The following is a 56,975-nucleotide window of genomic DNA, read 5'->3' as shown; positions in this document are numbered from 1 at the left end:
CTGCGCGCGACAATCTCGCCGCGCTGGAGTCGGAAGCCATCCACATCTTCCGGGAGGTAGCGGGCGAGTTCGATCGTCCCGTGATCCTCTTCTCCGGCGGCAAGGACTCCACGCTGCTGCTGCACCTGGCCATCAAGGCGTTCTGGCCCGCCCCCGTGCCCTTCCCGCTGTTGCACGTCGACACGGGCCACAACTTCGACGAGGTCATCGCCTTCCGTGACCACGTCGTGGAGAAGTACGGCCTGCGGCTCGTCGTGGCCAGCGTGCAGGACTACATCGACGACGGCAGGCTCGTCGAGCGCGCGGACGGCACCCGGAACCCACTGCAGACCCAGCCGCTGCTGGACGCGATCGCCGACAACAAGTTCGACGCCGTGTTCGGCGGCGGTCGCCGCGACGAGGAGCGGGCCCGCGCCAAGGAGCGCATCTTCAGCCTCCGCAGCGCCTTCGGCCAGTGGGACCCGCGCAGGCAGCGCCCCGAGCTCTGGAACCTCTACAACGGCAGGCACCGCCCCGGCGAGCACGTGCGGGTGTTCCCGCTGTCGAACTTCACCGAGGCGGACGTGTGGAACTACATCGCACGTGAGCAGGTCGAGCTGCCCTCGATCTACTACGCGCACAAGCGCAAGGTGTACAAGCGCGACGGCATGTGGCTCACCGAGGGCCCGTGGGGCGGCCCGCGGGAGGACGAAGAGGTGCACGAGCTGACGGTCCGGTACCGCACCGTCGGCGACGGGTCGTGCACCGGCGCCGTCGAGTCGACGGCCTCCACGGTCGAGGAGGTCATCGCCGAGGTGCAGGCCAGCCGGCTCACCGAGCGGGGCGCGACCCGCGCCGACGACCGCATCTCCGAGGCCGCCATGGAAGACCGCAAGCGGGAGGGGTACTTCTAACCATGAGCTCTTTGCTGAGGCTCGCCACGGCAGGCAGCGTCGACGACGGCAAGTCCACCCTCGTCGGCAGGCTGCTGTACGACACGAAGTCGGTGCTCGCCGACCAGCTCGACGCCGTCGAGCGGGCCAGCGTCGACCGGGGCATGTCGACCCCGGACCTCTCGCTGCTGGTCGACGGTCTGCGTTCGGAGCGGGAGCAGGGCATCACGATCGACGTTGCCTACCGCTACTTCGCAACCCCGAAGCGCAGCTTCGTGCTCGCCGACACGCCGGGCCACGTCCAGTACACCCGCAACACGGTCACGGGCGCGTCCACGGCGCAGCTCGGTGTGCTCCTGGTCGACGCGCGCAAGGGTGTCGTCGAGCAGACCCGCAGGCATGCCGCGGTGCTAGCGCTGCTGGGTGTGCCGCGTCTGGTGCTCGCGGTGAACAAGGTCGACCTCATCGACTACGACGAGGCCGCGTTCACCGTGATCGCCAAGGAGTTCAGCGCGCACGCCGCGTCGCTGGGGTACGGCGAGGGCACGGTCCTCGCGATCCCGGTGTCGGCGCTGCAGGGCGACAACGTGGCCACCAAGTCGGACAACACGCCGTGGTACTCCGGCCCGACGCTGCTCGAGCACCTCGAGGAGGTGCCGGTGGCTCCGGACCCGCACGAGGCGCCGTTCCGGCTCCCGGTGCAGTACGTCATCCGCCCGCGCACGCCCGAGTACCCCGACTATCGGGGCTACGCGGGCCAGATCGCGGCCGGCACGGTGCGCCCTGGCGACGAGATCGTCGTCCTGCCGCAGGGTCTGAAGTCGACGGTCGAGTCGGTCGACACGGCCGACGGCCAGCTCGACGAGGCGGGCACCGGCAAGTCGATCACGCTGGTGCTCGCCGACGACCTCGACATCACGCGTGGTGACGTGATCGCGGCCAGCGCCAACGCCCCAAAGGTCACCGACGAGTTCACCGCCGCGCTGTGCTGGCTGTCGAGCAAGTCGCTGGAGCCGGGGGCGCGCGTGCTGGTCAAGCAGGGCACGCGCACGGTGCAGGCCATGGTCGAGGAGCTCAACGCGCGGTTCGACGAGCAGACGCTGTCCATCGTGGATGCTCCGGAGAAGCTGGAGCTCAACGAGATCGGCAACGTCAGCCTGCGGCTGTCCGAGGAGATCCCGGTCGACGACTACACCGTGAGCCCGCGCACCGGTGCGTTCATCGTGATCGACCCCAAGGACGGCGACACGCTCGCCGCCGGTCTGGTCGGACACCGGTTCAGCCAGTTGAAGGGCGTCACGGAGCCCGAGGGCCAGTGACGCAGGCGCAGCCGCCTCTGCTGATCGTCGCGCACGGTAGCCGGGACCCGCGGTCCGCGGCTACCGTGCGCGCGCTGGCTGAGGTGGTGCGCACGCAGGCCGAGGGACGTGACGTGCGCGTGGCGTTCCTCGACCTGTCCGAACCGTCCGTCGGTGACGCCCTCGCCGCGCTGCACGCGGAGGGACACCGGCACGTCGTGGCCGTGCCGCTGCTGCTCGGCCACGCCTACCACGCACGGATCGACCTGCCCGCACTCGTCGAGGACGTCACGGCGCGGCTGCCGCGCCTGTCGGTGACGGTGTCGGACGTGCTGGGACCCGATCCGCTGCTCGAAGACGTCGCCCGCGACCGGCTGGCCGAGGCGGGCGTGGAACTGTCCGATCCCGACCTCGGTGTCGTGCTCACGGCCGTCGGTTCCTCGCACGCGCCCGCGAACGAGGTCGTCTCCCGCATCGCCCGCTCCTGGGACGGTGCGCACGGGGCACGGGTGACTGCGGCGTTCGCCAGCACGGCACGTCCCGACGTGCCCGCCGCCGTGGCGAAGCTGCGCGCCCGTGGTGCGCGGCGATTCGCCGTCGCCGCGTGGTTCTTCGCACCCGGGCTGCTGCCCGACCGCATCGCCGACCTGGTCGAGCAATCCGCTCCCGGTTCACTCGTCGCGGCACCGCTGGGAACAGATCCGAGGGTCGCCGCAGTGGTGCTCGACCGCTACGCCGAGGCTCTCGCCGCCGCGACCCGCACCGCCTGAGCACCCGGCGCGACAGCGGCATCCGTCGCGACAGCGGCACCCGGTGCAACAGTGGCATCCGTCGCGTCGAGTGCCACCAAGGTCACCGTGGTGACCCCACCGGATGTGCCAAGGTGTCCGGTATGGCTGACGAACTCGTCCATTACGACCTCGACGGCGGTGTCGCCACGATCACGCTGGACTCGCCGCACAACCGCAACGCGCTGTCGGCGCAACTGCGCCGCGAGCTCACCGACGCGCTGGCGAAGGCCGTCGACGACGAGCACGCGCGCGTCATCGTGCTGACCCACACCGGGACCGTGTTCTGCGCGGGCATGGACCTCAAGGAGGCCAAGGGTGCCGACTCCGAGGAGCAGGGGGTGAACGGCTTCCCCGCCATCCTGGAACGGCTCTGGACGAGTCCGAAGCCGGTGGTGGCCAAGCTCGCGGGGCCGGCGCGCGCGGGCGGCGTGGGCATGGTCGCTGCCGCCGACATCGCGGTGGCCTCGACCGCGGCGACGTTCGCGTTCACCGAGGTCCGCATCGGGGTCGTGCCCGCGCTCATCTCGGTCACGGTGCTGCCCCGGCTCGCCCCGCGGGCCGCCCACGAACTGTTCCTCACCGGCGACACGTTCGACGCCACGCGCGCGGTCGAGGTGGGGCTGCTCAACGCCGCCGTTGCACCCGACGAGCTCGACGCGAAGGTCGCGGCCTACGTCGACTCCCTGGTGCGCGGAGGACCGGCCGCGTTGGCCGCGACCAAGGACCTCCTGCAGGGCGAACGCGGCCGCACGATGGGCGATGAGTTGCAGAAGATGCAGGCCGTCTCGGCGCACTACTTCGCCAGCGACGAGGGCCAGGAGGGCATCGCCGCGTTCGGCGAGAAGCGCCCGCCCCGCTGGGCCGGCGTGCCGACTCAGTCGGCCGCCCACTCGCGACACGGTGCCTGAATCCGCCATACACGCTCCTGGAGGCGCAACACGGGCACCCGCAGCTGCAACACGCGCTCCCCCGGGGGCACAACACGGGCTCCCCGGGGCGCAACACGCGCTCCGGAATCCGCAACACGCGGGCGGGTGCGACCGCGGCTTCCCCGCCGTCGCACCCGCCGTGCTCAGCCGAGCAGGAAGTCGCGCAGCCCTGCGAGGTCGTCGGTGTTGATGTGGTCGACGCCGGCGTCCCGCAGCTCGGTCCACACGGCGGTCCGCTCGTCCCCTGCCTCGTCGGGCGTGCCCCAGAACCGGAGCCGCTGCCCGGCGTCGTGAGCCTGGGCCACCATCTCGTGCAACCGCGCCCGCTCCTCGTCGGGCATGGCGCCCTCGCCGTTCCAGTCGAAGACGTTCGTCCAGTTCTCGCTGACCAACGGCATCAGCTCGGTCGGCAGGTCGCCGCCGAGGTCTCCGGAGCGACCGTCGTAGAACGACAGCCGCTGCGGCGCCTCGGCCATGTCGTCGAGCGGCCGGTTGCCGCTGACCACGACCTGGATCGCGCCGGGCCGCACCTGACCGTCGGCGTACGAGGCGAGCATGTCCGCGTAGTCGGCGAGCTGCTCCTCGAGCAGCGCCCACGTCCGGGAGCCGCTGCTCTTGATGTCGACGAGCAGCTGGAACTGGCCGTCCCAGCCCGGGTAGACCCCGGACCCGCCGCGGACCGCGTCGCGCAGCCGATCGAGGTAGAGACTGCGCAACGTCCGGTCCGGGTCGAGCTCCCAGAAGTCGTGGGCGACCAGCAGCTCGTCGCCGACCGCCCACACGTCCGCCTCGACACTGGTGAATCCGTGTTCCAGTGCGTCGAACAACGGCCGCTCGTGCTCGTAGTCGTTGTGCGCGTGGGTCTGGGCCAGTGGCTCGCCGAGATCCGGGCGCGGCGCGGCGCCGGCGACCCCGGGCGCGATCAGGGCGAGCACTGCCGCCAGCGCGGCGAGTACGGCGGCACGGGACGCGTGCATTCGGGCTCCTCACGTCGATGCGATGTCGGAGCCGATCGAAGCGGTCGGGTGTGTCCGGTTCGCGAACGTCAGGAGTCGGCGAGCAGAACAGTGAACCGGCGGCTGTCGGCCCGCTCACCGCCCGCCGCGAGCGCCCGCTGGGCGTCGGACAGGGTGCCGTGCACGGCGAGGTACGTCCGCGGGTCGGACTGCTTCAACGCGTTCGCGCCGACCCAGACGAGGACGTGTTCCCCGGCGGGGAGCCACGACAGGTCGGTCAGGCAGTCGTAGAGCGCGTCCAGGTTGCGGCCGAAGTACGAAGGAAAACGCAGCAACTCGGCGATCGCGTCGAGCGTCGCGGCCTTGTCGGTCAGCCTGCTGCCGTCGAGAACGTAGGTGAACGCGCCGCGCGCCTTCGCCTCGGCGACGAGCGCGGTGCTGTCGGGGTTCGGAGTCGATGTCACAGTCATGTCCGGGTGTCGACGACCACGAAGGACTCGTAGTGGTCGTTGGTGTAGTACAGCTCTTCCTCGCTACCGGTGACGAGTCGCCGCGCGCCACGGTCGGCGCTGCCGGGCGTCTCGACCGTGTACTCGCGGTAGTAACCGGAGGGCTTCGAAGGCAACAACTGCTCCCTATTGCCGAAGGTCGTGCCGTCCTTGTCGGGGTACGGGAACGGCCCACCGCGTTCGATGAGCTTCCACGTCTGCTCCACCTCGGAGGGGAGGTCGGTCAGCGCGACCACCTCGAGGCCGGATTCCGCGCCGGGCAGGCTACCTCGCCCGCCCTGACCTTCCTCGCCCCCGGTGAACTGCCCCACGAGCCACCCGCCGAGTGCGAGCAGGATGAGCCCGGCCAACGCCACACTGATACGCCTGCGCGAGAACACGCGCGCCTCCCTAGGAAACCCGGCGGCCACGCCGGGCCTGCTGCGACTCCGCCCCGCCCGCACGCGTGCCACGCACGCGACGCGGAAGCGTCATGGCGAAATCCACACCGAACCGGAGCAGCCACGTCAGACCGACGCACAGCGGCAGCAGTACGGCCACGACCAGCACGAACTGGACGGGGAACCACTGCTGCGCGAGCCAGAGCTCGCACCCGTCCCACCAGCGGGCAACTCCGTCGAACACACGACGAGGGTACTGCAGGTAGGTTGGCGCCATGTTCGCCGTCTATGCCAACGAAGCCAATGCCGACGACCCGCTGGCCTCGCTCGTCGTGGGCGAGCGCCCCGACCCCGAGGTGCCCGAGGGTTGGGTCAAGGTCAACGTCAAGGCCGCCAGTCTGAACATGCACGATCTGTGGACCCTGCGTGGCGTCGGGATCAAGGAGGAACAGTTCCCGATGATCCTGGGCTGCGACGGCGCCGGGGTCCTCGACGACGGCACCGAGGTGGTCATCCACTCGGTGATCAACGACCCGTCGTGGCGCGGAGACGACACCCTCGACCCCAAGCGCACGCTCCTGACCGAGAAGTTCCAGGGCACGTTCGCCGACTCCGTGGTCGTGCCCGCCCGCAACGCCGTGCCGAAGCCGGCGGGCCTTTCGATGACCGAGGCGGCCACGATGGGCACCGCGTGGCTGACCGCCTACCGCATGTTGTTCGTCAAGTCGGGACTGCGGCCCGGCCAGACCATGCTCGTGCAGGGCGCCTCCGGTGGCGTCTCCACCGCCCTGGTGCAGCTCGGCCGTGCCGCGGGCATCCGCGTGTGGGTCACCGGCCGCACCGAGGAGAAGCGCGCGCTGGCCGAGCGGCTCGGCGCGCACCAGACCTTCGAGTCCGGCGCCCGGCTGCCCGAGCGGGTCGACGCGGTGTTCGAGACGGTCGGCAAGGCCACGTGGTCGCATTCGATGAAGTCGCTCAAGCCGGGCGGCATCATCGTGGTGTCCGGGTCCACGAGCGGGCCCGACGCGAGTGCCGAACTGCAGCGCCTGTTCTTCCTCCAGCTGCGGGTGACCGGCTCGACGATGGGCACCCGCGACGAACTGGCCGATCTGCTCGCCTACACCGAACTGGCGGGGATCCGGCCCCAGGTGGGCGCCGAGTTGCCCTTCGAGGACGCCAGGAAGGGCTTCGAGGACATGCTCGAAGGCCGTACCGCGGGCAAGATCGTCTTCACCCGTTAACCGAGGATCACTACGCCGACCAGGGAAAACTCCGAACACAGAGGGTCACGATATCTTTTCGTGACCTTTCTTACGGATCACCGCCGCGCGATCTGTGTTTAGCCTGGACCCATGATCGCATCCCAGCGGGAAGCATCAGACTCCTCCGACCCCGAGGAGTCTCCGGACCAGGCCGACACCGCCGGACCCGGCCCGGACATCGAGATCCGGGCCGGGTACCGCCGGTTCGGCGGATTCTCGACCCGCGTTCTCGAAGCCGGCCCCCGTCCTGTCGAACGGCCAGCCGGCCGGCGTTTCCGCAAACGCTCCGCCGACCGCAGGCGCCACCAGCCGAGGCTCGTCCTCCTGCACGGCTACTGCGACAGCGCCGACACCTGGCGACCGCTGCTCACCGAACTCGCCCGAGCGGGCGTCTCCGCGGCCGCCGTGGACCTGCCCGGTTTCGGCGACGCGGCCGCCCTGCGTTCCGGGGCGATCCTGCCGCAGCTCGACGCCTTCGCCGCCGCGGTCGTGCAGGACCAGTCCGCGCTCGGCGGCGTCGTACTGGTGGGCAACTCGCTCGGCGGCACCACGGCGCTGCGCGCCGCTCAGAATCCCGAACTCCCCCTGACCGGGGTCGCTTCGATCGCGGCGCCGGGACTGTCCGATTCGTGGCTCATGCGCGGACTCGCCCGGAACCCGCTGGCCCGGCGGCTCGCCTCCGCGCTGCCGGTGCCCGTGCCGCGGTTCCTGGTCCGCACCGTGGCCCAGCAGGTGGTGCCGCGTCTGCTGTACGCCGACTCCCGCAACGCCGCGGCTGAGCACGTGGCCAGGTTCGTCAATCTCTTCCCCGACTTCCGGTCGACCACCGACCGTCTGGACCAGGCAGGCAGGCTCCTCACCGAGCTGGACGAGGCCTACGAACTCGAACGCATCGCCCTGCCTCTGCTCGTCGTGGCGTGCGGCAAGGACCGGTTGGTGAACGCCAGCTCAGGCGAGCGACTGCATTCGCTCGTGCCGCACAGCAGGCTCCTCGTGCGGGAGGACTGGGGACACTGTCCGCAGCTCGACGACCCGCGTGGATTGGCGCAGGCACTCCACTACTTCGCCACGAGCGCCATGGCCGCCCAGGGTGCGGACGGCCGCAGGCGCAGCACGCGCCCTGCCGCGTTGGCGGGCGCCGTGGGATGACGCCGCGGGCCGTCCGCGGTCACCACGACCTGACGGGTGGGGCGACCCGGTAACCGCAGCGCTGACGTCGGGCGTGACTGCGTCCCCGGGGACGTCGTCAGCCGAACCGGCGCGCCGTCGCCGCCACGGCCTCGCGGGCCTCGGCGGCGAGCCCGTCGACGATCTCCGACGCGGGCGCGGTCCGCGCCTGCGCGTACGTCTGCCCGGCCCACAGGGACATCGCCTCCGGATCCCCGGCTGCCGTCGCTGCCGCACGGATGGGCTTGCTGATGTTGTTCAGCTGCGGGTAGGCCGCGGGCGCGCTGGCCGAGTTGTCCCGCATGAACCGGTTCTCCAGACCGCGCGCGGGACGGCCACTGAACGCCCGCGTGATGGCCGTGGCACGACCGGCCGCATCGAGCGCCGCCCGATAGGTCGCGTTCGTCCCGGCTTCCTCGGCGCGCAGGAACGCCGTGCCGAGTTGCGCCGCCACCGCTCCCGCGGTCAGCACCGCCGCGACGTCGGCGCCGTGGACCAGACCACCCGCGGCCACCAGGGGCAGGTCCGTCTCCGCACGCACGAGCCGCAGCGCGGCCAGCAGGCCCAGCAACGCACCACCCGCATCCTGCGCCGGGTCGTCGTCGAACACCGCACGGTGGCCGCCCGCCTCGAAGCCCTGGACACAGAGCACGTCGGCGCCCGCAGCCGCGGCGTCCCGTGCCTCCTCGGGCGTCGTCACGGTGACGCACACGAGGGTGCCCACGTCGTGGAGCCGCTCGATGTCGGCCGCCACCGGGGTGCCGAACGTGAATGACACGACCGGAACCCGCGAGTCGACGAGCAGATCGAGTTTCGCGGCGTAGCCGTCGTCGTCCCACCGCCCCGGGCCGGGCCGCACGCCGTAGCGCTCGGCCTCCTCGCGCAGTCGCTCGGCGTACGGCGTCACGTTCACCATGGTCCGCACGCCCGGCACGAAGAGGTTGACGCCGAACGTCTCCCCCGCCATCTCACGCGTCTTGTGGATCTGGTCCGACAGCGCGGCCGCGGTGAGGTAGCCGCCGGCCAGGAACCCGAAGCCGCCCGCACGCACCACGGAGGCCACCAGCTCCGGAGTGGACGGACCGCCTGCCATCGGCGCTGCGATCACCGGGACGCGCAAGGACTCGAACATGCCCCTCATCGTACGAACGGACCTCGTCGCGCTTCGATGCGGCATCGGGCGGCGGTCGCACACGGATCGCGATCATGTGACAGACCAACCGTTGGCGTAACACCCGAGTTACCCCGTGTCACCCTGCTGGGCTACCGCTCGTTTCGGGCACGCTAAGCCTGTTCGCCGAGCCTTGTTTGCGCCTTTCGGACCAGTGCAGGGTGCTGTCCAGACGCGAGATCCCTTCGCGTGACAACCGAGAGGAAGAGGAACACATGACCGAGACGCAGAAGACCACGAGCACCGCCAAGCGCTGGACGATGCGCGGCCTCGCCGTGAGCGCCCTGGCCGTTCCGATGGTCGCCGTCCTCGGCGGTTCGGCCTCCGCGGCCGAGCTGACCCCGATCGCCGAGTACCTCGACGAGACGATCGCGTCCACCTCCGCTGCTCTGGTCGAAGCGCTGGGCGTGCTGCTCGGCGTGAGCTGATCTCCACACCGGATAGAACGCAAGGGCCGCATACGATCTGCGCGATCGTATGCGGCCCTTGCGTTTCGCCGTTCCCAGCCGTCGCATGTGGACGACAGGTGACCGGGAGCCTACGGGCTACTTCTTGCCCTTGCCCTTACCCTTGTCGTCCCCACCGTCGTCTGTGGACAGTGCCGCGACGAACGCCTCCTGCGGCACCTCGACCCTGCCGACGGTCTTCATCTTCTTCTTGCCTTCCTTCTGCTTCTCCAGCAGCTTGCGCTTCCGCGAGATGTCACCGCCGTAGCACTTGGCGAGCACGTCCTTGCGGATGGCGCGGATGGTCTCGCGGGCGATGATGCGCGAGCCGACGGCGGCCTGGATCGGCACCTCGAACTGCTGCCGCGGAATCAACTCACGCAGGCGCTTGGCCATCTTGTTGCCGTAGCTGTAGGCCGAGTCCTTGTGGACGATGGCCGAGAAGGCGTCGACGGCCTCACCCTGCAACAGGATATCCACTTTGACCAGATCGGACGTCTGCTCGCCCGCCTCCTCGTAGTCCAGCGACGCGTAACCGCGCGTGCGGGACTTCAGCGAGTCGAAGAAGTCGAAGATGATCTCGGCGAGCGGAAGGTGGTAGCGCAACTCGACGCGGTCCTCGGACAGGTAGTCCATGCCCAGCATCGTGCCGCGCTTGCTCTGGCACAGCTCCATGATCGCGCCGACGAACTCCGACGGCGCGATGATCGTCACCTTGCTGATCGGCTCGTGCACCTCGGCGATCTTGCCTTCGGTGGGCCAGTCGGACGGGTTGGTGACGATGTGCTCGGTGCCGTCGTCGAGGAACACGTCGTAGACCACGTTCGGCGCCGTCGCGATGAGGTTCAGGCCGAACTCACGCTCCAGGCGGGCCCGCGTGATCTCCAGGTGCAGCAGGCCGAGGAAGCCGCACCGGAATCCGAACCCGAGCGCCACCGACGTCTCCGGTTCGTACGACAGCGCGGCGTCGTTGAGCCGCAACTTGTCGAGCGCGTCGCGCAGCACCGGGTAGTCGGAACCGTCCACCGGATACAGCCCGGAGAACACCATCGGCTGCGGCTCGCGGTACCCCGTCAGCGGTTCCTCAGCGCCGCGGCGCTCGGAGGTGACGGTGTCACCCACCTTCGACTGGCGGACGTCCTTCACACCCGTGATCAGGTAGCCGACCTCGCCCACGCCGAGCCCCTCGGACGGCTTCGGGTCCGGCGAGATCACACCGACCTCGAGCAGCTCGTGCGTCGCCCCCGTGGACATCATGCGGATCTTCTCGCGTGGGGTGATCTTGCCGTCGACGACGCGGATGTAGGTCACCACGCCGCGGTAGGTGTCGTAGACCGAGTCGAAGATCATCGCGCGGGCGGGGGCGTCGGCCTGCCCGACCGGCGGCGGCACCTGCCGCACGACCTCGTTGAGCAGGTCCTCCACGCCGTCGCCCGTCTTCGCCGACACCCGGAGCACGTCCGAGGGCTCGCACCCGATGATGTTCGCCAGCTCGGCCGCGTACTTGTCCGGCTCGGCCGCGGGCAGGTCGATCTTGTTCAGGACCGGGATGATGTGCAGGTCCTTGTCGAGCGCGAGGTAGAGATTGGCCAGGGTCTGCGCCTCGATGCCCTGGGCGGCGTCCACGAGCAGGATCGCGCCCTCGCAGGCCTCGAGCGCCCGGGAGACCTCGTAGGTGAAGTCGACGTGGCCGGGGGTGTCGATGAGGTGCAGAACGTGGTCACCGCCGTCGACGCTCCACGGCAGGCGGACGTTCTGCGCCTTGATGGTGATACCGCGCTCGCGCTCGATGTCCATGCGGTCGAGGTACTGATCGCGCATCGCCCGCTGCTCGATCACGCCGGTCAACTGCAGCATCCGGTCGGCCAACGTCGACTTCCCGTGGTCGATGTGGGCGATGATGCAGAAGTTGCGGATCAACTCCGGCGGCGTGAACGTCTTCTGGGCGGACGGGCGGTTCTGTGTCACTCGTTTCCTCGGATCGCTCGTGGACTAGCCGCCCCCATGGTCCCATGCCGTCACCGGGGGTCGGCGCGCACGTCGGTCCTGAGCGGGTGGTCGGCGGGCACCTCCACGAGCACGATGCGCACGCCGTCCGGGTCGCGGATCCAGGCCTCGTCCAGGCCCCAGGGCTCGCGCTGCACGTCCCGTTCGGGCTGCACACCCTTCGCGCGCAAGGCGGCCAACTCCGCGGAGACGTCCCGCACCTGCAGCCACAGCGCCATGGTGTCCGGGCGGTCGGCGGGCGCCGCGTCCGCCTGGCCGACGATCTCGAGCAGCCCTCCGCCGAGGAAGAAGACCGTGCCACCGGGGAAGTCCCGGTACACGGCGAGACCCAGCGTGTCGCGGTAGAAGGCCGTCGTGACCTCGCGATCGGCCGGAATGAGCAGGATGCGGCTGTTGAGCACGTCCATGACCGCAGGGTCTCACGCCAGCGCGATCGCCGTGATCCCCGCCAGCACCACGAGCGAGCCCAGGATGCGCCGCAGCGGGTCCGGCTCGCCGAACATCCGCCACGCGGCGAGCCCGCCCACCACGATGCCGAGTTCACGCGCGGGCGCGACCATGCTGACCGGCGCGATCCGCATCGCCAGCAGCACCAGCACGTACGCCACCGGCGACAGCAGGCCGACCAGCACCACTTCCCTGCGATGTTCCCGCCACAGTCGCCCGGTGTCGCTCCGGTCGCGCCCGGCCACGGGAGCGAGCAACAGCGCCTGCAACGCCGATCCGCCCGCCAGGTACGCCACGACGGGAACGTCGAGCGTGGTGACCGAGAAGGCGTCCCACAGCGTGTACGCCGCGATCGTCACCCCGGTCAGCACGCCCCAGACGATCCCCGCCCTGCGTGCGATCCCGCCGTCCGTCGCCGCTGTGTTGGTGCTGCCGGTGCTGCTTCCGGTGCCGATGACGAACACGCCCAGCACGACGAGTGCGGCACCGACCAGGCCGACCGCGCCGGGTCGCTCGCCCAGCACGAGCACGGCGATCGCCACCGACAACAGCGGACCGCTCCCCCGTGCCACGGGATACACGACCGACAGATCGCCCACCGCGTAGCCGCGTTGCAGCACCACGCCGTAGGCGACGTGGAACACGGCGGTGCCCACCATGGCGAGCACCCATGTCCCCGACAGGCTCCATCCGGCCACGGGCACCACCACGGCGGCGATCGGCACGAGCAGCGCCGCGGAGACGGCGTAGTAGAGGAAGACGAAGCGCGCCCCGCCGCCGGGAACCCGCTTCGCGGCGAGGTTCCAGCCCGCGTGGACGAACGCCGCAGCGACGACGAGCGGCAGCGCCGTCGCGGTCATGCCGCCCTCCCTCCGCAGTCACCTCAGCCGGCCCGGTGAACCCGGCCGCCCGCCGAACTCAGCCGGCCGGGGAAACGCCGTGGACCCGGCGAGCCCGGTCGACCCGCAGCCACAGTAGCCCCGCGACCACCCGTGACCTGCCGACCGAGCCCGCGACCTGCCTTGTTAGGCTTGTCCCTCGTTGCCGTGCGGCATTCCGCCAGGGAGGAAGACCGGTTCCACCGGTGCCGAGACGAGCGCGGCGACGATCCGAACCGCCGTACGAGACGGCCGAACGTGAAGGAGTGCCCCCGTGGCGAACATCAAGTCGCAGATGAAGCGCATCAAGACCAACGAGAAGCGCCGTCAGCGGAACCAGGCCGTCAAGTCCGCGGTGAAGACCTCGATCCGCAAGTTCCGCGAGGCCGCCGACGCCGGTGACAAGGCCAAGGCCGCCGAGCTGCAGCAGGCCGCTGGCCGCCAGCTGGACAAGGCCGCCAGCAAGGGCGTCATTCACAAGAACCAGGCCGCCAACAAGAAGTCGGCCATGGCCCAGCGCGTGAACAAGCTCTGAGCTTTCCGCTCGTCGCACCCGAGGCCCGGCTCCCACGAGGGAGCCGGGCCTCGTGCATGTCGACCCCGTGTTGCGCCCCGGGGCGCGTGTTGCGCCTTCCGGGGCCCGTGTTGCGGATCCCGGGGCCCGTGTTGCGGATCCCGGGGCGCGTGTTGCGCTTTCCGGGGCCCGTGTTGCGCCTCCCGGGGCTCGCACTCAGCGGGCCGTAGCCCGGTTCAGCGTGCTTCCTTCGCGCCGATGACCTCGAGCACGGCACGTTCCAGGGCGTAGTCGGGGTCGGCGGCCGCGCCCTTGACCTCCGCGTTGACCCGGGCCACCGTCCGCATGGCCTCGGCCAGCCCACGCGCATTCCAGCCTCGGGTCTGCCCCTGGGCCTTGCGGATCTTCCACGGCGGCATGCCCAGCTCTCCGGCGAGCTGGTTCGGATTGCCCCTGCCCGCCGCCGACACGCGGGCGACCGTGCGGACGGCGTCGGCGAGCGCGTCGGCGATCAGCACGTGCGGCACGCCGATCTGCTGTGCCCACCGCAGCGTTTCCAGCGCCGCCGCGCGATCGCCGCCGACGGCCTTCTCCGCGACGAGGAACCCGGTGACGTCGGCCTTGCCCCGGTGGTAGCGGCGGACGGCCTCTTCGTCGACCTTTCCGCCCGAGTCGGCGACCAGCTGAGTGGCGGCCGACGACAGTTCACGCAGGTCGGAGCCGACCGCGTCGACGAGGGCAGCCACGCCTCCTGCGTCGATCCGGCCGCCCACCCGCTTGACCTCGGCGCGCACGAACGCCTCACGTTCGGCCGGCTTGGTGATCTTGGCGCACTCGGTGACCTGTGCTCCGGCCTTCTTCAGGGTCGTCGGCAGCGACTTCGCTGCTTTGCTGCGTCCCCCGCCCGAGTGCACCACCACGAGGGTCACGCCCTCCGCGGGGTCCTTCACGTAGCCGGTCACGGCGTCGGCGAGCTCCTGGCCGATGTCCTGCGCCTGCTCGAGGACGATCACCCGCCCTTCGCTGAACAACGACGGGCTGACGAGCTCGGCCAGCTCCGGAGGGGTGATGTCGGACACCTTCGTGCGGGTCAGCTCCGCGGTCGAGTCGGCTGTCCGCGCCGCCTCGACCGCGGCGTGGACAGCCCGATCGACGAGGAGTTCTTCGTCGCCGAGCACGAGGTGGAGCGGTGCCGGTGCAGCGGAGGAGGCGGTCACACCCCGATCCTGCCACGGTGATCTGGAGCGCACGGGCATGGCAGGCACTGATCTCGATGCCCTAGGCTGGTCGCACACACACGCCGCGCAGGCATACGGCGGACAATCGAATACCGCTCATCAAGAGGGGCAGAGGGAACGGCCCGACGAAGCCCCGGCAACCGGCGTCAGCCTGTCATCTCGATCCCGCGAGGTAGCTGACGACAACGGTGCTAATTCCGACCCGTGCCAGCGGGGCAGATGAGGAAAGGAACCTCGCGATGACAGCAGCCCTGACCACCTCCACCACCCGCGCCGTCGACCTCGGTCCGGCCGTCGAACTGGTGTCGAAGGAGGAGGGGCACCGCCAGCCTCTGGCTCCTGAGTTCGTGTCCGCCGAGGACTTCTCCCCGCTCGAGGTCGCCTACGACTTCGGCCGCGTGCGCAGGGAGGACATCGAGGCCGGTCCACGCAACATCTGGCGCTACAAGAAGCTGCTCCCGGTGCCGTCGAACGTCGAGGAGATCCCGAACACCGAGCCGGGCTGTACCAGGCTGGTGCGTGCCGACAACCTGGCGAAGGCGCTCGGTGTGAAGCGCCTCTGGGTCAAGGACGACACCGGCAACCCGACGCACTCGTTCAAGGACCGCGTGGTCGCCGTTGCGCTGGCCGCGGCGCGCGAGTTCGGGTTCGACACCCTCGCGTGCCCCTCGACCGGCAACCTGGCGAACGCGGTCGCCGCGGCCGCCGCGCGTGCGGGCTGGCAGTCCGTCGTGCTCATCCCCTCCTCGCTCGAGCGAGCCAAGATCCTCACCACCGCCGTGTACGACGGCGCCCTGCTCGCCGTGGACGGCAACTACGACGACGTCAACCGCCTGGCCACCGAACTGGCCGCCGAGCACGAGTCCTGGGCGTTCGTCAACGTCAACGTCCGGCCGTACTACTCCGAGGGCTCCAAGACCCTCGGCTTCGAGGTCGCCGAGCAGCTGGGATGGCGTCTGCCCGAGCAGATCGTCGTACCGATCGCCTCCGGTTCGCAGCTGACGAAGGTGGACAAGGGCTTCAAGGAGCTCGCGCAGCTCGGCCTCGTCGACGACACCGCGTACAAGATCTTCGGCGCCCAGGCCACGGGCTGCTCCCCGGTCTCGAGCGCCTTCCGCAACGGTCACGACGTCGTGCAGCCGGTCAAGCCGGACACCATCGCCCGCTCGCTGGCCATCGGTAACCCGGCCGACGGCCCCTACGTGCTCGACACGGTGAACCGCACGGGTGGCGCCATCGAGGATGTGACCGACGACGAGGTGGTCGAGGGCATCCGGCTCCTGGCACGCACGGAGGGCATCTTCACCGAGACCGCGGGCGGGGTCACCGTCGCGACGGCGAAGAAGCTCATCGAGGCGGGCAAGATCGACCCGGACGCCGAGACCGTCCTGCTCATCACCGGTGACGGCCTGAAGACCCTCGACGCGGTCGAGGACAAGATCGGCCCGAAGGCGACGGTGCCGCCGTCGGCCGCGGCCGTGAACGAGATCCTCGGCAGCTGACGCCGGCCGGCCGGTCGCGGAGAACGTCGCGGCGAACACAGACCCGCAGCACCGCGACCGGCCGTCAACCGCCGCCCCCGGAACCTTCGTAGCAGGCGCGGCCGGGTCTGTACGCAGGCCGGTGCACGAATCTGTCGCGCGTCGTCAGGCGCCCGGGCTCACCGTTGGGTCCGCATCGAATCGCTTCGGCATCTCCGCACGGATGAAGTCGGCGAAGGCGAACACCCGCCGCGGCACCGTCGGCGCCGACTCGAACACGACATGGACGTCGGCGCGCTGATCCCCGAATCCGTCCAGTACACGGACGAGACGGTTGTCCCGGAGGTACTCGCGAACGTTCCATTCGGAACGCAGGATCAGCCCGAGTCCCTGCAGGCACCACTCGGTGACGACTTCACCGTCACTGCTCGCCAGGTCGCCGGACACGTGGACGTTGTGCTCGGTGTCCCCGTCATGCAGTCGCCAGGTCGTGTAGTCGTCCTGGTTGGCGCGCAGGATGATGCAGTTGTGCTCCCGCAGCTCCGCAGGCGTCCGTGGTTCGCCCATGCGCGCGAGATACTCCGGCGCGGCGCACACGATCCTGCGGTTGGCCAGCACGCGCCGCGCGACGAGCCGCGAGTCGGGCGGTTGACCGAGCATGATGCCGACGTCGAACCTGGTACGCGTGCCCTCGACCGGCTCGTTGGTCAGGTCCAGCTGGATCTCCAGCTTCGGGTGCGCCCGTCCGAACCGGGCGACGAGCGGGGCCACGTGGTTGCGTCCGAACCCGTGAGGCGCCTGGACCAGTAGCTTGCCCGTCAACGACTCGCTGGGAGGAACAAGCCGTTCTTCCAGGTCGTCGATCTGCCGCAGGATGTGATCCGCTTCCTGCGCCAGCAGCTCCCCTTCCGGGGTCAGGTCGATCCGGCGGGTGGTCCGGCGGGCCAACCGCACTCCCAGCCTCGACTCCAGAGCCCGAAGCCGTTTACTGACCGACGGCAGCGAGGCGCCGAGCACACGGGCGGCACCGGTGAGGCTCGTAGACGTGGCCACGACCCGGAAGAACTCCAGGTCGTCGCCGATACCTTTCCTGGTCATCACACCTCCGCCGAAGCCGACTACCGGCACTCTTTCCTCGCGCGAAACAGTACCTTGAACCGGCGGGTATTTATCGTCCGCTCGCCGCCCTGTTAAGTTCGCCCGGTGCGAGGAAAATTCACGAACACGTCGTGTTCTCGCATTCTGGGAAACCGTCCGAGAGGCTTCATCAATGGCTGATGACAGTGCTGTCTCCAGCGCCGAGGGGAAAGCCGAGGAATCCGATTCCGGTCGGCATTCTCCCCAGATTTCCGGTTTCAGCGTCACGGTCTATGCCGTCATGCTCACAATCGTTCTGGTTGCCATCTACCTCGACGCCCTACCGGACAACATCGTGAGCGGCATGGTCGTCGCCGTACTGATCGGCGGAGCTCTGAAATGGATCGGCGACCGAATTCCCGTCTTCAACACCTTCGGCGGCGGTCCGTTGCTGTGTATCGTCGTTCCGGCGCTTCTGCTGTACACCGGCGTACTACCAGGGAGCGTGGAGAAGCTCACCGACGACTTCTACACCGAGTTCGGATTCGCCGAGTTCGCCGTCACCGGCATCATCGTCGGCAGCATTCTGGGAATCGACCGACGATTGCTCATCAAGGTCGGAGTCCGGTTCTTCGTCCCGCTGGTTTCCGCGGTGCTCGCCGCGTGCGCGGCGGGCGCACTCGTGGGTTATCTGACCGGTTTCGGCGCTGCGAAAGCGCTCCTGCTCGTCGTGGCTCCCAGCATGGGTGGCGGAATGGCTGCCGGGGCGATACCGATGTCCGAGATCTACGCGTCGTCGTCGGGGGCCGGAGACCCGGGGCAGTACCTCGCGCAGATCACGCCGGCGGTGATGGTCGCCAACATCGTCTGCATCATCCTCGCCGGCCTGCTGAACGGCCTGGGCAAACGCCGTCGCTTCAAGGCACTGTCCGGCGACGGCGCCATGTTGCGCACCCACGCGGTGTCGTTCGGCACGCCCCGCCCCTCCTCGGCCCTGTCCCTGGAACGCCTGGCCACGGGCATGGTCCTGTCCATCGCGATATACGCGTTCGGCGAGCTGGCGGCATCGCTCGTTCCCGCTGTGCACGCCTACGTGTGGATCATCGCGGCCGCGGCGGCGTTGAAGATCTTTCGCCTGCTACCCGAGCAGGTCACCGCGGGCGCCGAAGGTTGGTACGCGTTCATCGCACAGGCCTGGGTTCCAGCTGTACTCGTCGCCATCAGCGCGGGCATGATCGACTTCGACCGGGTCGTCGAGGTGGTCTCCGATCCCGCGTATCTGACGCTCACGGTCACCACGGTGGTCGCCGCCGCGGCGGCGGCCGGCCTCGTCGGGTACGCCGTCGGCTTCCATGTCGTCGAGTCGTCCATCACCGCCGGCCTCGGCATGGCCGACATGGGCGGTTCCGGGGACGTCGCGGTGCTCAGCGCCGCGAATCGCATCGGCCTGATGCCGTTCCTGCAGATCGCCTCCCGGATCGGCGGTGCCGGAGTGCTGCTCATCATGTCCCTCGTGGCTCCGCTGTTGCTCTGAAGCGGTGCGCCGTATCCACCGCTTCGCCGTATCGACCGTCGTCAAGGAGAGTGAGTGTCCACAAAGATCACGGACGTCGAGATCCGCATGGTGAACCGGTTCCTGCACGTCCTCATCACCACCGACGAGGGCCACACCGGGGTGGGTGAGTCCGGAGCATGGGGCTTTCTGGACGCCTCCGCCGAGGCCGTGCGCTCGTTCCGGGAGTACCTCATCGGCAAGGACCCAACGCTGATCGAACACCATTGGCAGTACATGTACCGCTCGTTCCACTTCCGAGGGGCGGCGATCATGGGAGCCATCAGTGCGATCGACATCGCGCTGTGGGACATCACCGGCAAGATCCACGACTGTCCCGTCTACCGGCTGCTCGGTGGCGGCGCCCGCAGGGAGGTACGGACCTACTACCACGTGTCCGGCTCGACCACCGAGGAACTCGTCGAGGACTGCGTCCGTGCCAAGGAACTGGGCTATACCGCCGTGGGGCACCTCTCGCCGTTCCTCGACGAATCCCGCGAGAAGCCGTACTTCCAGCCCTACGCGCAGACCCTGACGTCGGCCGCCGACCGCGTGCGCCGGATCCGGGAAGCCGTCGGGAACGATGTGGACCTGTGCCTCGAACTGCACCGGCGTCTCGCACCGGGTGAAGCGATCGCATTCGCCGCCGAGGTCGAGCCGTATCACCCCTTCTTCATCGAGGATCCGACGACACCGGACAACTTCGACTCCATGGCGCACATCGCAGAGCACGTGCGGGTGCCCGTCGCGACGGGCGAACGGCTGCACACGGTGCAGGAGTTCGCCATGCTCCTGTCCCGCCGTGCGATGGACTACGCACGCGTCAGCGTGTGCGTAGCGGGCGGCATCACCGGTGCCAGGAAGATCGCGGCCGTCGCCGAGGCGTACGGGGTCCCGATCGTGCCGCACAACCCGTTGAGCCCGGTGAGCACGGCAGCGTGCTTGCAGGTGGCCCTCGCCGTGGAGAACTGCGCGCTGATGGAGCTGCCCGACCACACGGCGGCCGCCGCGACCGAGCGCTACACCAGCACCGACAACGCCACCGTCACACCGCTGGACCAGTCCGCGATCGCGGCGCCCGTTCCCGCCGCGGTCGACGGGTTCGTTCCGGCGACGACGGCACCCGGGATCGGCATCGAACTCGTGGAAGGCGCGGCCGCGCGGTTCCCCTACCGGCGGCGCGAGATCAATACCCGACTCCACCGGGACGGTTCCGTCGTCGATCAGTGATGCGATCTGTCCTCAGTGGAGGATTACACCCGGTCGGCGAGTGCCGCGGAATTTATGACATCGGCACCGTCCGCTGCGATCGCGCTCTGGTCGGCAACCGCGGTCGTGTCGGGAAGCGTGCATTGTCGGCAAGCACGGCGTCGTCGGCACGCGCGGCGTGGTCGCGAAGCCACGCGGTCAGGTTTCCCGGCGGTTGTCCTGGCCTCGGCGGACCACGACCGGGGCGTCCTCGGTGTCGCCGGGGACGACCGCGATGTCACCTCCTTCGTCGGTCCGCGCGATGAGCGCTCCACTGCCCCGCAGGGTGCGCACGATCTCGCCGTTCGGGTGGCCGTGCGAGTTGTCGGCGCCCACGCTCACGAGCGCGACCCGGGCCCGCACGGCGGTGAGGAACTCCCGGCGGGTGTGTCTGCTGCCGTGGTGCGGCACCTTGAGGATCTCGGCGCGCACGTCGACTCCACGGGCGAGCAGGTCGCCCTGCGCCGCGACCTCGATGTCGCCGGTCAGCAGGATTCGCCCCGCGGGTGTCGAGGCACGCAGGACAAGGGACGCGTTGTTGATCGCGGTGCCGTCCTCGCTCGACTCGCTGTCCTCGGTCTCCTCGCCGGTCTCCTGCCGGGCCGCGGGTGCCGTGTAGTGCGGTCCCAGCACGTCGAGCGTCAGCGCGTCCCAGCTCACGGTGTCGCCCGCGGACAGCTCGACCAGACGTACCTGCCGGGAACGTGCCTCGTTCACCACGGCCTGCCACGCCCACGACGGCGTTCTGCCCTGTCCTACGGCGATCGCGCCGACCGACCGGCCCTCGAACACCCCCTGCAGCCCGCCGAAGTGGTCGGCGTGAAGGTGGCTGACGACCACCAGCGGCACTCGGTCGACACCCAGCCGGTTCAGGCATCGGTCGAGTGCGCCGGGCTCCTGCCCGGTGTCGACGACGACGGCGCGTCCGGGCTGTCCGGTGGCCAGTACCAGTCCGTCGCCTTGGCCGACATCGCACGCCACGACCGACCACCGGCCCGGCGGCCACCCAGGCACGACGACGTGCACGCCGGTGAGCACGACGAGCACCATCACGAGTGCCACGACGACCGCGGTGCGTGCGAGCCGGTGCCGGAAGGCCACGAGAACCGCCACCATGATCACGGCGGCGAGCAGACCTCCCCACCAACCCGGCGGCCACGCCAGTACGGCACCCGGCACGGCCGCCGACTCTCGGGCGACCCAGACCAGCCAGCTCACCCCCGGACCGGCGACGTGCACGAGAAGCTCGGCCACGTCCGGTGACAGCGGCGCGACGACGGTCGCGAGTACGCCGAGCACCATCACCGGCGCCACGACGGGCGTCGCGAGCAGGTTGGCCACGACCGACACAAGGCTGATCTCACCGACCATGCCTCCGAGTACCGGGACGGTCACGACGAACGCCGCCACGGGCACCGCCACCGCTTCAGCAGCTCCTGGTGGCAATCGGCGCCCGCCGAGGGTGGCCGCCCACCTCGATGCCAGGAACACGAGACCGGCGGTGGACACGACCGACAGCGTGAAGGCCATGCTCGTCGCCATGGCCGGGTCGTAAAGCACCAGACCACCCACCGCCACCGACAGCGCGGGTACCGCGGAACGCCGCCGTCCCAGCACGAGTGCCGCCAGCGACAACGTCCCCATGACCCCGGCACGCAGCACGCTCGGTTGGTAGCCGACCAGAACCACGAAGCCGACGAGCACCACGCCGGCGACGGAAGCCGACACCGTCGGTCCGAACCGCAGTACACGCGCCAGCAACAGCACGGCTCCACAGACGATGCCCACATGGGTGCCGCTCACGGCCGTGAGATGCGACAGGCCCGAATCCAGGAACTCCTGTCTGACCCGCTCGGACTGGCCGCTCGTGTCCCCGACGACGATCCCCGGCAACAGGCCGGCCTCGTCCTCACCGAGGACACCGGCCGCACTCCGCAGTCCTTCTCGGAGCATGGCGGCGCTGCGTTGCCACCAGGATGCTTCGCTCGTCCCTTCCGGCGGACCACGCACGAATCCCACGGCCACGGTCAGCTCGCCGGGCCGCGCAGCCGCCAAGGAGGCCACGGCATTCGTCCTCTGCCCGGGAAGCAGGTGCTCCCAGCCTTCGGCGGGGCCGATCAGGAGCATCCGGCCGGTGGTGTGGACGGCCTCGGCGTCGTCACCGGTGCCGACCCGCGCCGAGACGACCTCGACCGGAACCAGCACCGACCGGCGATCGCCCTGTGCCGTACCGTCGCCGAGACCGCCGCCCGAATCACTGCGAAGGAGGCGGGGCCGTTCCCGCAGTTCCACCCGGAGTTCAGCGATCGCGCCGTCCTCCGCGGCGCTGCGCACGGGGTCGTGCTCCACGCCGTGCAGACGGGCGGTCAACGGCCCGGCCACGAGAACCCCGCAGCCGACGAGCGCGACGGCCGCGTGGACCGCCCGAGATCGGTGCCGATGTGCACGGAGCCACAGCAGCACTCCACCGGCCACGGCCGCCGCACCCACACATGCCGCGACCGGCCAGCCACACAGCAGCCCGACGAGCGCGCCGGCCCACACCACGAGTGCCGCCGGCACGAGACGCAGATCCCGTCCCGCCTGACCCCGGCTCCCGTCCTGGGCGGCGGCACGCACGTCGGCACCGGACCCGAACCGGACGACCGTCACTCGACGGTCACCTGATCACGAAGCTCTTCGAACCGCTTGGCGCCGATGCCGTCGATCTCGCGAAGTTCCTCCACGGCCGTGAACCCGCCGTTGTCCGTGCGCCAGTCGAGGATCCGTTGCGCCGTCACCTCGCCGACACCCGACAGCGACTCGAGCTCGTCGGCGTCCGCGGAGTTGAGCTCGATCGGCTCGTCGCCACCGGCCTCACCGTCCTCGTCCGCGGACGGCGTGCCGGAATCCACGCCGGGCGGTACGGGAACGCCGACGTAGAGCTGTTCCCCGTCGACGAGTTTCCGCGCGAGATTGACCGACATCAGATCGGCGTTGCCGCGCGCTCCGCCTGCGGCCTCGATCGCGTCCGCCACCCGGGCGCCCGCCCGCACCTGCACCAGCCCCGGATCACGAACCTTGCCGACCACACTCACCACGAGGCGTTGCGGCCCATCCTTCTCGCTCTGCTCCGAACCGTCTGCCTCCGCCGAATCCGCCGGTGTCGTATCGGCCGCACTCGGCGAGGCCGATGTCGCCGGCTTCTCGTGCGCGACCGGAAGCGGCGGTGGTTCCTCACCCGACGGACGTCCCAACACGACGGCCAAAACGATGCCGAGTGCGACGACGACGCCCACCGCCGCACCCACGACGAGGCGCGGACGTAGCGGCCTACGCGCGGATCCCGGCGGGAGCCAGCGTTCGACCCATCGCCCCGCTGTCCCACCGTCGGCGCCTGCGCCCTCAGCCGGAGTGTCTCCACTTCCTGCCTGTGTCGGAACATCGTCTGCCGAGTCGTCCGGGCCCGGCATCTCGTCGACGACACCGGCGAGCCGCCGATGGGTCGCCGTCTGCCCGGCATCTCGGCGCCCGGGCCCGCGTCCTTGATTCTGCGTCATCTGCTCGAACACGCGATCGACGCTAGGAAATGGCTTCCGGGTGTGACAGTGGGAGTTCCGCGTTCTGTGGATGAGTGGCCCGTTGTGGACAACCCGCGCCGCGCCGGCCCTCGTCGTCGGTGGGGTCGGCTACGATGCCGCGCCCCACACCACCGTCCCGCTCAGACCGACGGAACCGGCCGCTGGACGACGACGCCGAGTACGCCCGGTCCGGTATGAGCGCCGATCACCGCACCCAACTCCGTGACCACACAGCCGCGCGAGGTGGGAAGGCGCTCGTCGAGCCGCGTGGCCAGTTCGGCCGCGCGGTCGGGAGCAGCGAGATGATGCACGGCGACCTCGACGTCGCGTTCCCCGCGCGCCGCGTCCTCGGCGAGCTGCACGAGCCTGGCCATCGCTCTGCCGGTCGTCCGCACCTTCTCGAGCGGCGTGATCTCGCCGTCGGCCATGTGCAGCACCGGCTTGACCATCAGTGCCGTGCCCAGCAACGCCGCCGCGTGCCCGATGCGGCCGCCACGCCGCAGATGTTCGAGCGTCTCCACCATGAACAGCGTGCGGGACCGCAGCGCGGAAGCCGTGGCAGCCTCCTCGACGGCCACCGCGTCTGCGCCGTCCCGGGCAGCCACCGCGGCGTGGATCACGGCGAAGCCGAGACCCATCGCGGTGGTTCGGGAATCGACCACCCGGACACGTTCGGCACCGACCTCCTGCGCCGCCAGCACCGCCGCCTCCCAGGTGCCGGACAACCGCTTCGACAGGTGCACGGACACCACGGCCTCGGCGCCCTCGTCAAGCGCGGCGCGAAACGTGGCAGCGAACTCCGCCGGTGTCGGCCGCGACGTGGTGACGATCCGCTTGTGCGCCAACGCATCGGCCAGTTCCTCGGGGCCGAACTCCGCCCCAGCCGGAGCGGGCGCCCCGTCGACCAGGACGTGCAGCGGGACGACGCGGATGCCGAGCCTCTCGGCGAACCCTTCGGGGAGGTGGGCTGTGGTATCGGTGACGACGGCGACCGGCACGTGGGCCACCTTACGTTCCCGAGCCGCCCTGCTGCGCGACCGACGACGGCGCCGCGCCGCCCAACAACGGTGCGATCCGTTCGGCCATCGCGCGACCCACCGCAGCGTGCCCGTCCCAACCCCAGTGCATCCCGTCGGGATTGCCATGTCCGCCGAGCACATGCTCGGAGATCACCGACGGCAGGTCCAGCATCGGCACGTCGGTGCGCGCGGCCCACGCCGCCAGCCGCGCATGGGTCACGGCCCGTTCGGTGTGCACCCGGCCGTAGGACGCCGACCGGTGCACCGACGGAAGCCACCCGAAGACGGGAAGCTCGGGCCGCAGCACGCGCAGCGCGCCGACGGACGTGTCGAGATACCGCTCGGTGAGCCGCGCCGGTAGGACGGCGGGGCGGCCACGCGTCACGCGCGCCAAGAGCGGTTGGACCGCGCGATAGCCGTTGCGGGCGACACGGCGCAGCCCGTCGGGTCGCAGGTATCGCAGGCCGGTACGCAGGTACGTCGGCAACGGGGACGGAAGGGTGTCCATGCTTCCCACCGCAAGGACGACCACATCGGCCAGGTGCAGCTCGGCCCACAGGCGCGGGTCGCCGATCAAGGCCCACCAGGCGTCCCGTGCGGTCCACCCGAAGCCGGCGAACAACACCGCCTCCCCGCCGAGCTCGCGGGCACAGACGTTCGGCCACAGGCGTGGCTCGTCGGACGGATGGCCGCTGTTCGGGCCGTGGAAGCTCAGCGAATCGCCGAGCACCAGAACCCGCGGTATCGATGCCGGTTCGGCCATGGCCACCTCAGCCGGTGATACCCGCGTTGTAGGCGTGGAGCCGCCACCGGCCGTCGCGCCACCGCAGGTCGACCCAGTGGCAGTTTCCGATCCCGCCGAGCGAGGGCCACAACGCGACCGGGAGGTCGACCAGGTGGGCGGTGAGCGCCAGGATCAGTCCACCGTGGGCGGCCAGGAGCACGGTGCCGTAGTCGTACTCGTCGCGCAGCAGGTCGCCGACGACCTCCGCGGCACGTTCGGCCACGTCGATGCGGGACTCTCCGCCGGGCGGAGCCCACGTCGCGTCCTGCCGCCACCGTTCGCGTTCACCAGGTGCCTGCGCGTCGACCTCGGGGCCGGTCATGCCCTGCCACTCGCCGAGGTGGGTCTCCCGCAGACGCTTGTCGAGCCGCAGCGGAACGCCGATCGCCTCGGTGAGCACGGTGGCGGTGTCGGTGGCGCGGCGCAGGTCGGAGGCGATCACCAGTTCCGGCTCGAACCGCGCGAGCGCGGGCGCGGCGAATCGCGCCTGGTTCCATCCGACCTCGGTCAACGCGGAATCGAGGTGTCCCTGCATGCGGCCGGCGGCGTTGTAGTCGGTCTCCCCGTGCCGCCACAGGACGATGCGCTCGACGCTCACGAGGCGTCCGTGTCCTCAGCGGCGCGCGCCACCGCCTCGTCCAGTCCCTCGACGTCGATCCGCGGGCAGTCCTTCCAGAGCCGTTCGAGCCCGTAGAACGAACGCTCCTCGTCGTGCTGCACGTGGACCACGACGTCGACGAAGTCGAGCAGCACCCACCGGCCCTCGCGCGTGCCCTCCCTGCGCACCGGCTTGTGCCCGGCCTTGCGCAGCTTCTCCTCGACGTTGTCGACGATCGCGCCGACCTGCCGTTCGTTGGGCGCGGAGGCGATGACGAAGGCGTCGGTGATGACGAGCTGTTCCGAGACGTCGAGCACGACGATGTCGGTCGCCTTCTTGTCCGCGGCCGCGTGCGCGGCCACGTTCGCGAGGTCTCGTGCTTCGGCCGTCGCTGCCACGGTGGTGCCCTCCGGAATTCGTACGTACGCCGGATGCAGGGTACCCGGAGGGGCCGACGTGCCCGCCGACTCCGCCCGATCAGACGTGATCCGTGCGATACAGCCCGCGCTTGTGGATGTAGCGGACGACGCCGTCGGGCACGAGATACCAGACCGGTTCACCCGCCCCGACCCGCTCGCGCAGGGCGGTCGAGGAGATCGCCATGGCCGTGACCTCCACGAGGCTGGCCTTGCCGGGCGGCAGGTGGTCGTCGTCGAGTTTGTAGCCGGGCCGCGTGACACCGATGAAGTGCGCGTTGGCGAAGACCTCGTCGGCCGCGCGCCAGGTGAGGATCTGCTGGAGGGCGTCGGCTCCGGTGATGAAGAACAGGTCGTCGTCGGGGTACTGCACGCGCAGGTCGCGCAACGTGTCGACGGTGTAGGTCTGCCCCCCTCGATCGATGTCGACCCGGCTCACCGAGAACACCGGATTGGAGGCGGTGGCGATCACCGTCATCAGGTACCGGTCCTCGGCGGGGGTGACGACGCGATCGGCCTTCTGCCAGGGCTGCCCGGTGGGGACGAAGACAACCTCGTCGAGTTCGAACCTGGCCTGGACCTCGCTGGCTGCGACGAGGTGACCGTGGTGCACGGGGTCGAAGGTTCCCCCCATCACCCCAATGCGGCGCGACGACATGGCTGCCTACCTTATCCGACCATCCGGACGCGCCCGCCCGGCTCCCTGATCCGCGCCGTGCGGGTCGGCCCTCCCCTGCGGGGTCGACCCGCACGGCGCGGGGTGCGCGTGGCGATCTGGGGGACGCACCACGCGCGGCCGGCTCCCCGTCCCGGCCACGGAGGAGACCGCGCCGACGGTGCCCCATGACGCCACCTGTGGGTGACGTGGGACACATTCTGGCGCGAGTGGACCGTTCGCGCGGCGAATCCGCCCGCCGGCGCGCGCACTGTCGGTCGGGACGTGTAGAGCTGGAGCCGTGAGCACCGAACTTCGTGACCGCGCGGCAACCCTCCTCCGCGCCCTCGCCGGGGACCACGCGAGCCTGCGCGACGACCAGTGGACGGCGATCGAGGCCCTCGTCGCCGAGAAGCGGCGCGCGCTCGTCGTGCAACGCACGGGCTGGGGGAAGTCGGCCGTGTACTTCCTGGCCACGGCGCTCCTGCGAGAGCAGGGCGCCGGACCGACCGTGATCATCTCGCCGCTGCTGGCGCTGATGCGCAACCAGATCGCGGCGGCCTCCCGCGCCGGCATCCGCGCGGCCACGATGAACTCGGCCAACCAGCAGGAGTGGGACGAGGTGCAGTCGGCCGTGGCCGCCGGGGACGTCGACGTGCTGCTCGTCAGCCCCGAACGCCTGAACAACCCCGACTTCCGCGACACGGTGCTGCCCAAGCTCGCGGCGGCCGCCGGACTGCTCGTGGTCGACGAGGCCCACTGCATCTCGGACTGGGGCCACGACTTCCGCCCCGACTACCGGCGGCTGCGGACCCTGCTCGCGGAACTGCCCGACGGCGTGCCCGTACTCGCCACGACCGCGACGGCCAACGACCGGGTGGTCACCGACGTCGCGGACCAGCTGGGCATCGGCAGGCAGACCGGCACGCTCGTGCTGCGCGGCCCGCTCGACAGGGAGAGCCTCCGGCTGGCGGTCGTCCAACAGCCCACCGAAGCGGCACGACTGGCCTGGCTCGTCGAGCACCTGGCCGATCTGCCCGGTTCGGGCATCGTCTACACACTCACGGTCGCCGCGGCCCACGACGCGGCGACCCTGCTGACCCGCCGCGGCTACGACGTGGCCGCCTACACCGGCAAGACCGATCCCACCGAGCGCCAAGCCATCGAGGACGACCTGCTCGCCAACCGCGTCAAAGCCGTGATCGCCACCTCGGCGCTCGGCATGGGGTTCGACAAGCCCGACCTCGGATTCGTCGTCCACCTGGGCGCACCGTCCTCCCCGATCGCCTACTACCAACAGGTCGGCCGCGCTGGCCGCGGTGTCGAGCGCGCCGAGGTCGTGTTGCTGCCCGGACCGCAGGACCGCGCGATCTGGGACTACTTCGGCTCGCTGGCCTTTCCGGACGAGACGCGCGTCGCGCAGGTACTCGACGCGCTCGCCGACGCCGACCGTCCACTGTCGACCGCCGCGATCGAACCGCGGGTGGAACTCTCGCGGTCGAGACTCGAGATGGTGCTGAAGGTGCTCGACGTGGACGGCGCCGTCCAGCGCGTGAAAGGCGGATGGGTCGGCACCGGGCGGCCGTGGAGTTACGACGCCGAACGTTACGAGCGGGTGCGCATCGCCCGTGAGGCCGAGCAACAGGCCATGCTGGACTACGCCGCGACCCGGTCGTGCCGCATGGAGTTCCTGCGCGCCCAGCTGGACGATCCCGAGGCCGGGCCGTGCGGGCGGTGCGACAACTGCACCGGGCGGTACTGGCAGGCCGACGTCGCCGCGGAGGTCGCCACCGAGACCGCGCAGACCCTCGCCGAGCCCGGGGTCGAACTCGCCCCGAGAAAGCAGTGGCCCACCGGGCTGGCCGCACTCGACGTCCCCCTGTCCGGGCGGATCGCCGCCGGGGAACAAATCGAGCAGGGGCGGGTCGTCGGCAGGCTGACCGATCTGGCGTGGGGCGGCCGGTTACGGGATCTGCTCGGTCCCGAAGCACCGGACGGGCCGGCCCCCGACGACCTGTTCACCGCCTGCATCGAGGTGCTGGCGTCCTGGGACTGGGCGCAGCGTCCGGTCGGCGTCGTCGCCATGGGCTCCCAACGGCGGCCGCGTCTCGTGCAGGACCTCGCGAGCAGGCTCGCCGCGACCGGCAGACTCCGTCTGCTGGGCTCGATGGAGACGGAGGGTCCCGCGCCCCGGCGGGCCAACAGCGCGTTGCGCCTCGCCGACCTGTGGCACCGGATTCAGGTGCCCGCCGACGTGCAGGCGGCCGTGGGCGAGGTGGACGGTCCGGTGCTGCTGGTCGACGACCTCGTCGACACCGGGTGGACGATGACCGTCGCGGGCAGGCTTCTGCGCCGATCGGGCGCCGACGCCGTACTGCCGTTCGCGCTGGCCTCCACCAGTTGAGCCGCCACGGGCGAGCCGGCACCGCCCGAGGATCCCGCACTGTGAACGGCCTTCCACCCTCGCCGCGCCTGTGGCACAGTTCCCGTGCCCGGCGCCCGCACCGGGCGCCTGTGCGATGCCACGCGGATGTGGAGGATCGACATGGCCGAGGCGGAAACGCACGTGGCGACACCACACCGGCTGCCGGTACGCCGGCTGGTGGCAGCCAGCGCCGGCAACGCGCTGGAGTGGTTCGACTGGACCATCTACGCGACGTTCAGCATCTACTTCGCCAGCGCGTTCTTCCCGGGCGAGCTCGCCACGATCAACACGTTCGCCACCTACGCGCTGGCGTTCTTCTTCCGTCCGCTCGGCGGGATGCTGATCGGACGACTCGCCGATGTGCGCGGTCGCAAACCCGCCATGATCTTCACGATCCTGCTCATGGCGGGCGGCTCGATCCTCATCGGAGTGCTGCCCACGTTCGAGCAGGTCGGCTGGCTCGCCCCGATCCTGCTGCTGGTCGCGCGCGTCGCGCAGGGCATGTCCCTGGGCGGCGAGGTGTCCAACGCCTCGGCCTACCTCGGCGAGATCGCCCCCGCCGCGCGCCGCGGCCGGTACTCGTCGTTCTTCTACATCTCCACGGGCACGGCGGTGCTGCTCGCCTCCCTGCTCGGGTTCACGCTGGCCCGCGTCATGAGCGAGGAGCAGCTCTACGACTGGGGCTGGCGCCTGCCCTTCCTGCTGGGCGGTGTGCTGGGGCTCGTAGCGTTGTGGCTGCGCTCCAACCTCGCGGAGACCGACCAGTTCGAGGACAACAAGTCGACCGCTCGCCGCGTCCGCCGTCCGCTGTTGACGACGCTGCGCGAGTATCCGAAGGCCGTCGGGTACCTCGTCGGCTTCAGCATGCTCTCGACGCTCTGCTACTACACGTTCTTCAGCGCCCTCACACCGTTCGCGGTGAACACGCGGGGCGCCGACGACGTGGACGTGTTCCTCGCGTTGTCGATCGCGACGGCTCTGTTCGTACTCCTGCAATACCCCATGGGCGCGCTGGCCGACCGGTTCGGCCGCAAGCCCCAACTGCTCGCCTGGTCGGCGGCGACGGCGATCCTCATCGTCCCGTTGTCGAGCCTGGTTCGTCCCGGGTTCTGGGGGCTGCTCGTGGTCTTCGGTGTGGGCCTGGCGCTCTACACCGCGATGACGTCGATCGCGCCGGCGATCATGAGCGAACTGTTCCCCACATCGGTGCGGGCACTCGGGATCGGCGCCTGGTACAACCTGACGGTCGCGGTCTTCGGCGGCACGGCGCCGCTGGTGATCACGGCCCTGTCGGACGCGGGCGCGTCCGTCGCGTTCTTCTGGTACGTCGCCGTCGGCGCTGCGATCGCGTTCCTGGTGATCCTGCGCCTGCCGGAGACCCGCGGGACCGAACTGCGCTGACGGCTCGCCCCCACCCCGATTCCCGCCGCGGCGCGGACGTCGATCACCGCGCCCGCTCAGCCTCGGCCGAGCGGCACCAGGTCGTCGGCGTGCACGACCTCACGGCGGTGGTCGTCGGGCAGTTCGTGGGTCGAGCGGCCGATCATGTCCGGCAGTTCCCCGACGTCGTAGGCCACCACTCCCCTGGCCACGACGCGCTGCGCCGGGTCGACGAGATCGACCACGTCACCGGCGTCGAAATCGCCGTCCACACCGACGATCCCGGCGGCCAGCAGCGAGCGTCGCCGTCGTACGACCGCGGCGACCGCTCCGTCGTCCAGGTAGAGCCTGCCCTGGGTGCCGGCCGCGTAGCCGAGCCAGAACCGGCGCGCCGACAGCCGTTTGCCCGCCGGGCGGAACACGGTGCCGACCTCGGCCTCGCCGAGGGCGTCGGCCGCTTCCGCCGCAGCGGCGATGAGTGCCGGGATTCCGCTCGACGCGGCCGTCCGCGCGGCGGCGACCTTCGACATCATCCCGCCGGTGCCCAACCCCGAACTCGACATCCCGACCTTCAGTCCGTCCAGATCGGACTCGCCGGCCACCTCGCCGATCTTGCGCGTGCCGCCCGCGCGGGGATCTCCGTCGTACAACGCATCCACATCGGACAACAGAATCAGCGCATCGGCCTGGACGAGGTGGGCCACCAACGCGGCGAGCCGGTCGTTGTCACCGAAGCGGATCTCCTCGGTGGCCACCGTGTCGTTCTCGTTGACGACGGGTACGGCGTCGAGCGCCAGCAGCCTGGCGAACGTGCGCTCGGCGTTGCGGTAGTGCGCACGGCGGACGACGTCGTTCGAGGTGAGCAATACCTGCCCCACGGTGAGGTCGTACCTGGCGAACGAGGCCGCGTAGGCATGAGCGAGTGCGAGCTGCCCGACACTCGCCGCCGCCTGCTGGGTGGCGAGATCACGGGGGCGCCCGTCGAGCGACAGCGGCGCCAGCCCCGCACCGATGGCACCGGACGAGACGAGCACGACCTGGCAGCCGCGGCCGACACGGCCTGCGACGGCGTCGACGAGCGCGTTCAGCCTGGCCGTGTCGAGCCCGTCTCCCGCCGTGGTCAGCGACGACGAACCGACCTTGACCACGACCCGTTTCGCCTTGGAGATCGCATCGCGTACCTCGCTCACAGCCGCCCCACCGCCGCCGTGCCCACGGTCGTGCTCACCGCTCTTCCGTCTCGTCCGTCTCGTCGTCGGTCATGTCGGCGGCCGAACCGCCGCCGGCCCAGCGCTCGCTGCGCCGCTCACGCCGCGCCTGCTTGCGCTCGGCTGCCGACACCCGGTGGTTCTGTTCGAGGCGTGGGTCGGAGCCGCGGCCCGCCAGGTGCGTCACGGCTCCCGGCGTCGACGGTTCCCAGTCGAACGTGTAGTCGCCGATCGTCACCCGGCAGCCCGGTTCCGCGCCCATGCGCGCGAGTTCCTCTTCCACCCCGAGGCGGTTGAGGCGGTCGCCGAGGTACCCGACGGCCTCGTCGTTGCTGAAGTCGGTCTGCCGCACCCAACGCTCCGGGCGCGGTCCGCGCACGACGTACCCTTCCGGGTCGGCGGGATCGGGTTCGATGGAGAAACCGCTGTCGTCGACCGCAGGCGGCGCGAGGACGATCTTGGTGGGTTCGGCGGCGGGCCGCTGGGCTCGGGTCTGCTCCACAATGTCGCCGAGGGCGTAGGTCAGTTCGCGCAGGCCCTGCCGCGACACGGTCGAGATCTCGAACACGCGCATGCCCCGCGCCTCCAGGTCGGGACGCACGAATTCGGCGAGCTCGGCGGCGTCGGGCACGTCGACCTTGTTGAGCACGACGACCCGCGGACGGTCCTCCATGGAGTCACCGAGGGCCGGGGTGTAGCGGGCGAGTTCGTCCTCGAGCGCGTCCAGGTCGGACAGCGGGTCGCGGCCTGCCTCGTAGGTGGCGCAGTCGATGACGTGCACGAGCACCGCGCACCGTTCGATGTGCCGCAGGAAGTCGAGGCCCAGCCCCTTGCCCGCGCTCGCACCCGGGATGAGGCCGGGGACGTCGGCCATGGTGAACACGGTCTCGCCCGCGGTGACCACACCGAGGTTCGGCACGAGGGTGGTGAACGGGTAGTCGGCGATCTTGGGTTTGGCGGCCGACAGCACGGAGATCAGCGAGGACTTGCCCGCCGAGGGGAAGCCGAGGAGGCCGACGTCGGCCATCGAACGCAGTTCGAGGACGAGGTCCCGCTCCTCGCCTTCCTCCCCGAGCAGTGCGAAGCCGGGGGCCTTGCGTGCGCGGGAGGCGAGAGCGGCGTTGCCCAGACCGCCGCGTCCGCCTTTCGCGGCGACGAACGTCGTGCCCGCACCGACGAGGTCGGCCAGCACCTCGCCGTCCTCGGTGAGCACGACGGTGCCTTCGGGGACGCGCAGTTCGAGGGATTCGCCCGCGGCGCCGTTGCGGTTGCCGCCCTGGCCCTGTTTGCCGTTACCCGCACGGGCGTGCGGGCGGAAGTGAAAGTCGAGAAGGGTGTGCACGCCGGGGTCGACGACGAGGAGGACGTCGCCGCCCTGACCGCCGTTGCCGCCGTCGGGTCCGCCGAGCGGCTTGAACTTCTCCCGGTGCACGGAGGCACAGCCATTGCCGCCGGAACCCGCGGCGAGATGGATCACCGCCCGGTCGACGAATCGGGTTGTCATGGTGTGCCTTCCTGTACCGATGATGCCTACGGCGCACGACGCCGTACTACGACAAACGAGGGGCGGGACCGGATATGTTCCGGCCCCGCCCCTCGTCGGAGTTACTGGTGGTGCTGGTCGGGCCGCTCAGCCCTCGACCGGAACCACGTTGACCATCTTGCGGCCACGCTTCACGCCGAACTCGACCGCGCCCGGGGCCAGAGCGAACAGCGTGTCGTCACCGCCACGGCCGACGTTGTCGCCCGGGTGGAACTTGGTGCCGCGCTGCCGGATCAGGATCTCGCCGGACTTCACGACCTGACCGCCGAACCGCTTCACACCGAGGTACTTCGGGTTGGAGTCACGGCCGTTGCGGGAGCTGGAAGCACCCTTCTTGTGTGCCATCTGAGCTCACTCTCCTCTGGGAAAAGGCAACAGCCTTACTTGCTGATTCCGGTGACCTCAATGCGGGTCAGCTTCTGACGGTGACCCTGCCGCTTGTGGTAGCCGGTCTTGTTCTTGAACTTGTGGATCCGGATCTTCGGACCCTTGGTCTGCTCGACGACCTTGCCGGTGACCGAGACCTTCGCCAGCGCGTCGGCGTCCGACGTGACCTCGCCGCCGTCGACGTGAAGCACGACGGGGAAGGTGTGCTCGGTGCCCGGCTCGCCCTCGAGCTTCTCGACCTCGACGACGTCACCAACGGCGACCTTGTACTGCTTGCCGCCGGTCTGGACGACTGCATACGCCGACACGGAAGTCTCCTGCATTGCTCGACTGTGGGTGGGGGCTCACGCGAGCGCATCGCACGGGGCTGTCACACCGCCCTGGGCGATCCGCGGTTCGCGCGGAGCGGCCCGCTCCAACAGCAGGCCGCGCTCCAGCTTACGGGATCCCGGTGCCCAGGAGAGCACCGGGGTCACGATCAGCTGCTCTGTTCATCGACCGGCGGACCTGCGGGGCGGCCTGCCGCCCTGCGGGAACGCCGGGTCCTGCTTCGCACCGCCGACACGGTCGCGGCCTGCGCCGCACCCGCCTCCGCGGTGTCCGGGCCGCCCGAGTCGGGCGTCCCGTTGGTCTGAGGGGTTTTGCTCTCGGTGGTCATGCTACTGGTCATCACCGTCTGGACTTCGACCCCGCCGACCGGTTCGGCGGGTCCGGTGGGCCTGCCGGCGGCACGACGCGCCGTGCGACGACCCCTGCGCGGAGCCGGTTCCGGCGCTTCCTGCCGCTCCGCGGACGCGGGAGCGCTCTCGGGCGCCTGCGGCGCTGCCTGTTCGCCCTGCTGCGACGGCTCCTCCCGCCGGGATTCCGCCTCCTGGGCGAGCTCCGGCGACGCCGCCTCGGCGGACTCGGAGATCTCGGAGGACTCGGCCGTGGTGACCGTGGTGGCCTGCGAGGTGTTCACCGGCTCCGCGGCGGCCTCCGGGGCCGCGTGGGTCTCGGTAGCCGCAGTCTCGGTGGCCCCAGTCTCGATAGCTTGAGTCTCCGTGGCTTGAGTCTCCGTGGCTTGAGTCTCGGTGGCCGGAGTCTGCGGGGTCGCTGCCTCCGGGGATTCGGCCTCGGAGCCGGTGGCCGGGGCCTGAGCCCGCTGGCCACCTCGACGACCGCGCCGCTTCCGGCCTCGTCCGCCCTCGTCCTGCTGCTCGGTGGCCTGCTGCTCGGGCGTGGTGTCCTCGCCCTGCGAGGCGGCGGACTCCGTCGCGGTGTCCGCCTTCGACGAGTCCGAGCCCTCCGGGACGTCGGCGCCCCGGCCGCCCTTGGCGGTGTCGTCGGCCGGTTCGTCGTGCTTGGAGACCTTCGAGGCGTTCGCCATCGCCTGGACCGCCGAGACGACCGACTCGCGCTGCTCCGGCGTCGGCCCCTGCTCGGCCTGCTTGCCCTGGTCGGACTGGTCGCCGCCCTTGCCGCGGCCGCCGCGCTTGCGGCCGCCACCGCCGCCATTGCCGCCACCGCCGCCGTTGCCACCATTGCCGCCGCCGTTGCCGCCGTGCTGGTGGCCACCGTTCTTGTGCGGTTCGGTGGAGACGAGGACGCCGCGGCCCTTGCAGTGCTCGCACGTCGACGAGTACGCCTCGAGCAGGCCGGTGCCGACCCGCTTGCGTGTCATCTGCACCAGGCCGAGCGAGGTGACCTCGGCGACCTGGTGCCGCGTCCGGTCCCTGCCGAGGCATTCGGTGAGCCTGCGCAGCACCAGTTCGCGGTTCGACTCCAGCACCATGTCGATGAAGTCGATGACGATGATGCCGCCGATGTCGCGCAGCCGGAGCTGGCGGACGATCTCCTCGGCCGACTCCAGGTTGTTGCGGGTGACCGTCTCCTCGAGGTTGCCGCCGGAGCCGGTGAACTTGCCGGTGTTGACGTCGATGACGGTCATCGCCTCGGTGCGGTCGATCACCAGGTAGCCGCCCGAGGGCAGCCACACCTTCCGGTCGAGGGCCTTGGTGATCTGCTCGTCGATGCGGTGTTCGGTGAAGACGTCGCCGTTGCCGACGTAGCGCTTGACCCGGTCCATGAGGTCGGGCGCGACGTGCTGCACGTACGCGCTGATCGTCTCCCACGCCGTGTCGCCCTGGACCTCGAGCTTGACGAAGTCCTCGGTGAACAGGTCGCGCACGACCTTCACCAGCAGGTCCGGCTCCTCGTACAGGAGGGTGGGGGCTCCGGACTTCTTGCCGGACCCCGACGAGGCGGCCTCCGACTTCTCCTTGATGACCTCCCACTGCGCCTGCAGCCTGCGGACGTCCCGGTCGAGCTCTTCCTCGCTGATGCCCTCGGAGGCGGTGCGGATGATCACGCCCGCGTCCTCCGGGACGATCCGTTTGAGGATGTCCTTGAGCCTGCGCCGTTCGTTCTCGGGCAGCTTGCGGGAGATACCGGTCGCGCCGCCGGAGGGCACGTACACGAGGAACCGGCCCGGCAGGGAGATCTGGGTGGTCAGCCGCGCGCCCTTGTGCCCGATCGGGTCCTTCGTGACCTGCACGAGGACCTGGTCGCCGCTGGTCAGCGCCTGCTCGATCTTCCTGGCCTTGCCTTCGAGGCCGGCCGCGTCCCAGTCGACCTCGCCCGCGTAGAGCACCGCGTTGCGTCCGCGGCCGATGTCGATGAACGCCGCCTCCATGGACGGCAGCACGTTCTGGACCCGGCCGAGGTAGACGTTGCCGACGATGGACCCGCTGCCCTGCGAGGTGACGAAGTGCTCGCAGAGCACGCCGTCCTCGAGCACCCCGATCTGCGTGGAGCCACCGCGTTCGCGCACCACCATCGTGCGCTCGACGGACTCACGCCGGGCGAGGAACTCGGACTCGGACAGGATCGGGGCGCGCCTGCGCCCTGCCTCGCGGCCATCCCTGCGCCGCTGACGCTTGGCCTCGAGCCGCGTCGAGCCACGGACGCTGCGGACGCCGTCGCCCTTGTCGCCCTTGTCGTTCTGCTTGCCGTCGCGGACGTGGACCACCGTGTTGGGCGGGTCGTCCTGCGACTGGCCGTCGGCGTCGTCGCCGCTGCCGCCCTTGCGCCTACGGCGGCGGCGACGGCGCTTGCTGCCGGACTCGGACTGCTCACCCTGGTCCTGGTCGCCGTCGGCATCGGTGCCGGCCTCGCCGGAATCGGCCTCGGAATCGCCCGAACCCGGGGTGTCCTTGCCGTCCTTGTCGGAGGTGGCGGCGTCTTTACCGTCCTTACCGGCACCGTCCTTACCGGCACCGCCCTTGCCGTCCTTGTCCGCGCTCTCGGCCTGGCTCTTCTTGCCCGAGCCCTTGCCGCCCGCGGTCTTGTCGTCGGCGGACTCGCCGGTGTCGCCGCGGTCGGTGCCCTCGGCGTTGTCGGTGGTGCCGTCGGCGTTGGTGTCGGCGTTGTCGTCACCGCCCTTGCCACGGCCACGTCCACGCCTGCCCCTGCGGCGACGGCGACGACCGCCCTCGCCGTCTCCGGACTGGTCGGCGGAGCCGTCGGACGTACCGTCCTGGTCACCGCTCTCGTCGGAGGCATCCGATTCGTTCGCGTCGGATTCCGCCACGCCCGATTCGGGTGCGGGGGTCTCGACCGGATCCGGGGGCAGGAACACCGGCGACGGCGCCGCGAACACCGGCGTGTGGGCGGCCGGCCCCGCGGCGGGCAGGGACGGCTGGTCGGGCTGTGCGGGCGCGGACAGCACGGCCGCGGGCGCACCCGCACGGCCGGAGTCCGAGGCCCCCGACTCGGTGGCCTCCACGGACCGGGCTGACTCGGCTGACTCGGCCGACTCCGCGGACCCGGCTCCCGCGTCCGCCGCTGCGGTGGTCGTCTCCGCGCTCGCCTCGGCCTGCTCGGCCGGGGCCTGCTCGGCGGGAGCCTGCTCAGCCGCGGCACCGCTCTCGGCGGCGCCGTCCTGCGGGTCGGCGGGCGGCACGGCCCCCGCCGTCTCCGCGACCTTGACCGCCACGTCCCTGGTCACACTGGACTGGGGGCTCCGCGCGGTCTCGCCGAGCTCGGACAGCATGCCGAGCACCTCTCGGCTGCTGGATCCGAGGAGCTTGGCCAGTGCGTGAACCCGCACCCGGTTGGGCAGCTCCTGCAGTGCGCGTGCGATGGGTGTGGCGGCAGTCCCGCCGGTGTTCTCGGCGGGTGTCTCCGCGTTCGACATATGTCTCCTCCGCCCCCGGGCGCGCCTGCGTCCGTCCGGGCGAGATCGGTCACCTCGCTGCCGGTACCGGCACACAGGACGCGGCCGCACAGGGGCCGTTCCTGTTGACCGCCGTGGTGGGCTCACCACGGGCGGGAATCCTTTGTCACTCGTGCCACGTGGGCGCCGGATCTTCCGACCTGCCCGGCGTGGCGGGGTCCCGCGGCGACGCGGCCGCCGGTGCTCGCGACATCTCGGTGCCTCCCGAGCCGTCGACGTCGACACAGTCTTCCGGGATCCGCGTCGTCCCAGCCGCCAGGCACATGGCGCGTGCCCGCGGCGACGACGAGGATCCGGAATCGGCACGTCACCGGGCCGTCGCCCGTCCGCTCGCCGGTGGTAACCCGGCGACGACGGCTCGACGGCCGAAACCAGTATCCCACACAACGCGAGACGCACCGCGGAGCGCGGCCTTCCCCGCGGCGTCCTCCCCGGTCACCCGGGTGGTGAGCGATGGTTGTCCCTGGCATCCCGTGCTGGCTACGGTGCGTCATGGGGCAGTCGCGGGCGATACGTGGCAGCACCTGCGGAGCGGTCATCGCGACGACATCCACGGAGGTCCAGTGCTCGGGCGCGCGAACGTACTGCTCGCCTGCGCGATGCTCGTGCTCACCGGCCATCTCGCCGCGACGGCACCAGCCCGAGCGCAGGGCGGTGAGACCTGTCACACCGATTCCCGGGCGTGGCGCCATGTCGTGCTGTTCGACGAGGGCACTTCCCCATCCGACGCCGACCGGGTCGTCCGCTCGGCCTGCGGTGCACTCACCGAGTACTACGACGACATCGCGGTGGCGATCGCGACGTCGGCCGACCCGGATTTCGACCGAGTCGTGGGCACCGACCGCGCGTTCAGCGCACAGCGCGCCCGCTACGAACGTGCCCACGGCTCCACGGCCGAAGCCCCCTCGGCCACGGCCGAGGGGGCCACCGACGACCGCACCGGCGACTTCAGTGGCGAGCAGTGGGACATGCAGCTCACCGGCGCCCGCCTGACGCCCGTGGAACCGGCCGGACTGGACGACGTGACGGTCGGCGTCCTCGACTCCGGCATCGACGCGGGCCATCCCGACCTGGCCGACGCGATCGACCCCGACGCGTCCGCAGGCTGTCTGACCGGCGTCCCCGACCGGCGTCCGTCGGCCTGGTCGCCGGGACCGGCCGAGTCGAGCACGGCCGCGACGCACGGCACGCACGTGGCCGGGATCGTGGGCGCGGCCGACGACGGACGCGGCGTCACCGGTGCCGCCCCGGGCACGCGTCTGGCCTCGGTGCGGGTCGTCGACGACGACGGCTACGTCACGCCGGAGGCCGCGGTCTGCGGCTACCTCTGGGCGGCACACAACGGCATCGACGTGACCAACGCCAGCTTCACCGTGGCGCCCTCCGGCGTCGCCTGCGCCGCGAGCGAGGGCAGGAAGGTCGTCCACGAAGCGGTCGCGCGAGCCGTCGAGTTCGCCGACCGTTCGGGCACCCTCAACGTCGCGGCCGCCACCAACGACGGACTCGACCTGTCACCGCTCCCCCACAGCGACCTGCACCACGCCGGCGACGGCAATGACGATGGCGGGTGGGACGAGGGCCGGTCCGACCTCGCCCGCGCGTGCGTGGCGGTGCCCGCCGCGCTGCAGGAGACGCTCACCGTGTCGGCCGTCGACCGGCACGGCACGAAGGCCGACTACAGCTCGTACGGACGCGGCGTCATCGACCTCGCGGCGCCGGGAGGTTCGGACGGCGACTGTGTGCTGTCCACGGTGCCCGGCGGATACGACCGGTTGTGCGGCACGTCGATGGCGGCCCCGCACGTGGCGAGTGCCGCCGCCGTCCTGGCGGCCGACCGGTCCGAGGACCGCTCCCCCGCCGCCTTGCGGCGCATGCTGCTGCGCCAGGCGCAGCCGATCGACTGTCCCGCCGACGCCCGTGAGACCGGCACCTGCACCGGGCCGGCCGAGGACAACGCCTTCCACGGCCGCGGCCTGGTGGGCGCCCACGCTGCACACGCCGTGCACCGCCTGCTCGTGCGCCTCGGCGGACAGCACTGAGCGCGACCCGGCGGCGCCCGGCGATCACGCGGTCAGCGCGCGCAGCTTCGCGATGAACTCGTCGGCCATGTCGAGCTTGCCCGCCAGTTCGGCTCGCCGCTGCTGTGCCGAGGCCAGCAGTTCGGCCAGCCGTGACCGCGCTGCCGCATCGGCCGCCCCGCCTGCGATGCGGTCGGCCACCTCGAGCAGTTCGCCCATCTCCGCGAGCGTGAAACCGAGCGGCTTCATACGGCGCACCAGGAGGATGCGTTCGACGTCGTCCTCGGTGTACAGCCGGAAACCGCCGTCCGAACGCCCGGACGGCTGCACGAGGCCGACCTCGTCCCAATGCCGCAACGTGCGCAACGACAGGCCCGTCCGTTCGGCCACCGCGCCGATGTGCATCGTGGACACCTCGGTGTGCTCACTCATCACGGCGCATTATCCCCACCCTCCGGGGTCGCCTCCCCGCAGCACCGGCCCGCGCGCACCTGTGCCCCGCGGCACGTTCGCCGCGACCCGCGACAACGCAACCCTCACGTAACGGTAGGTTTGCCGCTCGTGTCCGACGAGCTGCAGATTCCCGATCCCGCACCCGAACCCCGACCCGTGACCGGTGCGCCCGACGCCGACCGCTCCCACTCGTGGACGGCCGCGCTGCGTGATCCGCGCAGGATGAAAACCGAGGTGCTCGGCGGGCTCGTCGTGGCACTGGCCCTGATTCCCGAGGCGATCGCCTTCTCGATCATCGCCGGCGTGGACCCGCGCATCGGCCTGTTCGCCAGCTTCACCATGGCCGTCACGATCGCGTTCCTCGGCGGCAGGCCGGCGATGATCTCGGCGGCGACGGGAGCGGTCGCCCTCGTCGTGGCACCAGTCGTGCGGGAGTACGGCGTCGACTATCTGCTCGCGACCGTCATCCTGGGTGGCCTCATTCAGATCGTCCTCGGACTGCTCGGCGTCGCCAAACTCATGCGGTTCATCCCGCGTTCGGTGATGGTCGGATTCGTCAACGCCCTCGCCATCCTGATCTTCCTGTCGCAGGTGCCGCATCTCATCGACGTCCCGTGGCTGGTCTACCCGCTCGTGGCCGTCGGCATCGCGGTCATCGTGGGGTGGCCGAAACTGACCAAGGCCGTTCCCGCCCCGCTCGTCGCGATCGTGCTGCTGACCGGCGCGGTCGTGCTGACCGGCATCAGCGTGCCGACGGTCGGCGACGAGGGCGAACTGCCCAGCTCGTTGCCGTCCCTGCTGATCCCCGACGTGCCGTGGACGCTGGAGACCCTGCAGATCGTCGCCCCGTACGCCGTGGCCATGGCGTTGGTAGGCCTGCTCGAGTCGCTGATGACGGCCAAGCTCGTCGACGACATCACCGACACCCACTCCGACAAGTCCCGCGAGGCCTGGGGCCAGGGAGCGGCCAACATCGTCACGGGATTCTTCGGCGGCATGGGCGGCTGCGCCATGATCGGCCAGACGATGATCAACGTGAAGGAGTCGGGCTCCCGTACCCGGATCTCGACCTTCCTGGCGGGTGTGTTCCTGCTGATTCTCGTGGTCAGCCTCGGCGACGTCGTCGCGATCATGCCCATGGCCGCGTTGGTCGCCGTCATGATCATGGTCTCGGTCGGCACGTTCGACTGGCACTCGGTCCGGCTCTCGACGCTGCGGCGCATGCCGAAGTCGGAGACCTCGGTCATGCTCGTGACGGTGGTGCTGACGGTGGCGACCGACAACCTCGCCATCGGCGTCGTCGCCGGGGTGCTGACCGCGTTCGTGCTGTTCGCCCGCCGCGTGGCACACCTGACGACGGTCGAACGGCTCGATGCCTCCGACGACGACGGGCAGCGCGTGTACCGGGTGACCGGCGAACTGTTCTTCGCCTCGTCCAACGACCTGGTCACGCAGTTCGACTACAGCGACGGTGCACGCGAGGTGGTGATCGACCTGTCCCGTGCCCACGTCTGGGACGCCTCGTCGGTCGCGGCACTGGACGCGATCGAGACCAAATACGCGGCACACGGCGCGACGGTACGCATCGTCGGGCTGAACGAGGACTCCTCGGCCCGGCACGGCCGGCTCTCGGGCGAACTGGGCGCCGAATGATCAGCGCAGGAGCAGCCCGGCGAGCCGTTTCGCCGTGAGGTAGGCCCCGGCGGCCGCGAGCACCAGCAGGTAGACGACGTGGCCGATCATGCTGACGTCCAGGACGCCGACCGACAGCCCACGCGTGAGTTCGATGCCGTGGTACAGCGGCAGGCACTGCACGACGTACTGCAGCGGCTCCGGGTACACGGTCAACGGATAGAAGGTGGTGGACAGCAGGAACATCGGCATCACGGCGAGCTGCACGAAGTCGAACTGGGCAGGCGATTTCAGGAACGTCGCGCACACCATCCCCACGGCGGCGAACGCGAACGACACCAGCAGTGCCACCGGCACGAGCAACAGCGCCCACGGTGAGGTGGCCAGCCCGAAGCCGGCCATCACGCCGAGGAAGGCCAGCGCGTACAGCCCGCCGCGCACCACGGCCCAGCCGATCTCGCCGAGCGCGATGTCGAGCGGCCCGAGCGGCGTGGCCAGCATCGCGTCGTAGGTCTTGTTGTAGCGGAACTTAAAGAACACGTTGAACGTCGAGTCGAACACGGCGCCGTTCATCGCCGACGCGGCGAGCAGCGCCGGGGCGACGAACGCGACGTAGCTCATCGGCTCTCCGCCCGGCCCGGTCACCTCGTCGACGAGCGCGCCGAACCCGACCTGGAACGCGAGCAGGTACAGCAGCGGTTCGACGATCCCGGACAGAAACACCAGCCACGCGCGCGAATACACCAGCGTCGAACGTTCGAGCAGCGCTCGCGCGCGTCCGGTGTAGACGGACGGCGGCAGGATGCGCAGCAACACGCCGCGGCGCGGCGGGCGGGTCTGCTCCGACGGTGCGATCGTCATGGCTCACACCACCAGTCGCCGGTAGAAGTACCGCCGCGCGGCGAGTGCGCTCACGCCGAGCAACGTCCCGAGGAAGGCGAGGTGTCCCGCCGCGGGCAGCAGGCCGAGTCCGCCGAAGGTGGCGCCCCTGGCCAGTTCGGTGCCGTGCCACACCGGGGAGATCCACGCCAGCCAGCGCACCGCGGCAGGCAGCTGCTCGATCGGGAAGAACGTGCCCGAGAACAGGATCATCGGCATGACGAGGAACCGGAAGATCGCCGTGAATCGGCCGCCCTCGTTGTAGGTCGTCGCGGCCACGGCCATGATCGGTACGCCGCATGCCACGGCGGCCAGCAGCCCCACCGGGACGACGAGCAGCGCGCCGAGGTCGAGCCACGCGCCGAACAACGCGGCGACGAGCAGGTACACCACGCACGCGATGCCCACGCGCAGGGTCAACCAGATGATCTGCCCGCCGAGCAGCTGACCCGCGGTCACGGGCGTCGCGGTCACCGCGTGGTAGTCCTGCTGCCATTTGAACCCGGACAGCACCGGATAACTGGACTCGCCGATCGCGTTCTGCACGGCTCCGGCCACCAACAGCGCGGGCGCCACGTAGTGGACGTACGCGTGCCCACCGGTCGCCGGGCCCGCCTCGACCTGCGACCCGAATCCGAGGCCCATCGCGGCGAGGAACAGCACCGGCTGCAGACCGGACGAGTACAGGCTCGACCGCCAGTAGCGCCGATACCAGGTCCAGTGCGCCTCGACCCGCAACCAGGCCGCCCGCCACGAGCTCAGCACCCGGCCGGTCGCCCTCGACTCCGGGGCCACGTCCGGGTTCATGTGCGCGGTGTGTGCTGCGCCGGCCATCAGTCCACCAGCGTCCGGCCGGTCAGGCGGAGGAACACGTCCTCGAGGGTGCTGCGCCGCACGAGGCTCGACACCGGCCGCACGCCCTGACCGTGCACGCCCGCGAGTGCGTGCTCGCCGTCGGCGGTGTAGAGCAGCACGCGGTCGGGCAGCTGTTCGACCCGCTCGCCGAAGGCGGCCACGGCCTCGCCCATGCCGTTCTGCTCGCCCGGCGGAAAGCGCAGCTCGAGCACTTCACGCGTCGAGTACCGCGCGATGAGGTCGGCGGGCGAACCCTCGGCGACGATGTGCCCGCCGTCCATGACGACGAGCCGGTCGCACAGCTGCTCCACCTCGTCCATGTAGTGACTGGTGATGATCAGCGTGACGCCGCCCGCTTTCAGGCGGAACAGCCGGTCCCACAGCATGTGCCGGGCCTGCGGGTCGAGCCCGGTGGTGGGTTCGTCGAGCAACAGCAGGTCGGGATCGTTCACCAGCGACCTGGCGATCGTGAGCCGCCGTTTCATCCCGCCGGAGAGCGCGTCGACCTCGGCGTCGGCCCGGTCGGTGAGCTGGGCGAACTCCATCAGCTCGGCCGCCTTGCGCCGCACGTGCGCGCGGGAAAGGCCGAAGTACCGGCCGTAGATCTGCAGGTTCTGCCGGACGGTCAGTTCGGTGTCGAGGTTGTCCTGTTGCGGCACCGAACCCAGGCGGGCGCGGATCCGCGGACCGTCGACGTCCGGGTCCATGCCCAGCACGCGCAGGTCGCCGTCGGATCGCGGCGAGGTCGACGCGATCATCCGCATCGTCGACGACTTGCCCGCCCCGTTGGGGCCCAGGAAACCGAACGCCTCGCCCCGTTCGACGTGCACGTCGATCCCGCGTACCGCCTCGAACTCGCCGAAGCGCTTGACTAGTGCCTTGGCCTCCACCATCGGGGCCGCCGTCTCGCCGCTCACCCGCCGAACGTTCACCCGCAGAACATTGCCACAACCCACCGACAGGAAACGACGACTTTCGACGCAGCGCGCGCCCTCAGCGCAGCGCCACCGGCACCGTTTCCGACGCTGACGCGAGCGCACCGGCCCACTCACGACGCACGGTGGCCGCCCTTCGCGAACGAAAGGGCGGCCACCGGCGGAGAAATGTTCAGCTGTTGCCGAACCAGAGCTTCAGCTCGCGCTCGGCCGATTCCGGGGAGTCGGAACCGTGCACCAAGTTGAACTGCACCTCGAGGGCGAAATCGCCGCGGATCGTGCCCGGCGTCGCCTTCTCCACGGGGTCGGTTCCGCCTGCCAGCTGACGGAAGGCCGCGATCGCGCGCGGGCCCTCGACGGTCATCGCCACGAGCGGACCCGAGGTGATGAAGTCGACGAGCTCACCGAAGAACGGCTTGTCCTTGTGCTCTGCGTAGTGCTCCTCGGCCACGGAACGCTCGACGGTGCGCAGGTCCATCGCGGCGAGCGACAGACCCTTGCGCTCGATGCGCGAGATGACCTCACCGACCAGGCCCCGCTTGACGCCATCGGGCTTGACCAGAACCAGCGTGCGCTCAGTCACTTCGGTGCTACTCCTTCATGAAAACGATGGTGGAAAAAGCGTAGCGGTCCCCGCGGTGATCTCCCCGGGCGGGCACGGAAAAGTGCAGGCGCTCGGGAATCGCGGCGCGGTGGCGGCAGAACCGGCGATCCGCATATTGCTGGATGAATCCCGGCCGGTACACGTCCTAACGTCCGCGGCGTGCCCGTACCGCACGGTGACGTCAGGACGAAAGGAAACACGATGACTGCCCCTTCATCTCTCGAGAAGGCAGCCGAGACGCAGACCGCCGGCATGGCGACTTTCAGTACCGCCCACGTCGAGCAGGCGTTGTTCATCACGGCCATCTACACCGGAGTGGACATCGACGGTTCCAGCCTGGGCGAGGTCGCTCCGATGACCTCGACCATCGAGATCCACGAACACGCGAACGTGACCGATCTCGTCGACGCACGCACGAGTGCGCTGGGCAGCTGATCAGGATGCAGGCCGGTGACGCGGTCTCCGTGGCGCCGCCGCCAGCAGGCGCACGCACTGCGAAAGGAGTGTCCCGGTGACCGCGTCACTGCCCGTGGACGCCGATTTCTTCCGCGATCCCTTTCCCGTGTTCGACCGGCTGCGGAACCGGGGACCGATCCATCGGCTGCGCCGAAGCGACGGTGTCGACCGCTGGATCGTCGTGGGAACGCGGGAGATCCAGGACGGACTCGGCGATCCACGACTGTCGAAGGATCCCGATCTCATCGCCGAGGCGTTGTGTCGCCAACGCCTCGCCCACGGCGCCGACCCCGTCGCCGCCCGCGCCGACGTCGCCCAGCGCGCCCGGTTCACGCGGTCGTTCACCAGCCATGTGCGCGCCGTCGTCGCCGACACGCTCCGGCCTGCGCTGGCCGAGCGGAGAACCGAGTTGCTGACCGCCTGTGCCGACGGCGTCCTGGACGGCCTGGACGATCTGGACAGTGCCGCAGGCCCGGTCGACCTCGTGCGCTCGTACGCACTGCCATACGCGATCCGGATGACCGGGATCCTGCTGTGCGGCACCGAAACGGCGAAGTTCGTCGAACCGGCCGCGGAGTGGCTCAGCCCCACGACGACAGGCACCCGCGGCATGGCCGCGGAGCAGCTGATGGCGCACCTGGGCGACATGGCAGCCCGGAACGAAGGGCGGCAGGACGACGTCATCTCGGCGCTCGCAGGCCGGATCTGCACCGACGGACACGGACACGGCGATCTGGCACTCGCGTGCATGGTGTTCACCACGATCAGCGTCGAGAACACCTACAGTGCGCTCGCCACGGCGGTCCACACGCTACTGACGCACCCGGATCACCTCGACCTGCTCGCCGCATATCCGAAACGCATCCCGCACGTCGTCGACGAGCTTCTGCGCATAGGCGGCCCGCACAACGTCAGCGGACAGCGATGCGCCACCGAGGACCTCGTGCTGGGCGGTCAGCTCGTCGAGGAGGGCGACCTGGTGGTCTTCGCCCTCGGCGCGGCCAACCACGATCCGGCCGTCCATTCCCAACCACGCCGGTTCGACCCGAACCGGCCGGCAGGTCGGCACCTCGCGTTCGGCACCGGCCGGCATCATTGCCCGGCCGCGCACCAGGCCCGGAGCGCTGTCGCGATCGCGCTCACCGCGCTTTTGCGTCGGTTCCCCGAGCTGCGACTCGCCGTCGCGCCCGAGAAGGTGCCCTGGCAAGCCTCGGAGACCCTGCGCGCGGTCGGGAGCCTTCCGGTACGTCTCCGGTGCAGGTGAGCGACCACTCGACCGGGCAAGGACGCACGCGAACGACACGAAATCAGTGAATCGACCGATGCCGGCGTGGCGATGGCCTGCCACGGTCATCGAGGGTCTCGCCTGCCGGGAGATCCTCGACCACCGGACGGAATGGAGCACGTATGAGCACTGTCGCACGCGCCGCCGCCACCATCCCCACGACCGCACCGGGTCCGCTCGCCGGGGCCGCCGCCCCGAACGCGGCCGCCACCACCGATGTCATCGGCGATGTCGTCGTCACCGGCATCGGCCTCATCGGAACCGGCGACGTCATGACCGTGGGCGGAGCTGCGCGCTCGGCCTTCGTGCCGACGATCGAGGTCCGCGAGCACGCGTCGGTGACCGAACTCGTCGGCGCCCGCGCACGCGCACTCGCCGGCTGAGCCCGGTCATCCCGAGGTTCCGCGATCGCCGGTGTCCGCGCGGCCCAGCCGCGCGGACACCGGCGCCGGATCCTATTCCGGCTGCAGGGTCTTCGACCACAGGGAGGCGCCGGTGCCGTCGCGCAGGTCCACCGTCAGCGCGCCACTTTCACCGTCCACATTGATCTCCCCGAAGTGCTGGAAGCCCTCCATCGGCGAGGTGTCGGCAGCGGGTGGGCAGTGCGTGAACACGGCCTTCGGCCCGAAGGTCGGGTCGAGGTCGTTGGGCCCGAAGGCACCCGCGTGCAACGGGCCGGAGACGAACTCCCAGAACGGGGCGAAATCCCCGAAGGCGGCGCGGTCCGGCGAGTAGTGGTGGGCCGCGGTGTAGTGCACGTCGGCGGTCAGCCACACGACGTTCCGAACGTCGCTGCGCGCGATCCGCGACAGTACACCGGCCAGTTCGGTCTCGCGGCCTCCCGGCGCGCCGGGCAGACCGTTGGACACCGCCTCCTGGTCCGGCGAGTCCTCGCCGTCGGGCACGACGAGCCCGATCGGCAGGTCCGCCTGCACGAACTTCCACGTCGCGGTGCTCTTCTCCAGCCCGCGTACCAGCCAGTCGGCCTGCCGCTCGCCGAGGATCCGCCCGTCCTGCCTGCGCGGGTCGCCGTCGTTGCGGTCCTTGTAGCTGCGCATGTCGAGCACGAACACCTCGACGTGGTCGCCGTAGGTGAAGCTGCGGTAGACCCGGCCGTCCTCGGCGCGCTTCGGATCGATCGGATGCCATTCGTGGAAGGCGCGCAGCGCACGCGCGGTCAGCACGTCGACCCGCTTCTCGGTGTACTCCGGCAGATCCAGGATCTCCCCCGGATACCAGTTGTTGACGACTTCGTGGTCGTCCCACTGCACGTAACTGGGCACGAGCGCGTTGAACTCGCGCACGCTGTCGGCCATCAGGTTGTAGGCGAACTGGCCGCGGTAGTCCTCGAGCGTCTCGGCGACCTTCGACTTCGCCTCGGTCACCAGGTTGCGGTAGACCCGGCCGTCGGGGAGCGTGACGGTCTCCTCGATCGGGTTGTCGGCGTAGACGGTGTCGCCGCTGTGCAGGAACAGGTCGGGACGGCGCGCCGCCATCGCGGAGAACGCGGGCATGCCGCCGATGTCGGGGTTGATGCCCCAGCCCTGGCCCGCGACGTCGCCGGACCAGACGAGGCGCACGTCGGCACGGCCGGACGGCGCCGTGCGCAGCCTGCCGACCACGGGTTCGGACGTGGCGCGGCCGTCGAGATCCTCGGCGACGACGCGGTAGTGCACGTCGGCACCCGTGGGCAGACCGCGTACCCGCACCTTGCCGGTACCGCCGGTCTCGGGAGTCAGCAGCGGGCCCGACACGACCCGGCTGCGGGCGAACGACGGGTCCGTCGACACCTCGACGCGCATGCGGGACGGCCGGTCGGCGCGCGTCCAGACCATCGCCGAGTGGCGGTCGACGTCACCGGACTGCACGCCGTGGGTCAGGACCGGACGGTCGCTGCGCACGAGGCCGCTGGCCCGCCCACCCGCGAACGCGGTGGCGGCGATCAGGCCCGTACCGATCGCACCGGCGCGCAGGAGGCTGCGCCGGTCCAGGGGCCGCCTGCTCAGCGGATGGGAGGAAAGTGGGTGGTGGGGAGGGAGATCAGTCATGCGGACATCTCTACCCCGGATCCGCGGCGCACGGATCAACAACGGCTGTACTGCCGATGAACGGGCAGTGGTTCGGCCTACGTCCTCGGCCCTGCTGGTCAGCCCTGCTGCTGGCTGGGCAGCGTTCCGCTGGCCATGCGGCGCGCCACGTCGTGGCGCAGCCACAACAGCCACAACCACACGCCGAGGAACACGAGCCCGATCACGGCGATCGACGGCAGCGCCACCACGAAGGCCAACAACACCGCGTGCAACGCCAGGACGACCCCCATCGCCCACGACTTCTTCAGCAGTCCGCACATCACGATCAGCGCGGCGACGACCCCCATGACGGTCCAGCCCTGGAAGCTCGTGATGCCGTGCCCTAACGTCGCGACGACGGGAAGCGCGAGCGCCACGACGATCGCCTCGATGACGAGCGTTCCCGCCTGAACACCGCGGAAACCCTTCATCGGATCGGTCGCCGGTGCGGGCACGCCGTCGCCCACGTCGGTGGAGTCCGTGCCGTCGGTGGCGCCGGTGTGCTCGTCGCTCATGCGGGCTCCTTGCCGAAGAGGGTGCGGGCCTCGCCCGCGGTGACGACCGAACCCGTGACGAGCACGCCCCCGCCCGCGAGGGGTTCCTCGGGGTCGTCGGGCTGCTCGACGAGGCTGACGGCGATCTCGATGGCGGTGTCGAGTCGCGGTTCCACGGTGACGCGCTCCTCGCCGAACACGTCCACGGCGAGCTCGGCGAGCTCCTCGGCGGGCAGTGCCCGCGGCGAGGAGTTGGTGGTCACCACGATCTCCGCGACGACGGGTTCGAGCGCTTCGAGGATGCCCCGCGCGTCCTTCTCCCCCAGCACGCCGACGACGGCGGCGAGCCTGCGGAAGGCGAACTCCTCGTCGATCGTGGCGGCGAGGGCGGCCGCGCCGTGCGGGTTGTGTGCCGCGTCGATCAGCACCGCCGGTGCCGCGCGGACACGCTCGAGCCTGCCCGGCGTGACGATCTCCGCGAACGCGGCGCGCACCGAGTCCTGCACCAGCTGGCGCTCCTTGCCCGCACCGAAGAACGCCTCGACCGCGGCCAGTGCGAGGGCCGCGTTGTCGGCCTGGTGCTTGCCGTGCAGGGGAAGGAAGACCTCCTCGTAGATCCCGCCGAGGCCCTGGATCCTGAGCATCTGGCCGCCCACGGCCATCGTGCGCTCGAGGACGGCGAACTCGCTGCCCGCACGGGCCACGGTGGCGTCGACCTCGACGGCGCGCTCCAGCAGGACCCGCTCGGCGTCGGGCTCCTGTTCAGCCAGCACGACGACCGAACCGGGCTTGATGATCCCGGCCTTCTCCTTGGCGATGGTCGCGCGATCGCCGCCCAGGTACTCGGCGTGGTCGATGCCGATCGGGGTGATCACCGCGACCTGACCGTCGGCGACGTTGGTGGCGTCCCACGCGCCGCCCATGCCCGCCTCGAGCACCGCCACCTCGACGGGCGCGTCGGCGAACGCGGCGAACGCCATGCCGGTGAGCACCTCGAACTTGCTCATCGGCGGCGCGTCCGGGCCGCCCGCCTGGTCGACCATCTGCACGAACGGTGCGACGTCCCGGTAGGTGTCGACGTACCGCTCCGGCGAGATCGGCTGCCCGTCGATGCTGATGCGCTCGGTGACCAGCTGCAGATGCGGGCTCGTGTACCGGCCGACCCGCAGGCTCATCTGCGTCATGAGCGCCTCGATCATGCGCGAGGTCGAGCTCTTGCCGTTCGTGCCTGCGACGTGCAGCACCGGATACGACGTATGGGGGTCGCCGAGCAGGTTCACCAGCGTGGAGATGCGCGTCAGCGACGGCTCGAGTTTCGTCTCGGGCCACCGCTCGTTGAGGGCGGCCTCGACGACCTGCAGCTCGCGTCGCGCCTGCGCCGCGATCGCCGCTTCCTCTTCCTCGCTGACCGGCTCCGGATCGTCCGGCGGCGGACCGGCGATGAAGTTGTCGCCCTCGGAGAGTTCGGGCGGAAACTCCTGGTCGTCGTCCGACACGCACACACTCCCTGCTGGTCCTACGTTGCGCCATCCGAGTCTACGTGCGTACCACTACCGTTCGTCCGTGCCCTTCGACCTCCGGCCGCACCACCACCGCCGCACCGCCACGGCCGCACCACCGCGCGACCACTCCCGCGGTGGCACGCTCCTCGGGGCACGGACATGCCCGTGTCGCCGGAACCGGAGCTCGGAGGATCGAGGACATGGCAGTCGAGAAAGTCGTGATCGCAGTGGCCGCAGCGATGTTCGGCGGCGCAGCCGTGCTGCCCCTGGCGGGCACGGCACCCGGCGACGCACCGCCACCGGCCACCGCGACCGGTCTCGACAGCCCTGCCGACAGCGCCGCCGACCACAGCGCGGTCAACCACTACGTCGCACTGGGCGACTCCTACACGTCCGGGCCGCTCGTGCCCGAGCAGCGTCCCGAGATCCCCGGATGTGCGCGTGCGACGGGCAACTACCCGTCGCTGCTCGCGCAGCGCCTCGACGTCGCCGAGTTCACCGACGTCAGCTGCGGCGGCGCGAGCACCGAGCACATGACCGCCCCGCAGGAGGTCGACGGCGGGCCGAACCCACCACAGCTCGACGCCCTGCGCGCCGACACCGACCTGGTCACCCTCGGCATCGGCGGCAACGACCACAACGTCTTCGGCCGCTTCATCACCACGTGCCCGCCGCTGCGCGAGCAGGATCCGGCCGGTGCTCCGTGCCGCGAGCAGTTCACCGTCGACGGGGTGGACACGCTCGTCCGCGACGCCACCGGCACCGGACACCGCATCGCCACGGTGCTCGAGGAGATCCACCGCCGTTCGCCCGACGCGCGCGTGGTGGTGATGGGCTACCCGCGGCTGGTGCCCGAGCAGGGCACGTGCCCGGACGTGATGCCGTTCGCCGACGGCGACCTCCGCTGGTGGGACGACGTCGAGACCGCACTGAACACCGCGATCGAGAAGGCCGTGTCGGCCGACGGGAAGGCCACGTTCGTCGACATGTACCCGTCCTCGCGCGGGCACGACGCGTGCGCCGGGGACGCCGCGTGGATCCAGGGGCAGCACGACGACCCCGAGGCGGCCGCGAGGTACCACCCGCGCCCGTCCGGCATGACGGGCATGGCCGACGCGGCGGCACGCGCCATCGGCTGAGCCGCGGCACGCGCCGTCGGCTGGTCAGCGCAGGCGGCCCCACCAGCCGGCGTCGAGCTCGCCCCTGGCGACGAACTCCGCGGGGCCAGTCAACGTCGAGCCCGCACGGTCGACCGTCACCGACACCCTGCCGCCGGGCACATCCACTGTGGACGATCCGTGGTCCGTGCCAGCCAGGTGCAACGACGCCGCGACAGCCGCCACCGTGCCGGTGCCGCACGCCCGGGTCTCGCCGACGCCGCGTTCGTGCACGCGCATCCGCAACGCACCGGGCTCGACGAGGTTGACGAACTCGAGGTTGACCCCGTCCGGGAAGACGTCGTGGTCGAACCGCGGCTGGTCACGGAGGTCGAGGTCCGCCACGTCGTCGTCCATCGTGGACACCAAGTGCGGGTTGCCGACGTCGACGGCCACGCCCGAGAGCTCACGCCCGGCCACGATCGCCACCGACGTGCCGGTGATCCGCGCCGGGCCCATCTCCACGGTCACCGACAGGTCCGGATGCACCTGCACCGGCCTGTCCCCCGCACGTGTGCCGACGCTGAACTCCCCACGCGTTTCCAGGCCTGCCTCGACGAGGTACCGCGCGAACACGCGCACCCCGTTGCCGCACATCTCCGCGACCGAACCGTCGGCGTTGCGGTAGTCCATGAACCACTCGGCGCCGACCTCGACGTCCTCACCGAGGGCGGACGAGCGCACGACCCGCAGCACCCCGTCGGCGCCCAGACCGCGCTGACGGTCGCACAGCGCGGCGACCCGCTCCGGCGTCAGCTCCAGCGCGCCGGGGGCGTCGGGCAGGACCACGAAGTCGTTCTGCGTGCCGTGCCCCTTCAGGAACTCGATTCCACCCATGCCGACCAGATTACGGTGTCACCAGGCGCCGGACATGATCACCCAGGGCGGGATCGCCACCGTCGAACCAGTGGATCCGCGCGTCCCTGCGGAACCACTTGCGCTGCTTGCGAACGAAGCGCCGCGTCGCCTGTGCCGTCTCCTCGGCCGCCTGCGTGAAGTCGTCGGCTCCGGCATCCAGTGCCGCCAGCACCTGTTGGTACCCCAGCGCCCGCGAGGCCGTCCTGCCCTCACGCAGCCCTCGCGCTTCGAGGGCGCGCACCTCGTCCACGAGTCCGGCCGCGAACATCCGCTCCACGCGCAGGTTCACCCGCTCGTCGAGTTCGGCCACGTCGCGGTCCACCCCGACCAGCACCGTGCCGTACCGAGCCGGCCCCGGCGCCGGGAGATTCGCCGAGAACGGCTCACCCGTGATCTCGATGACCTCCAGCGCACGCACGACCCGCCGCACGTTGCCCGGCAGAATCGACGACGCCGCCTCCGGATCGAGCTTCGCCAACCGCTCGTACAGCGCCTGCCCGCCGAGCCGCTCCGCCTCGGCTTCCAACGCCGCACGCACCTCCGGATCCGTACCGGGGAACCGCAGATCGTCGATCACCGCCTGCACGTACAGGCCCGAACCGCCCACGAGCACCGGCACCCTGCCCGCCGCGAGCAGCCGCTCCACCTCGGCACGGGCGTCCCGCTGGTAGGCAGCCACCGACGCCGTCTCCGTCACGTCCAACACGTCGAGCAGGTGATGCGGCACGCCCCGGCGTTCCTCCACGGTCGCCTTCGCCGTGCCGATGTCCATCCCCCGGTACAGCTGCATCGCGTCCGCGTTGACGACCTCGCCGCCGAGCGCGAGCGCCAACTCCACGCCGAGGTCCGTCTTGCCCGTCGCCGTCGGCCCCACGACCGCCACCGGCCGAACACCGGGCCCCCGATCCTCACTCACTCGGCCTCCAGCGTCCTGCGGGACACCCGCACCCGGTCCGCCGAGCGAGCAACAGCTCCGCACGCTCCGCAATCCTCACTCACTCGGCCTCCAGCGTCTTGCGGGACACCCGCACCCGGTCCGCCGAGCGAGCAACAGCTCCGCACGCTCCGCAATCCTCACTCACTCGGCCTCCAGACGGCGACGTGGTAGCCCACCCCGCGCGGAGCCTCCGAATACACCAGCTCACCGGCCCAGTCACCGCCGCGGGCACGGGCGAAGCCCGCCAGCACCTGCCAGGGCGCGCGCCCCTCGGCACGCAGCTCACGGGCCACCACGGGGTCGAGCTCGGCCAGGGCGTCCACGTCGGCGCCGGCCAGCGCCGCGGCGACCGCCCGGTCGAAACCCTCGGCGCGCTCGTCCGCCTCGCCGGGCGGAGCGGTGTCCCTGCGGGCCGAACCGTCCCCCACCACGAGCAGCCCCCACGCCGACGCGGGGTCCGTCGCAGCCTCACCCGCGGCGAGCTTCTCGCCGAACGCCGCGCATTCGGCCGGGGACGCATCCGCCGCGACGAGGTGGGCGCGCACCGACTCGGCACCCGCCTGGTCACGCAGCCATCCGGCGATGAGGACCGACAGCGGCAGATCTTCGGAAGTGTCGTCGGCAGACGTGCCCGTGGCCGCCGAGCCAGACGTGCCCGTGGCCTCCGAGCGGAGCGTCACCGGGACGTCGGGGCCGAACGCCCGGAACGTGCCCACCCGATCGGACTCGACGACCCCGGAGGCAAGGCCGGACACACCGTCGGACAACGTCCCGACACCCACCGCGAGCCATCGCGAGGGCAGGCGGGACGCCGCATCGACCGCGGCCGCACGCACCTCGTCGCCGAGGCGCGAACCCGGCACCAGTTCGGGCACCAACAGCGGCGCGGAGGGAACCACGACGGCACACGAGATCACGCGTCGAAAGGGTACCGGGCACCCACTCGGAGGTACCTCTTGCGGCATTGGAGTACCGAGAAGCGCGCTGACCTGTTTGAATGCGGGGCATCAAGACCTACCGACACAGCAACACCCGGCCCCGTCGCAGCGGGGCGCCCGCCCCGCGGGCCTAGGTGAGAAGGAGCCGGCGATGGCCGAGCAGGACACCCCGGAGACCACGACGCACGTCCCGGCGCCCAGCGAGGTGCCGCACACGCAGCCCGCATCCACGGTCCCGCACGCGGAGTCCCACCCGGACAAGTGGGGTCGCATCGACGACGAGGGCGCCGTGTTCGTCCGCACGGCCGACGGCGAGCGTCAGGTGGGCGTCTGGCAGGCGGGAACGGCCGCCGAGGGGCTGACCCACTTCGCTCGCCGCTTCGACGACCTGCGCACCGAGGTCGAGCTGCTGGAGACGCGCCTGTCGTCCGGTGCCGGCGACCCGAAGCAGGCGCTCGCCAGCGCGACGCAGTTGAAGGAGGGGCTGGCCGATGCGGCGATCGTCGGCGACATCGATGCGCTGGCCGCCAAGCTCGACGAGGTGATCGCCCATGCGCAGCGGTCGGTGTCGGAGGTCAAGGAAAAGCGCGAGCAGGCACGCGCGGAGGCGGTCACCCGAAAGCAGACGCTCGCCGAGGAGGCCGAACAGATCGCCGAGTCGTCCACGCAGTGGAAGTGGGCCGGTGACCGGCTGAAGGCGATCCTCGACGAGTGGAAGACGATCAAGGGCGTCGACCGTAAGACCGACGACGAACTGTGGAAGCGCTTCTCGAAGGCGCGAGAGGCCTTCAACCGGCGCCGCGGTTCGCACTTCGCCGAGCTGGACAAGCAGCGCGCGGCGGCGAAGCGGCGCAAGGAAGAGCTCATCGAGGAAGCCGAGTCGATGACCGACTCGACCGACTGGGGTCCCACGGCGGCGCGCTACAAGCAGCTCATGGCGGACTGGAAGGCCGCGGGCCGGGCTCCGAAGGACGCCGACGACGCGCTGTGGCAGCGGTTCCGCGCCGCGCAGGACGCGTTCTTCTCCCGCCGCTCGGCCGCGTTCTCCGAACGCGACGCCGAGTTCGCCGAGAACGCCACGCGCAAGGAGGAGCTGCTCGCCGAGGCCGAGAAGATCGACCCGGCCGCCAACCTGGAGGCGGCCCGAGCCCAGCTGCGCAGGATCCAGGAGCAGTGGGACGAGATCGGCAAGGTGCCGCGCGAGCGCATCCGGGAGCTCGACGGCAGGCTGAAGGCCGTGCAGGACCGGGTGCGCGGGGCCGAGGAGGCCCAGTGGCGGCGCACCGATCCGGAGGCGCAGGCCCGGGTCGAACAGTTCCGCGAGCGGGTGGAGCAGTTCGAGGAGCAGGCCGCGAAGGCACGTGAGGCCGGCGACGACAAGCGGGCGGCCAAGGCCGACCAGCAGGCTGCCCAGTGGCGCGAATGGCTCCAGGCCGCCGAGGCGGCGATCGCCGACCGCTGAGCCGGCTGCCACCAAGGGCGCCTTGGT

Annotated in this window: 53 protein-coding genes and 1 riboswitch (1 of these 54 only partly in view); of the genes, 20 read left to right on the top strand and 33 right to left on the bottom strand. The window is 70.6% G+C overall.

Annotation, left to right across the window (positions count from 1 at the left end; all coding sequences use genetic code 11):
* The 4 genes from cysD to IF64_RS0113640 form a co-directional block, all read left to right on the top strand.
* Positions 1-893: the 3' portion of a sulfate adenylyltransferase subunit CysD gene (gene cysD / locus IF64_RS0113655; protein ID WP_030532475.1), read on the top strand. The gene continues 28 nt to the left of window position 1, outside the view; the window shows 893 of its 921 coding nt (coding positions 29-921); its start codon lies off the left edge, out of view; the stop codon is at positions 891-893.
* Between the two features lie 2 nt (positions 894-895).
* A complete protein-coding gene (locus IF64_RS0113650) occupies positions 896-2,191 on the top strand; it encodes a sulfate adenylyltransferase subunit 1 (protein ID WP_030532474.1) in 1,296 nt (431 codons plus the stop codon).
* The gene (locus tag IF64_RS0113645) at positions 2,188-2,940 is read left to right on the top strand and encodes a sirohydrochlorin chelatase (protein WP_030532473.1); all 753 of its coding nucleotides are present in this window, start codon (positions 2,188-2,190) and stop codon (positions 2,938-2,940) included. Before IF64_RS0113650 ends, IF64_RS0113645 begins: the two co-directional genes overlap by 4 nt.
* Positions 2,941-3,062: 122 nt before the next feature.
* Complete coding sequence (locus tag IF64_RS0113640; protein ID WP_030532472.1) at positions 3,063-3,869, top strand: enoyl-CoA hydratase-related protein; 807 nt, start codon at positions 3,063-3,065, stop codon at positions 3,867-3,869.
* 164 nt (positions 3,870-4,033) lie between these two features.
* Here the strand turns inward: IF64_RS0113640 and IF64_RS0113635 are convergent, their stop codons facing one another.
* From IF64_RS0113635 to IF64_RS25450, 4 genes are all read right to left on the bottom strand, one after another.
* Complete coding sequence (locus IF64_RS0113635; protein ID WP_030532471.1) at positions 4,034-4,867, bottom strand: phosphatidylinositol-specific phospholipase C/glycerophosphodiester phosphodiesterase family protein; 834 nt, start codon at positions 4,865-4,867, stop codon at positions 4,034-4,036.
* A 68-nt stretch (positions 4,868-4,935) separates the two neighbouring features.
* A complete protein-coding gene (locus IF64_RS0113630; RefSeq protein ID WP_030532470.1) occupies positions 4,936-5,316 on the bottom strand; it encodes a barstar family protein in 381 nt (126 codons plus the stop codon).
* Positions 5,313-5,735, bottom strand: a complete 423-nt coding sequence (locus IF64_RS0113625; protein WP_030532469.1) for a guanyl-specific ribonuclease — start codon at positions 5,733-5,735, stop codon at positions 5,313-5,315. The genes IF64_RS0113630 and IF64_RS0113625 overlap by 4 nt, the downstream gene beginning before the upstream one ends.
* A gap of 10 nt (positions 5,736-5,745) precedes the next feature.
* Entirely contained in the window at positions 5,746-5,979 is a 234-nt protein-coding gene (locus IF64_RS25450) for a hypothetical protein (protein ID WP_036876581.1), read from the bottom strand.
* 31 nt (positions 5,980-6,010) lie between these two features.
* Here IF64_RS25450 and IF64_RS0113615 point away from each other — a divergent pair, with 31 nt between their 5' ends.
* Together IF64_RS0113615 and IF64_RS0113610 are read left to right on the top strand one after the other, a co-directional pair.
* A complete protein-coding gene (locus tag IF64_RS0113615; protein ID WP_030532468.1) occupies positions 6,011-6,976 on the top strand; it encodes a zinc-binding dehydrogenase in 966 nt (321 codons plus the stop codon).
* A 111-nt stretch (positions 6,977-7,087) separates the two neighbouring features.
* Entirely contained in the window at positions 7,088-8,146 is a 1,059-nt protein-coding gene (locus tag IF64_RS0113610) for an alpha/beta hydrolase (RefSeq protein ID WP_030532467.1), read from the top strand.
* A gap of 97 nt (positions 8,147-8,243) precedes the next feature.
* Here IF64_RS0113610 and IF64_RS0113605 read toward each other — a convergent pair whose 3' ends face one another.
* Entirely contained in the window at positions 8,244-9,296 is a 1,053-nt protein-coding gene (locus IF64_RS0113605; RefSeq protein WP_030532466.1) for an NAD(P)H-dependent flavin oxidoreductase, read from the bottom strand.
* Positions 9,297-9,550: 254 nt separating this feature from the next.
* On the opposite strand from IF64_RS0113605, the gene IF64_RS0113600 reads away from it, so the two are divergent.
* Positions 9,551-9,763: a hypothetical protein gene (locus IF64_RS0113600; protein ID WP_030532465.1), complete on the top strand. Its 213-nt coding sequence runs from the start codon at positions 9,551-9,553 to the stop codon at positions 9,761-9,763.
* A gap of 117 nt (positions 9,764-9,880) precedes the next feature.
* Here IF64_RS0113600 and lepA read toward each other — a convergent pair whose 3' ends face one another.
* From lepA to IF64_RS0113585, 3 genes are read right to left on the bottom strand one after another with little or no spacing between them, the layout of a single operon-like run.
* Positions 9,881-11,749 (bottom strand): translation elongation factor 4, encoded by a 1,869-nt coding sequence (gene lepA, locus IF64_RS0113595; RefSeq protein WP_030532464.1) that lies wholly within the window; start codon positions 11,747-11,749, stop codon positions 9,881-9,883.
* A gap of 50 nt (positions 11,750-11,799) precedes the next feature.
* Positions 11,800-12,195: a VOC family protein gene (locus tag IF64_RS0113590; protein WP_030532463.1), complete on the bottom strand. Its 396-nt coding sequence runs from the start codon at positions 12,193-12,195 to the stop codon at positions 11,800-11,802.
* Positions 12,196-12,207: 12 nt separating this feature from the next.
* Entirely contained in the window at positions 12,208-13,095 is an 888-nt protein-coding gene (locus tag IF64_RS0113585; RefSeq protein WP_030532462.1) for an EamA family transporter, read from the bottom strand.
* A 292-nt stretch (positions 13,096-13,387) separates the two neighbouring features.
* On the opposite strand from IF64_RS0113585, the gene rpsT reads away from it, so the two are divergent.
* The gene (gene rpsT, locus IF64_RS0113580) at positions 13,388-13,648 is read left to right on the top strand and encodes a 30S ribosomal protein S20 (protein WP_030532461.1); all 261 of its coding nucleotides are present in this window, start codon (positions 13,388-13,390) and stop codon (positions 13,646-13,648) included.
* Between the two features lie 215 nt (positions 13,649-13,863).
* Here rpsT and holA read toward each other — a convergent pair whose 3' ends face one another.
* Positions 13,864-14,883 (bottom strand): DNA polymerase III subunit delta, encoded by a 1,020-nt coding sequence (holA, locus tag IF64_RS0113575; protein WP_169741947.1) that lies wholly within the window; start codon positions 14,881-14,883, stop codon positions 13,864-13,866.
* A 75-nt stretch (positions 14,884-14,958) separates the two neighbouring features.
* A riboswitch (SAM riboswitch) is annotated at positions 14,959-15,091 on the top strand.
* 13 nt (positions 15,092-15,104) lie between these two features.
* Here holA and thrC point away from each other — a divergent pair.
* The gene (gene thrC / locus IF64_RS0113570) at positions 15,105-16,367 is read left to right on the top strand and encodes a threonine synthase (RefSeq protein WP_030532459.1); all 1,263 of its coding nucleotides are present in this window, start codon (positions 15,105-15,107) and stop codon (positions 16,365-16,367) included.
* Between the two features lie 144 nt (positions 16,368-16,511).
* On the opposite strand, the gene IF64_RS0113565 is transcribed toward thrC, so the two are convergent.
* Positions 16,512-17,444 (bottom strand): LysR family transcriptional regulator, encoded by a 933-nt coding sequence (locus tag IF64_RS0113565; protein WP_036876578.1) that lies wholly within the window; start codon positions 17,442-17,444, stop codon positions 16,512-16,514.
* Positions 17,445-17,616: 172 nt separating this feature from the next.
* On the opposite strand from IF64_RS0113565, the gene IF64_RS0113560 reads away from it, so the two are divergent.
* Positions 17,617-18,957, top strand: coding sequence for a 2-hydroxycarboxylate transporter family protein (locus tag IF64_RS0113560; RefSeq protein WP_084705847.1), 1,341 nt, complete (start codon positions 17,617-17,619; stop codon positions 18,955-18,957).
* 54 nt (positions 18,958-19,011) lie between these two features.
* Complete coding sequence (locus tag IF64_RS0113555) at positions 19,012-20,205, top strand: mandelate racemase/muconate lactonizing enzyme family protein (protein ID WP_048807739.1); 1,194 nt, start codon at positions 19,012-19,014, stop codon at positions 20,203-20,205.
* 177 nt (positions 20,206-20,382) lie between these two features.
* On the opposite strand, the gene IF64_RS0113550 is transcribed toward IF64_RS0113555, so the two are convergent.
* The 7 genes from IF64_RS0113550 to nadD form a co-directional block, all read right to left on the bottom strand.
* A complete protein-coding gene (locus IF64_RS0113550; RefSeq protein ID WP_030532455.1) occupies positions 20,383-22,842 on the bottom strand; it encodes a ComEC/Rec2 family competence protein in 2,460 nt (819 codons plus the stop codon).
* Positions 22,843-22,871: 29 nt separating this feature from the next.
* Positions 22,872-23,501, bottom strand: coding sequence for a ComEA family DNA-binding protein (locus IF64_RS0113545; protein ID WP_246134673.1), 630 nt, complete (start codon positions 23,499-23,501; stop codon positions 22,872-22,874).
* 422 nt (positions 23,502-23,923) lie between these two features.
* Positions 23,924-24,781, bottom strand: a complete 858-nt coding sequence (locus IF64_RS0113540; protein WP_030532453.1) for a DegV family protein — start codon at positions 24,779-24,781, stop codon at positions 23,924-23,926.
* 10 nt (positions 24,782-24,791) lie between these two features.
* Complete coding sequence (gene octT / locus IF64_RS0113535; RefSeq protein WP_030532452.1) at positions 24,792-25,565, bottom strand: diglucosylglycerate octanoyltransferase; 774 nt, start codon at positions 25,563-25,565, stop codon at positions 24,792-24,794.
* A 7-nt stretch (positions 25,566-25,572) separates the two neighbouring features.
* Positions 25,573-26,184: a histidine phosphatase family protein gene (locus tag IF64_RS0113530; protein ID WP_030532451.1), complete on the bottom strand. Its 612-nt coding sequence runs from the start codon at positions 26,182-26,184 to the stop codon at positions 25,573-25,575.
* Entirely contained in the window at positions 26,181-26,582 is a 402-nt protein-coding gene (gene rsfS, locus IF64_RS0113525; RefSeq protein WP_030532450.1) for a ribosome silencing factor, read from the bottom strand. Before rsfS ends, IF64_RS0113530 begins: the two co-directional genes overlap by 4 nt.
* Positions 26,583-26,661: 79 nt before the next feature.
* Entirely contained in the window at positions 26,662-27,258 is a 597-nt protein-coding gene (gene nadD, locus IF64_RS0113520) for a nicotinate-nucleotide adenylyltransferase (protein ID WP_084705846.1), read from the bottom strand.
* A 298-nt stretch (positions 27,259-27,556) separates the two neighbouring features.
* Here nadD and IF64_RS0113515 point away from each other — a divergent pair, with 298 nt between their 5' ends.
* Together IF64_RS0113515 and IF64_RS0113510 are read left to right on the top strand one after the other, a co-directional pair.
* Positions 27,557-29,659: a RecQ family ATP-dependent DNA helicase gene (locus IF64_RS0113515; RefSeq protein WP_030532448.1), complete on the top strand. Its 2,103-nt coding sequence runs from the start codon at positions 27,557-27,559 to the stop codon at positions 29,657-29,659.
* Between the two features lie 141 nt (positions 29,660-29,800).
* Positions 29,801-31,081 (top strand): MFS transporter, encoded by a 1,281-nt coding sequence (locus IF64_RS0113510; RefSeq protein WP_030532447.1) that lies wholly within the window; start codon positions 29,801-29,803, stop codon positions 31,079-31,081.
* Between the two features lie 56 nt (positions 31,082-31,137).
* Here the strand turns inward: IF64_RS0113510 and proB are convergent, their stop codons facing one another.
* The 5 genes from proB to IF64_RS0113485 all read right to left on the bottom strand — a co-directional run bounded on the left by proB (position 31,138) and on the right by IF64_RS0113485 (position 38,375).
* Complete coding sequence (proB, locus tag IF64_RS0113505; RefSeq protein WP_030532446.1) at positions 31,138-32,250, bottom strand: glutamate 5-kinase; 1,113 nt, start codon at positions 32,248-32,250, stop codon at positions 31,138-31,140.
* A gap of 34 nt (positions 32,251-32,284) precedes the next feature.
* Complete coding sequence (obgE, locus tag IF64_RS0113500; protein WP_084705845.1) at positions 32,285-33,772, bottom strand: GTPase ObgE; 1,488 nt, start codon at positions 33,770-33,772, stop codon at positions 32,285-32,287.
* Between the two features lie 126 nt (positions 33,773-33,898).
* Positions 33,899-34,156: a 50S ribosomal protein L27 gene (gene rpmA / locus IF64_RS0113495; RefSeq protein WP_030532444.1), complete on the bottom strand. Its 258-nt coding sequence runs from the start codon at positions 34,154-34,156 to the stop codon at positions 33,899-33,901.
* A 35-nt stretch (positions 34,157-34,191) separates the two neighbouring features.
* Complete coding sequence (gene rplU, locus IF64_RS0113490; RefSeq protein ID WP_030532443.1) at positions 34,192-34,506, bottom strand: 50S ribosomal protein L21; 315 nt, start codon at positions 34,504-34,506, stop codon at positions 34,192-34,194.
* Between the two features lie 170 nt (positions 34,507-34,676).
* Entirely contained in the window at positions 34,677-38,375 is a 3,699-nt protein-coding gene (locus IF64_RS0113485) for a translation initiation factor IF-2 N-terminal domain-containing protein (protein ID WP_036876573.1), read from the bottom strand.
* Between the two features lie 602 nt (positions 38,376-38,977).
* Here IF64_RS0113485 and IF64_RS0113480 point away from each other — a divergent pair.
* The gene (locus tag IF64_RS0113480; RefSeq protein ID WP_051757832.1) at positions 38,978-40,453 is read left to right on the top strand and encodes a S8 family peptidase; all 1,476 of its coding nucleotides are present in this window, start codon (positions 38,978-38,980) and stop codon (positions 40,451-40,453) included.
* Between the two features lie 24 nt (positions 40,454-40,477).
* Here IF64_RS0113480 and IF64_RS0113475 read toward each other — a convergent pair whose 3' ends face one another.
* Positions 40,478-40,864, bottom strand: coding sequence for a MerR family transcriptional regulator (locus tag IF64_RS0113475; protein WP_030532440.1), 387 nt, complete (start codon positions 40,862-40,864; stop codon positions 40,478-40,480).
* A 243-nt stretch (positions 40,865-41,107) separates the two neighbouring features.
* Between IF64_RS0113475 and IF64_RS0113470 the strand changes: the two genes are divergently transcribed.
* A complete protein-coding gene (locus tag IF64_RS0113470; RefSeq protein ID WP_211252577.1) occupies positions 41,108-42,538 on the top strand; it encodes a SulP family inorganic anion transporter in 1,431 nt (476 codons plus the stop codon).
* Here IF64_RS0113470 and IF64_RS0113465 read toward each other — a convergent pair whose 3' ends face one another.
* The 4 genes from IF64_RS0113465 to ndk all read right to left on the bottom strand — a co-directional run bounded on the left by IF64_RS0113465 (position 42,539) and on the right by ndk (position 45,769).
* A complete protein-coding gene (locus tag IF64_RS0113465; protein WP_030532438.1) occupies positions 42,539-43,378 on the bottom strand; it encodes an ABC transporter permease in 840 nt (279 codons plus the stop codon).
* A gap of 3 nt (positions 43,379-43,381) precedes the next feature.
* Entirely contained in the window at positions 43,382-44,230 is an 849-nt protein-coding gene (locus IF64_RS0113460; protein WP_425468414.1) for an ABC transporter permease, read from the bottom strand.
* Positions 44,230-45,144 (bottom strand): ABC transporter ATP-binding protein, encoded by a 915-nt coding sequence (locus IF64_RS0113455; protein ID WP_030532436.1) that lies wholly within the window; start codon positions 45,142-45,144, stop codon positions 44,230-44,232. The genes IF64_RS0113460 and IF64_RS0113455 overlap by 1 nt, the downstream gene beginning before the upstream one ends.
* A 214-nt stretch (positions 45,145-45,358) precedes the next feature.
* On the bottom strand, positions 45,359-45,769 hold the full coding sequence (gene ndk, locus IF64_RS0113450) for a nucleoside-diphosphate kinase (RefSeq protein WP_030532435.1): 411 nt from the start codon (positions 45,767-45,769) through the stop codon (positions 45,359-45,361).
* Positions 45,770-45,991: 222 nt separating this feature from the next.
* On the opposite strand from ndk, the gene IF64_RS0113440 reads away from it, so the two are divergent.
* The 3 genes from IF64_RS0113440 (at position 45,992) to IF64_RS0113430 (ending at position 47,914) form a co-directional block, all read left to right on the top strand.
* Positions 45,992-46,225, top strand: coding sequence for a hypothetical protein (locus IF64_RS0113440; RefSeq protein WP_030532434.1), 234 nt, complete (start codon positions 45,992-45,994; stop codon positions 46,223-46,225).
* Positions 46,226-46,301: 76 nt separating this feature from the next.
* A complete protein-coding gene (locus tag IF64_RS0113435; RefSeq protein ID WP_030532433.1) occupies positions 46,302-47,510 on the top strand; it encodes a cytochrome P450 in 1,209 nt (402 codons plus the stop codon).
* 143 nt (positions 47,511-47,653) lie between these two features.
* The gene (locus IF64_RS0113430) at positions 47,654-47,914 is read left to right on the top strand and encodes a hypothetical protein (protein WP_030532432.1); all 261 of its coding nucleotides are present in this window, start codon (positions 47,654-47,656) and stop codon (positions 47,912-47,914) included.
* Between the two features lie 72 nt (positions 47,915-47,986).
* Here the strand turns inward: IF64_RS0113430 and IF64_RS0113425 are convergent, their stop codons facing one another.
* From IF64_RS0113425 to folC, 3 genes are all read right to left on the bottom strand, one after another.
* Complete coding sequence (locus IF64_RS0113425; RefSeq protein WP_036876570.1) at positions 47,987-49,579, bottom strand: alkaline phosphatase D family protein; 1,593 nt, start codon at positions 49,577-49,579, stop codon at positions 47,987-47,989.
* Between the two features lie 98 nt (positions 49,580-49,677).
* On the bottom strand, positions 49,678-50,115 hold the full coding sequence (locus IF64_RS0113420) for a DUF4233 domain-containing protein (protein ID WP_084705842.1): 438 nt from the start codon (positions 50,113-50,115) through the stop codon (positions 49,678-49,680).
* Entirely contained in the window at positions 50,112-51,590 is a 1,479-nt protein-coding gene (gene folC, locus IF64_RS0113415; protein WP_030532429.1) for a bifunctional tetrahydrofolate synthase/dihydrofolate synthase, read from the bottom strand. The genes IF64_RS0113420 and folC overlap by 4 nt, the downstream gene beginning before the upstream one ends.
* A 206-nt stretch (positions 51,591-51,796) precedes the next feature.
* On the opposite strand from folC, the gene IF64_RS0113410 reads away from it, so the two are divergent.
* Complete coding sequence (locus IF64_RS0113410) at positions 51,797-52,735, top strand: SGNH/GDSL hydrolase family protein (RefSeq protein WP_036876568.1); 939 nt, start codon at positions 51,797-51,799, stop codon at positions 52,733-52,735.
* A gap of 24 nt (positions 52,736-52,759) precedes the next feature.
* Here IF64_RS0113410 and dapF read toward each other — a convergent pair whose 3' ends face one another.
* The 3 genes from dapF to IF64_RS0113395 all read right to left on the bottom strand — a co-directional run bounded on the left by dapF (position 52,760) and on the right by IF64_RS0113395 (position 55,465).
* Positions 52,760-53,590, bottom strand: coding sequence for a diaminopimelate epimerase (gene dapF / locus IF64_RS0113405; protein ID WP_084705841.1), 831 nt, complete (start codon positions 53,588-53,590; stop codon positions 52,760-52,762).
* A gap of 10 nt (positions 53,591-53,600) precedes the next feature.
* The gene (miaA, locus tag IF64_RS0113400; RefSeq protein ID WP_030532426.1) at positions 53,601-54,527 is read right to left on the bottom strand and encodes a tRNA (adenosine(37)-N6)-dimethylallyltransferase MiaA; all 927 of its coding nucleotides are present in this window, start codon (positions 54,525-54,527) and stop codon (positions 53,601-53,603) included.
* Between the two features lie 158 nt (positions 54,528-54,685).
* Positions 54,686-55,465: a class III extradiol ring-cleavage dioxygenase family protein gene (locus IF64_RS0113395; RefSeq protein ID WP_030532425.1), complete on the bottom strand. Its 780-nt coding sequence runs from the start codon at positions 55,463-55,465 to the stop codon at positions 54,686-54,688.
* A 172-nt stretch (positions 55,466-55,637) separates the two neighbouring features.
* Between IF64_RS0113395 and IF64_RS0113390 the strand changes: the two genes are divergently transcribed.
* Positions 55,638-56,948, top strand: a complete 1,311-nt coding sequence (locus IF64_RS0113390) for a DUF349 domain-containing protein (RefSeq protein ID WP_030532424.1) — start codon at positions 55,638-55,640, stop codon at positions 56,946-56,948.
* Positions 56,949-56,975: the final 27 nt, after the last annotated feature.

It is taken from the genome of Prauserella rugosa, from assembly GCF_000719975.1.
Lineage (GTDB): Bacteria > Actinomycetota > Actinomycetes > Mycobacteriales > Pseudonocardiaceae > Prauserella > Prauserella rugosa.
The sequence above is the reverse complement of the archived record's forward strand: the minus strand, read 5'-3'. Positions and strand labels throughout refer to the sequence as shown.

What these genes read in the sequence shown, in the direction of transcription:
- IF64_RS0113440 (WP_030532434.1), top strand. Translation starts at nt 45,992, where the DNA reads ATGACTGCCCCTTCATCTCTCGAGAAGGCAGCCGAGACGCAGACCGCC.
- IF64_RS0113430 (WP_030532432.1), top strand. Translation starts at nt 47,654, where the DNA reads ATGAGCACTGTCGCACGCGCCGCCGCCACCATCCCCACGACCGCACCG.
- IF64_RS0113390 (WP_030532424.1), top strand. Translation starts at nt 55,638, where the DNA reads ATGGCCGAGCAGGACACCCCGGAGACCACGACGCACGTCCCGGCGCCC.
- IF64_RS0113590 (WP_030532463.1), bottom strand. Translation starts at nt 12,195, where the DNA reads ATGGACGTGCTCAACAGCCGCATCCTGCTCATTCCGGCCGATCGCGAG.
- IF64_RS0113470 (WP_211252577.1), top strand. Translation starts at nt 41,108, where the DNA reads ATGAAAACCGAGGTGCTCGGCGGGCTCGTCGTGGCACTGGCCCTGATT.
- IF64_RS0113640 (WP_030532472.1), top strand. Translation starts at nt 3,063, where the DNA reads ATGGCTGACGAACTCGTCCATTACGACCTCGACGGCGGTGTCGCCACG.
- octT (WP_030532452.1), bottom strand. Translation starts at nt 25,565, where the DNA reads ATGGCCGAACCGGCATCGATACCGCGGGTTCTGGTGCTCGGCGATTCG.
- IF64_RS0113610 (WP_030532467.1), top strand. Translation starts at nt 7,088, where the DNA reads ATGATCGCATCCCAGCGGGAAGCATCAGACTCCTCCGACCCCGAGGAG.
- IF64_RS0113460 (WP_425468414.1), bottom strand. Translation starts at nt 44,230, where the DNA reads ATGGCCGGCGCAGCACACACCGCGCACATGAACCCGGACGTGGCCCCG.
- IF64_RS0113425 (WP_036876570.1), bottom strand. Translation starts at nt 49,579, where the DNA reads ATGACTGATCTCCCTCCCCACCACCCACTTTCCTCCCATCCGCTGAGC.
- IF64_RS0113410 (WP_036876568.1), top strand. Translation starts at nt 51,797, where the DNA reads ATGGCAGTCGAGAAAGTCGTGATCGCAGTGGCCGCAGCGATGTTCGGC.
- IF64_RS0113420 (WP_084705842.1), bottom strand. Translation starts at nt 50,115, where the DNA reads ATGAGCGACGAGCACACCGGCGCCACCGACGGCACGGACTCCACCGAC.
- IF64_RS0113615 (WP_030532468.1), top strand. Translation starts at nt 6,011, where the DNA reads ATGTTCGCCGTCTATGCCAACGAAGCCAATGCCGACGACCCGCTGGCC.
- IF64_RS0113565 (WP_036876578.1), bottom strand. Translation starts at nt 17,444, where the DNA reads ATGACCAGGAAAGGTATCGGCGACGACCTGGAGTTCTTCCGGGTCGTG.
- holA (WP_169741947.1), bottom strand. Translation starts at nt 14,883, where the DNA reads ATGCCCGTGCGCTCCAGATCACCGTGGCAGGATCGGGGTGTGACCGCC.
- IF64_RS0113510 (WP_030532447.1), top strand. Translation starts at nt 29,801, where the DNA reads ATGGCCGAGGCGGAAACGCACGTGGCGACACCACACCGGCTGCCGGTA.
- dapF (WP_084705841.1), bottom strand. Translation starts at nt 53,590, where the DNA reads ATGGGTGGAATCGAGTTCCTGAAGGGGCACGGCACGCAGAACGACTTC.
- IF64_RS0113455 (WP_030532436.1), bottom strand. Translation starts at nt 45,144, where the DNA reads ATGGTGGAGGCCAAGGCACTAGTCAAGCGCTTCGGCGAGTTCGAGGCG.
- IF64_RS0113630 (WP_030532470.1), bottom strand. Translation starts at nt 5,316, where the DNA reads ATGACTGTGACATCGACTCCGAACCCCGACAGCACCGCGCTCGTCGCC.
- IF64_RS0113600 (WP_030532465.1), top strand. Translation starts at nt 9,551, where the DNA reads ATGACCGAGACGCAGAAGACCACGAGCACCGCCAAGCGCTGGACGATG.
- obgE (WP_084705845.1), bottom strand. Translation starts at nt 33,772, where the DNA reads ATGACAACCCGATTCGTCGACCGGGCGGTGATCCATCTCGCCGCGGGT.
- nadD (WP_084705846.1), bottom strand. Translation starts at nt 27,258, where the DNA reads ATGTCGTCGCGCCGCATTGGGGTGATGGGGGGAACCTTCGACCCCGTG.
- IF64_RS0113585 (WP_030532462.1), bottom strand. Translation starts at nt 13,095, where the DNA reads ATGACCGCGACGGCGCTGCCGCTCGTCGTCGCTGCGGCGTTCGTCCAC.
- thrC (WP_030532459.1), top strand. Translation starts at nt 15,105, where the DNA reads ATGACAGCAGCCCTGACCACCTCCACCACCCGCGCCGTCGACCTCGGT.
- IF64_RS0113560 (WP_084705847.1), top strand. Translation starts at nt 17,617, where the DNA reads ATGGCTGATGACAGTGCTGTCTCCAGCGCCGAGGGGAAAGCCGAGGAA.
- IF64_RS0113465 (WP_030532438.1), bottom strand. Translation starts at nt 43,378, where the DNA reads ATGACGATCGCACCGTCGGAGCAGACCCGCCCGCCGCGCCGCGGCGTG.
- IF64_RS0113485 (WP_036876573.1), bottom strand. Translation starts at nt 38,375, where the DNA reads ATGTCGAACGCGGAGACACCCGCCGAGAACACCGGCGGGACTGCCGCC.
- rpmA (WP_030532444.1), bottom strand. Translation starts at nt 34,156, where the DNA reads ATGGCACACAAGAAGGGTGCTTCCAGCTCCCGCAACGGCCGTGACTCC.
- IF64_RS0113650 (WP_030532474.1), top strand. Translation starts at nt 896, where the DNA reads ATGAGCTCTTTGCTGAGGCTCGCCACGGCAGGCAGCGTCGACGACGGC.
- IF64_RS0113635 (WP_030532471.1), bottom strand. Translation starts at nt 4,867, where the DNA reads ATGCACGCGTCCCGTGCCGCCGTACTCGCCGCGCTGGCGGCAGTGCTC.
- IF64_RS0113605 (WP_030532466.1), bottom strand. Translation starts at nt 9,296, where the DNA reads ATGTTCGAGTCCTTGCGCGTCCCGGTGATCGCAGCGCCGATGGCAGGC.
- IF64_RS0113475 (WP_030532440.1), bottom strand. Translation starts at nt 40,864, where the DNA reads ATGAGTGAGCACACCGAGGTGTCCACGATGCACATCGGCGCGGTGGCC.